General features: G+C 51.7%; 43 protein-coding genes. 22 read left to right on the forward strand and 21 right to left on the reverse strand.

Translation table 11 applies throughout. From position 1 onward, the window contains the following. The 5 genes from AC1DUO_RS15955 to coaD all read left to right on the forward strand — a co-directional run. On the forward strand, window positions 1-260 hold a 260-nt coding region (locus AC1DUO_RS15955), incomplete at its 5' end, for a glycosyltransferase family 9 protein (RefSeq protein ID WP_477987925.1). Beyond that, window positions 253-1,398 carry a glycosyltransferase family 4 protein gene (locus AC1DUO_RS15960; protein ID WP_119262201.1) on the forward strand — a complete coding sequence of 382 codons (1,146 nt, stop codon included), beginning with the start codon at window positions 253-255 and terminating at the stop codon, window positions 1,396-1,398. The genes AC1DUO_RS15955 and AC1DUO_RS15960, both read left to right, overlap by 8 nt. A gap of 120 nt (window positions 1,399-1,518) precedes the next feature. After that, the gene (gene waaA / locus AC1DUO_RS15965) at window positions 1,519-2,793 is read left to right on the forward strand and encodes a lipid IV(A) 3-deoxy-D-manno-octulosonic acid transferase (RefSeq protein ID WP_477987928.1); all 1,275 of its coding nucleotides are present in this window, start codon (window positions 1,519-1,521) and stop codon (window positions 2,791-2,793) included. Continuing rightward, window positions 2,793-3,560, forward strand: a complete 768-nt coding sequence (locus tag AC1DUO_RS15970; RefSeq protein WP_013577622.1) for a glycosyltransferase family 2 protein — start codon at window positions 2,793-2,795, stop codon at window positions 3,558-3,560. The genes waaA and AC1DUO_RS15970 overlap by 1 nt, the downstream gene beginning before the upstream one ends. Window positions 3,561-3,566: 6 nt before the next feature. Next, window positions 3,567-4,049: a pantetheine-phosphate adenylyltransferase gene (gene coaD / locus AC1DUO_RS15975; RefSeq protein ID WP_013577623.1), complete on the forward strand. Its 483-nt coding sequence runs from the start codon at window positions 3,567-3,569 to the stop codon at window positions 4,047-4,049. 8 nt (window positions 4,050-4,057) lie between these two features. On the opposite strand, the gene mutM is transcribed toward coaD, so the two are convergent. The 4 genes from mutM to radC all read right to left on the reverse strand — a co-directional run bounded on the left by mutM (window position 4,058) and on the right by radC (window position 6,370). After that, window positions 4,058-4,867, reverse strand: coding sequence for a bifunctional DNA-formamidopyrimidine glycosylase/DNA-(apurinic or apyrimidinic site) lyase (gene mutM / locus AC1DUO_RS15980; RefSeq protein WP_013577624.1), 810 nt, complete (start codon window positions 4,865-4,867; stop codon window positions 4,058-4,060). A gap of 140 nt (window positions 4,868-5,007) precedes the next feature. Then, window positions 5,008-5,175 (reverse strand): 50S ribosomal protein L33, encoded by a 168-nt coding sequence (rpmG, locus tag AC1DUO_RS15985; RefSeq protein WP_004392084.1) that lies wholly within the window; start codon window positions 5,173-5,175, stop codon window positions 5,008-5,010. Between the two features lie 11 nt (window positions 5,176-5,186). Next, on the reverse strand, window positions 5,187-5,423 hold the full coding sequence (gene rpmB, locus AC1DUO_RS15990) for a 50S ribosomal protein L28 (protein ID WP_004931195.1): 237 nt from the start codon (window positions 5,421-5,423) through the stop codon (window positions 5,187-5,189). A 266-nt stretch (window positions 5,424-5,689) separates the two neighbouring features. Continuing rightward, the gene (radC, locus tag AC1DUO_RS15995; RefSeq protein ID WP_013577625.1) at window positions 5,690-6,370 is read right to left on the reverse strand and encodes a RadC family protein; all 681 of its coding nucleotides are present in this window, start codon (window positions 6,368-6,370) and stop codon (window positions 5,690-5,692) included. A 184-nt stretch (window positions 6,371-6,554) separates the two neighbouring features. Here radC and coaBC point away from each other — a divergent pair, with 184 nt between their 5' ends. The 3 genes from coaBC (at window position 6,555) to slmA (ending at window position 8,976) form a co-directional block, all read left to right on the forward strand. Next, window positions 6,555-7,772 carry a bifunctional phosphopantothenoylcysteine decarboxylase/phosphopantothenate--cysteine ligase CoaBC gene (gene coaBC / locus AC1DUO_RS16000; protein ID WP_162906086.1) on the forward strand — a complete coding sequence of 406 codons (1,218 nt, stop codon included), beginning with the start codon at window positions 6,555-6,557 and terminating at the stop codon, window positions 7,770-7,772. Beyond that, complete coding sequence (gene dut / locus AC1DUO_RS16005) at window positions 7,750-8,208, forward strand: dUTP diphosphatase (protein ID WP_162906087.1); 459 nt, start codon at window positions 7,750-7,752, stop codon at window positions 8,206-8,208. The genes coaBC and dut overlap by 23 nt, the downstream gene beginning before the upstream one ends. A gap of 171 nt (window positions 8,209-8,379) precedes the next feature. Beyond that, entirely contained in the window at window positions 8,380-8,976 is a 597-nt protein-coding gene (gene slmA, locus AC1DUO_RS16010) for a nucleoid occlusion factor SlmA (RefSeq protein WP_013577628.1), read from the forward strand. Window positions 8,977-9,029: 53 nt separating this feature from the next. Here the strand turns inward: slmA and AC1DUO_RS16015 are convergent, their stop codons facing one another. The 4 genes from AC1DUO_RS16015 to rph all read right to left on the reverse strand — a co-directional run bounded on the left by AC1DUO_RS16015 (window position 9,030) and on the right by rph (window position 13,233). Further along, window positions 9,030-9,566, reverse strand: coding sequence for a GDYXXLXY domain-containing protein (locus tag AC1DUO_RS16015; RefSeq protein WP_013577629.1), 537 nt, complete (start codon window positions 9,564-9,566; stop codon window positions 9,030-9,032). Next, complete coding sequence (locus AC1DUO_RS16020; RefSeq protein ID WP_119262203.1) at window positions 9,553-11,760, reverse strand: DUF4401 domain-containing protein; 2,208 nt, start codon at window positions 11,758-11,760, stop codon at window positions 9,553-9,555. Before AC1DUO_RS16020 ends, AC1DUO_RS16015 begins: the two co-directional genes overlap by 14 nt. A 31-nt stretch (window positions 11,761-11,791) precedes the next feature. Beyond that, on the reverse strand, window positions 11,792-12,433 hold the full coding sequence (pyrE, locus tag AC1DUO_RS16025) for an orotate phosphoribosyltransferase (protein WP_037035354.1): 642 nt from the start codon (window positions 12,431-12,433) through the stop codon (window positions 11,792-11,794). An 83-nt stretch (window positions 12,434-12,516) separates the two neighbouring features. Next, window positions 12,517-13,233 (reverse strand): ribonuclease PH, encoded by a 717-nt coding sequence (rph, locus tag AC1DUO_RS16030; protein ID WP_013577632.1) that lies wholly within the window; start codon window positions 13,231-13,233, stop codon window positions 12,517-12,519. A 248-nt stretch (window positions 13,234-13,481) separates the two neighbouring features. Here rph and AC1DUO_RS16035 point away from each other — a divergent pair, with 248 nt between their 5' ends. Next, on the forward strand, window positions 13,482-14,345 hold the full coding sequence (locus AC1DUO_RS16035) for a YicC/YloC family endoribonuclease (protein ID WP_013577633.1): 864 nt from the start codon (window positions 13,482-13,484) through the stop codon (window positions 14,343-14,345). 79 nt (window positions 14,346-14,424) lie between these two features. Here AC1DUO_RS16035 and fabF read toward each other — a convergent pair whose 3' ends face one another. Both fabF and AC1DUO_RS16045 read right to left on the reverse strand, forming a co-directional pair. Beyond that, the gene (fabF, locus tag AC1DUO_RS16040) at window positions 14,425-15,699 is read right to left on the reverse strand and encodes a beta-ketoacyl-ACP synthase II (RefSeq protein ID WP_013577634.1); all 1,275 of its coding nucleotides are present in this window, start codon (window positions 15,697-15,699) and stop codon (window positions 14,425-14,427) included. A gap of 145 nt (window positions 15,700-15,844) precedes the next feature. Next, the gene (locus AC1DUO_RS16045; protein ID WP_013577635.1) at window positions 15,845-16,465 is read right to left on the reverse strand and encodes a TetR/AcrR family transcriptional regulator; all 621 of its coding nucleotides are present in this window, start codon (window positions 16,463-16,465) and stop codon (window positions 15,845-15,847) included. A 343-nt stretch (window positions 16,466-16,808) separates the two neighbouring features. Here AC1DUO_RS16045 and AC1DUO_RS16050 point away from each other — a divergent pair, with 343 nt between their 5' ends. Continuing rightward, window positions 16,809-17,426: a trimeric intracellular cation channel family protein gene (locus AC1DUO_RS16050; protein WP_013577636.1), complete on the forward strand. Its 618-nt coding sequence runs from the start codon at window positions 16,809-16,811 to the stop codon at window positions 17,424-17,426. A gap of 20 nt (window positions 17,427-17,446) precedes the next feature. Here the strand turns inward: AC1DUO_RS16050 and ligB are convergent, their stop codons facing one another. Further along, a complete protein-coding gene (gene ligB / locus AC1DUO_RS16055; protein WP_112197354.1) occupies window positions 17,447-19,150 on the reverse strand; it encodes an NAD-dependent DNA ligase LigB in 1,704 nt (567 codons plus the stop codon). A 278-nt stretch (window positions 19,151-19,428) separates the two neighbouring features. Between ligB and gmk the strand changes: the two genes are divergently transcribed. From gmk to AC1DUO_RS16085, 6 genes are all read left to right on the forward strand, one after another. Further along, window positions 19,429-20,052 (forward strand): guanylate kinase, encoded by a 624-nt coding sequence (gene gmk / locus AC1DUO_RS16060; RefSeq protein WP_013577638.1) that lies wholly within the window; start codon window positions 19,429-19,431, stop codon window positions 20,050-20,052. A 54-nt stretch (window positions 20,053-20,106) separates the two neighbouring features. Continuing rightward, the gene (gene rpoZ, locus AC1DUO_RS16065) at window positions 20,107-20,382 is read left to right on the forward strand and encodes a DNA-directed RNA polymerase subunit omega (RefSeq protein WP_013577639.1); all 276 of its coding nucleotides are present in this window, start codon (window positions 20,107-20,109) and stop codon (window positions 20,380-20,382) included. Between the two features lie 19 nt (window positions 20,383-20,401). Beyond that, the gene (spoT, locus tag AC1DUO_RS16070; RefSeq protein ID WP_477987955.1) at window positions 20,402-22,510 is read left to right on the forward strand and encodes a bifunctional GTP diphosphokinase/guanosine-3',5'-bis pyrophosphate 3'-pyrophosphohydrolase; all 2,109 of its coding nucleotides are present in this window, start codon (window positions 20,402-20,404) and stop codon (window positions 22,508-22,510) included. A gap of 5 nt (window positions 22,511-22,515) precedes the next feature. Further along, window positions 22,516-23,214 carry a tRNA (guanosine(18)-2'-O)-methyltransferase TrmH gene (gene trmH / locus AC1DUO_RS16075; protein ID WP_013577641.1) on the forward strand — a complete coding sequence of 233 codons (699 nt, stop codon included), beginning with the start codon at window positions 22,516-22,518 and terminating at the stop codon, window positions 23,212-23,214. Then, window positions 23,211-25,292, forward strand: a complete 2,082-nt coding sequence (gene recG / locus AC1DUO_RS16080; protein WP_013577642.1) for an ATP-dependent DNA helicase RecG — start codon at window positions 23,211-23,213, stop codon at window positions 25,290-25,292. Before trmH ends, recG begins: the two co-directional genes overlap by 4 nt. A 231-nt stretch (window positions 25,293-25,523) precedes the next feature. Next, on the forward strand, window positions 25,524-26,849 hold the full coding sequence (locus AC1DUO_RS16085; protein WP_037035566.1) for a PTS sugar transporter subunit IIC: 1,326 nt from the start codon (window positions 25,524-25,526) through the stop codon (window positions 26,847-26,849). A 54-nt stretch (window positions 26,850-26,903) separates the two neighbouring features. On the opposite strand, the gene gltS is transcribed toward AC1DUO_RS16085, so the two are convergent. Further along, a complete protein-coding gene (gene gltS / locus AC1DUO_RS16090; protein ID WP_119262204.1) occupies window positions 26,904-28,115 on the reverse strand; it encodes a sodium/glutamate symporter in 1,212 nt (403 codons plus the stop codon). A 238-nt stretch (window positions 28,116-28,353) separates the two neighbouring features. On the opposite strand from gltS, the gene AC1DUO_RS16095 reads away from it, so the two are divergent. Both AC1DUO_RS16095 and AC1DUO_RS16100 read left to right on the forward strand, forming a co-directional pair. Further along, on the forward strand, window positions 28,354-29,745 hold the full coding sequence (locus AC1DUO_RS16095) for a nucleobase:cation symporter-2 family protein (RefSeq protein ID WP_013577645.1): 1,392 nt from the start codon (window positions 28,354-28,356) through the stop codon (window positions 29,743-29,745). Window positions 29,746-29,898: 153 nt separating this feature from the next. After that, complete coding sequence (locus AC1DUO_RS16100) at window positions 29,899-31,593, forward strand: AsmA family protein (RefSeq protein ID WP_119262205.1); 1,695 nt, start codon at window positions 29,899-29,901, stop codon at window positions 31,591-31,593. 67 nt (window positions 31,594-31,660) lie between these two features. Here the strand turns inward: AC1DUO_RS16100 and fabY are convergent, their stop codons facing one another. From fabY to typA, 5 genes are all read right to left on the reverse strand, one after another. After that, window positions 31,661-32,593 (reverse strand): fatty acid biosynthesis protein FabY, encoded by a 933-nt coding sequence (fabY, locus tag AC1DUO_RS16105; RefSeq protein ID WP_013577647.1) that lies wholly within the window; start codon window positions 32,591-32,593, stop codon window positions 31,661-31,663. A 33-nt stretch (window positions 32,594-32,626) separates the two neighbouring features. Continuing rightward, window positions 32,627-33,064 (reverse strand): D-aminoacyl-tRNA deacylase, encoded by a 438-nt coding sequence (gene dtd, locus AC1DUO_RS16110; RefSeq protein ID WP_013577648.1) that lies wholly within the window; start codon window positions 33,062-33,064, stop codon window positions 32,627-32,629. Window positions 33,065-33,082: 18 nt separating this feature from the next. Further along, window positions 33,083-33,952 (reverse strand): virulence factor BrkB family protein, encoded by an 870-nt coding sequence (locus AC1DUO_RS16115; RefSeq protein WP_013577649.1) that lies wholly within the window; start codon window positions 33,950-33,952, stop codon window positions 33,083-33,085. Window positions 33,953-33,963: 11 nt separating this feature from the next. Beyond that, window positions 33,964-34,551: a glucose-1-phosphatase gene (gene yihX, locus AC1DUO_RS16120; RefSeq protein WP_013577650.1), complete on the reverse strand. Its 588-nt coding sequence runs from the start codon at window positions 34,549-34,551 to the stop codon at window positions 33,964-33,966. A 164-nt stretch (window positions 34,552-34,715) separates the two neighbouring features. Further along, on the reverse strand, window positions 34,716-36,539 hold the full coding sequence (gene typA, locus AC1DUO_RS16125) for a ribosome-dependent GTPase TypA (RefSeq protein WP_013577651.1): 1,824 nt from the start codon (window positions 36,537-36,539) through the stop codon (window positions 34,716-34,718). Window positions 36,540-37,010: 471 nt separating this feature from the next. On the opposite strand from typA, the gene glnA reads away from it, so the two are divergent. The 3 genes from glnA (at window position 37,011) to glnG (ending at window position 41,142) form a co-directional block, all read left to right on the forward strand. After that, a complete protein-coding gene (gene glnA, locus AC1DUO_RS16130; RefSeq protein ID WP_013577652.1) occupies window positions 37,011-38,420 on the forward strand; it encodes a glutamate--ammonia ligase in 1,410 nt (469 codons plus the stop codon). 252 nt (window positions 38,421-38,672) lie between these two features. Further along, complete coding sequence (gene glnL / locus AC1DUO_RS16135; protein WP_013577653.1) at window positions 38,673-39,722, forward strand: nitrogen regulation protein NR(II); 1,050 nt, start codon at window positions 38,673-38,675, stop codon at window positions 39,720-39,722. Between the two features lie 7 nt (window positions 39,723-39,729). Further along, window positions 39,730-41,142 (forward strand): nitrogen regulation protein NR(I), encoded by a 1,413-nt coding sequence (glnG, locus tag AC1DUO_RS16140; protein WP_013577654.1) that lies wholly within the window; start codon window positions 39,730-39,732, stop codon window positions 41,140-41,142. A gap of 64 nt (window positions 41,143-41,206) precedes the next feature. Here the strand turns inward: glnG and hemN are convergent, their stop codons facing one another. Next, a complete protein-coding gene (gene hemN / locus AC1DUO_RS16145) occupies window positions 41,207-42,580 on the reverse strand; it encodes an oxygen-independent coproporphyrinogen III oxidase (RefSeq protein WP_119262206.1) in 1,374 nt (457 codons plus the stop codon). 187 nt (window positions 42,581-42,767) lie between these two features. Further along, on the reverse strand, window positions 42,768-43,319 hold the full coding sequence (gene yihI / locus AC1DUO_RS16150) for a Der GTPase-activating protein YihI (protein ID WP_119262207.1): 552 nt from the start codon (window positions 43,317-43,319) through the stop codon (window positions 42,768-42,770). Between the two features lie 579 nt (window positions 43,320-43,898). On the opposite strand from yihI, the gene yihA reads away from it, so the two are divergent. Next, window positions 43,899-44,549: a ribosome biogenesis GTP-binding protein YihA/YsxC gene (yihA, locus tag AC1DUO_RS16155; RefSeq protein WP_013577657.1), complete on the forward strand. Its 651-nt coding sequence runs from the start codon at window positions 43,899-43,901 to the stop codon at window positions 44,547-44,549. A 138-nt stretch (window positions 44,550-44,687) separates the two neighbouring features. Here yihA and spfP read toward each other — a convergent pair whose 3' ends face one another. Together spfP and polA are read right to left on the reverse strand one after the other, a co-directional pair. Continuing rightward, entirely contained in the window at window positions 44,688-44,735 is a 48-nt protein-coding gene (spfP, locus tag AC1DUO_RS16160; RefSeq protein ID WP_071892919.1) for a small protein SpfP, read from the reverse strand. A gap of 164 nt (window positions 44,736-44,899) precedes the next feature. Further along, complete coding sequence (gene polA / locus AC1DUO_RS16165; RefSeq protein ID WP_477987962.1) at window positions 44,900-47,704, reverse strand: DNA polymerase I; 2,805 nt, start codon at window positions 47,702-47,704, stop codon at window positions 44,900-44,902. Between the last annotated feature and the right edge of the window lie 167 nt (window positions 47,705-47,871).

Genomic DNA, 47,871 nt, shown 5'->3' on the forward strand with positions numbered 1-47,871 from the left:
GTGCAAAACTCTTTATTGGGGTGGATTCTGCGCCGATGCATATGGCCGCAGCGCTTAATACGCCTTGCGTCGCCTTATTCGGCCCGACGAAAATGCAGCACTGGCGTCCATGGGGCAAAAATAATACCACTCTCTGGGCGGGGGACTACGCGCCGCTACCCGCACCCGATTCGATCGATACGAAAACTCAACAACGTTATCTGCATGCAATCCCTGTCAGTGATGTGATTGATGCAGCCAGGAGTTATCTGCATGACTAATGCCGCCAGTGGGAAAAACATCCGTTTAGCGATTGTCAGACAAAAATATCGCCCGGATGGCGGCGCGGAACGTTTTATTTCCCGCGCCCTGGAGGCACTGGATGACCAAAATATTGATCTGAATATTATTACCCGCCAGTGGGAAGGCAAGCCAAATCCGCAATGGAAAATTCATCTGTGTAATCCGGCAAAGTATGGCCGTGTTTCACGTGAGAAGGGTTTTGCCGCTGCTGCGCAACAATGTTGGAAACAGGAACATTTCGACATAGTGCAAAGCCACGAACGTATTCCGGGTTGCGACATTTTCCGGGCCGGCGATGGTGCACATCGTGTCTGGCTGGAACAACGGGCGCGTGTCATTTCCCCTCTTCAGCGTTTTCTTACAAAAATCAGCCCCTACCACCGCTATGTCCTGCAAGCCGAAGAAGAGATGTTCCACTCCCCGGCATTGAAAAAAATCATCTGCAATTCTGAGATGGTAAAACGGGATATCATCCGCTGTTACGGAGTTGATGAGAGCCGTTTTGAAGTGATCTATAACGCCATTGATTCCCAAAAATTCGTACCGGCGACAGATGCACAGCGCCTTGCTGCGCGTGAAATGCTTTCAATTCCTGCGCAGGCCGTGGCACTGATTTACGTAGGTTCAGGTTTTGAACGCAAAGGGCTGAAGCCTGCCATTGAAGCTATCGCTTGTGGCGATCGCTACCTCATTGTCGTCGGACAAGATAAAGACCAGAAAAAATATGCGTCGCTGGCTCAACAATCAGGGTGCGCAGACCGGGTCCGCTTTGTCGGCGTACAAAACAACGTACTCCCTTATTACCATGCGGCCGATGGCATGATTCTGCCGACATTATACGACCCGTTCCCGAACGTGATTCTTGAAGCCATGGCCTGCGGATTGCCCGTTATCACCAGCGAAACCTGTGGTGGCGCAGAGTTTATTATGCAGGGGCGCGAAGGCTTCGTTTGCGATGCGCTGGATGTGATAAGACTTAGCGAATACGTCAATAAAATTCCTTCCCGTCAGGAAAATGACCAGATGGGAAATGCGGCAAGAGACCGGATTTTACCTTACAGCCCTAAAAACCTTTCAAAACAGTTGGTTACACTTTATCACTCGTTACTGGTCTGAGGACGCAGGCGCTGACATGATGAGTCGATCACACTTATCTGATAACATGTGCCCATCTATCCGCCGGGACTATTTTCGCTCTATGAAATTGACTTTCCCTTATGCAACGCCTGATAAAAGATGAATATTTTTTATAATATAATCATATATTTAATTCAGCCATTGATTTGGATCCGTTTACTTTTGCGCAGCCGCAAGTCGCCCGCCTATCGTAAACGCTGGGCTGAACGTTATGGCTTCTGCAAAGGAAAGGTTGTCTCCGGCGGCATTATGCTGCATTCCGTTTCCGTTKGAGAAACGCTGGCAGCGATCCCTTTAGTCCGCGCATTACGCCACCGTTATCCTTCTCTGCCAATTACCGTCACCACCATGACACCGACAGGCTCAGAGCGTGTTCAGTCCGCTTTTGGCAAGGGTGTGCACCACGTCTATCTGCCTTATGATCTGGCCGGATCCGTAAATCGTTTCCTGGATGAGGTTAACCCCAAGCTGGTAATCATTATGGAAACCGAGCTTTGGCCGAACCTTATCAGTGCATTGCATCGTCGCAAAATTCCACTGGTTATCGCCAATGCCCGTCTTTCTGCCCGCTCAGCGAAGGGATACCAGAAGCTAGGCAAATTCATCCGTACCATTTTGCAACGCATTACACTGATCGCCGCACAGAATCAGGAAGATGGTGAACGCTTCTTATCTTTAGGACTCAAACGCAACCAGCTTGCGGTGACCGGTAGCCTGAAATTCGATATCTCGGTCACCCCGGAGCTGGCGGCAAAAGCCATTGCACTGCGCAGCCAGTGGGCATCACGCCGTCAGGTGTGGATCGCTACCAGTACGCATGAAGGCGAAGAAACTTTACTGCTGGAGGCGCACAAAGAGCTGCTGAAAGCGCATCCGAACTTGCTGCTTATTCTGGTGCCGCGCCATCCTGAACGTTTCCCGGTAGCTTGTGAGCTGACGCGCAAAGCTGGCCTCTCTTTCATTCAGCGCAGCTCAGGGGAAGTTCCTTCTTCGGCCACTCAGGTCGTGATCGGCGATACGATGGGCGAATTAATGTTGCTGTATGGCATTGCTGACCTGGCGTTTGTCGGTGGCAGTCTGGTCGATCGCGGAGGCCATAATCCCCTGGAAGCGGCAGCCCACGCAATTCCGGTGCTGATGGGACCCCATACCTTCAATTTCAAAGACATCTGCGCCAAGCTGGCTCAGGACGACGGTCTGATCACGGTCACTGATACTGCATCGCTGGTGAAAGAAATTTCTACACTGTTGACCGATGAAGACTACCGTTTGTATTACGGTCGCCATGCCGTTGAAGTTCTGCATCAAAATCAGGGGGCGTTACAGCGCCTGCTGCATTTACTGGAGCCTTATCTGCCCATCCGGAGTCATTAATGGCTGATAAAAAACGTTTATCCGTCGTGCTGATTGCCCGTAATGAGGCGGATTTATTGCCGGAATGCCTTAAGTCAGTAGACTGGGCAGATGAAATAATTCTGCTCGATTCCGGCAGCAACGATGCGACGCAGGATGTTGCCCGCCACTTCGGCGCTAAAGTATTCCAGAACACAGAGTGGCCGGGTTTTGGCAAACAGCGCCAGCTGGCGCAAAGTCATGCCACCGGTGACTACATTTTGATGATCGATGCCGACGAGCGTGTCACCCCTGAATTACGACAGTCGATTGAAACCGTGCTGAATTGCCCGCAGGAAAATACCGTTTATAGCCTCGGACGCAGTAATCTGTTCCTCGGAAAATTCATGCGCCACAGCGGCTGGTATCCTGATCGGGTCAACCGCCTGTACCCTGCTACATTCTGCTACAACGACGATCTGGTGCATGAATCACTGAACACAGGCAATGCGACTGTCGTTGCTTTGCAAGGTGACCTGCTGCATCTCACCTGTCGCGACCTTTTCGTTTTCCAGCGTAAACAGCTCAGCTATGCGCAGGCGTGGGCAGAGCAACGCCATCAGCAAGGTCGCCGTTGCAGTTTTTCCTCAATTCTTTCGCATACGCTGGGCGCATTCGTCAAAACCTGGATCCTGCGGGCCGGTTTTATGGATGGAAAGCAGGGGTTGATCCTGGCAGGCGTCAATGCACAATATACGTTCAATAAATATGCCGCCCTGTGGGCACTCAGCCACCAACTGCAAAAGTGAGCCGTCATGAGCACTAAGGCAATTTATCCCGGCACTTTCGACCCGATGACCAACGGGCATCTCGATATCGTCACCCGTGCGGCGCTGATGTTCGACCAGGTCATTCTTGCGATTGCGGCCAGCCCGAGCAAAAAACCGATGTTTTCGCTGGATGAACGCGTGGCGCTGGCGACCCAGGTCACATCCCATCTGGATAATGTTGAAGTCATTGGTTTCAGCGATTTGATGGCGAATTTCGCCAAAAATCAGGGCGCAAACGTGCTGGTACGGGGATTACGTGCGGTGTCTGATTTTGAATATGAGATGCAACTGGCGAACATGAACCGACATTTGCTGCCAACGCTGGAAAGCGTGTTCATGATGCCCTCAAAAGAATGGTCGTTTATTTCTTCTTCGCTGGTCAAAGAAGTCGCCCGCCACGGTGGGGATATCACGCCTTTCCTGCCGCAAATCATTACTCAGGCACTGATGGAAAAAATCAGCGCCTGAATCATGCGTTAGCGCTGACAGCGCGGGCAAAAAAACGTGGTGCGCTGAGCGTGTTTCTTACTCTCAATGGGCGTACCACATGCGCGGCAAGGCTCGCCCGTTCTGCCGTATACCTGCAGTTCCTGTGCAAAATATCCTGGCTTCCCATCTGACTGTAGAAAGTCTTTCAGCGTCGTCCCGCCCTGTTCAATAGAGCGCAGCAATACCGCTTTGATGGTTCTCACCAGCAATTCCGTCTCATCACGTTTGAGCGAATGTGCAGGTCTGTCAGGTGAAATACCGGCAACAAACAGGGATTCGCTGGCATAGATATTCCCGACGCCGACCACCAGTTTGTTATCCATCAGCCAGGGTTTGATTGGCGATTTCTTCGTACGGGATTTCTCAAACAGATAATCTGCGTTGAAATCCTCGCTCAGCGGTTCCGGCCCCAGATGGGCTAAGACATTACTGGCCGCCAGATCAGAAGACCATAACCAGGCACCAAAACGTCGCGGATCGGTATAACGCAGCACATGGCCGGTATCCATCACCAGATCAACGTGGTCATGCTTACCTGCTTCAGTTTCTTCCGGCAATACCCGCAAACTGCCGGACATGCCCAGATGAATGATAATCCATCCGGTTCGCAGCTCAACCAGCAGATATTTTGCCCGACGCTGCACACTCAGAACCGGCTGATCGCTTAACGCTAAGATCTCCGCCGAGACAGGCCAGCGCAGGCGCGGATTACGCACAATGGCATGCAGTATCGTGTGACCTTTCAGATAGGGTTCAATCCCTCTGCGGCTGGTTTCAACCTCAGGTAATTCCGGCATAATTTCCCCTTGAGCAAAATCGTGTTCAAAGTGTGTCGCAGACACCGACATCAGGCAAATAAAAGTCGCACTAAATGGAAATCACGAAATTCAGGCAATAAAAAACCCGGCCGGAGCCGGGTTTTAGCAATCCACTAAAATTATTTAATTTTAGCTTCTTTATAGATCACGTGTTGACGGACAACTGGATCGAATTTCTTCAGTTCCAATTTTTCCGGCTTAGTACGCTTGTTCTTCGTGGTGGTATAGAAGTGACCAGTACCAGCAGAAGAAACCAGCTTGATCTTCTCGCGAACACCTTTAGCCATGATGCAGTTCCTTAATACTTCTCACCGCGGGCACGCAGATCGGCCAAGACCGTCTCAATACCCTTCTTATCAATAACACGCATACCTTTAGCAGATACACGCAGAGTTACAAAGCGCTTCTCAGCCTCAACCCAAAAACGGTGGGAGTGCAGGTTCGGCAGAAAACGGCGTTTGGTCGCGTTCATTGCGTGGGAACGGTTGTTACCGCTCACCGGGCGCTTGCCAGTAACTTGGCAGACTCGGGACATGTCTATTCTCCAAAAATCAAATCAGCTCGAGCTTCGTATAGGGTATGGCCGCCTCGTCAGGCTTTTAGAGCCCATCTCAGCAAACTCCACTGAGAACCGACTCACTGTCGTCGGGTAAAAAACCAATTCATCAGGTCAGAAACCTGCTGAGATAGGCTCTTAACGCCAAACCCAAGATTCTCAAAGGTGGCGTAGTATACGCTCTGTAGCGTAAGTGCTCAAGTCCCGAACAGCTAAAGATCCCTAAGGATCTTCAAAAAACGAAGTTAAATCCAGCCGCGTTCGGCAAAAGATACCGTTTCTCCGTGGCCTACAACCAAATGGTCAAGGACACGAATTTCCAGCAACTGGCACGCTCGAATAATCTGTTCAGTTACTTTTCTGTCCATCAGACTGGGCTCAGCCCGACCGGATGGGTGATTATGCGCCAGAATTAGGGCTGCCGCATTAACCTTCATCGCACCACGAACAATTTCGCGGGGATACACTTCTACGTGCCCAATAGTACCAGCAAACATCTCCTCATGGCGAATAACGCGATGCTGGTTGTCGAGAAAAAGTACCAGGAACACCTCTCTTTCCCGAAAAACGAGTAAATTCTGCAAATATTCACGGATAACTTTGGGGCTGAGCATCGCATTTTCGGCACTCAGGTGGCGCAGATAAGCGCGGCGGGATAATTCGGACACCGCCACAAGTTGCGAAAACTTGGCAACCCCCATTCCTTTCGTGCGCGCCATGGCGTCAAAATCCGCCATCAGTAACTGATGCAATGAACCGAACTCTTCCAGCAGATTCTTTGCCAGGTCCATCACATGCAATCCCCGGCATCCTGTACGCAGGTAAATCGCCAGCAATTCCTGATCCGTCAGCTCTTTTGCCCCTTGCTGCAATAATTTTTCGCGCGGTGGCATCACTCCCGGCCACTGGTTTTGCTGTTTCGTCATCCTGACTCCTTTTTTGCGGCGATTGTGTCACAGCATTCTCCCAGTCATAACGTCCGGTATGTCGGCTTGCGAGATGTTACGCAGAATTTTTATTCCTCAACTTTCGACGCATCGCCAATAGCTGTCATCATTCCCCGTTATGCTAAAATGTCGCTTCTTTCAGCTTTCAACCAATCGGACAATGATGATGACGGGACTTTCCGGCAAACATATTGTGCTCGGTATCAGCGGTGGTATCGCTGCCTATAAAGCACCAGAACTGGTACGTCGCTTACGTGAAAGAGGCGCTGAAGTTCGCGTCGTCATGACAGAAGCGGCGAAATTTTTCGTGACTCCGCTGAGCCTGCAGGCTGTTTCTGGCTATCCGGTTTCTGACGACCTGCTTGATCCGGCGGCCGAAGCGGCAATGGGACATATCGAGTTAGGGAAATGGGCAGATTTAGTCATTATCGCGCCTGCCACAGCGGATTTGCTGGCTCGCATGAATGCTGGCATGGCAAATGATCTGCTGACGACGGTGTGTCTGGCGACAGCGGCACCGGTCGCGGTACTTCCTGCGATGAACCAGCAAATGTATCGTGCGGCCATCACGCAAGAAAACCTGCAAAGCCTGGCAGCACGGGGCACATTGTTGTGGGGGCCGGACAGCGGCAGTCAGGCCTGCGGCGATGTTGGCCCGGGACGTATGCTGGACCCGCTGGTGATTGTGGATATGGCCAATGCGCATTTCTCTTCGCGCAAGGATCTGGCGCATCTGAATATTATGGTGACCGCAGGCCCCACCCGTGAGCCGCTGGATCCTGTCCGCTTCATCAGTAATCACAGTTCCGGCAAAATGGGTTTTGCCATTGCCAAAGCCGCCGCTGAACGTGGTGCCAAAGTAACGCTGATCGCCGGGCCGGTGACGCAACCGACGCCTGCCCGTGTTCATCGTATTGATGTGGAAAGTGCGCTGGAAATGGAGCAAGCCGTCCAGCTTTCGGCAACTTCTCAGCATATTTTTATTTCCTGCGCTGCCGTGGCGGATTATCGCGCAGAACGTATTGCTGATGAGAAGATCAAAAAGCAAGGCGATGAAATCACTGTAAAAATGATTAAAAACCCTGACATCGTCGCTGGCGTCGCGGCCATGACAGAAAACCGGCCTTACGTCGTGGGGTTTGCCGCTGAAACCCAGAATGTGGAAGAATACGCGCGGCAAAAAAGGATCCGTAAGAATCTGGATCTGATCTGCGCCAACGATGTTTCACTTGCCGGGCAAGGTTTCAACAGCGATTCCAATGCCTTGCATCTTTTTTGGCAGGACGGGGATAAAATCTTACCACTCAGCGATAAGTCCCTGCTTGGCCAACGTTTATTAGAAGAGATTGTCAGCCGTTATGATGAAAAAAATCGACATTAAAATTCTCGACCCGCGCATCGGTTCGACTTTCGCTTTACCGGCTTACGCGACACCGGGGTCTGCGGGTCTGGATTTACGCGCCTGTCTGGATGCTTCTGTAGAACTGAAACCGGGCGAAACCACACTGCTGCCAACAGGTCTGGCTATCCATATTGGTGATGCTAATCTGGCGGCGGTGATTTTGCCACGTTCCGGTCTGGGTCATAAACACGGCGTTGTACTGGGCAATCTGGTTGGCCTTATCGATTCAGATTATCAGGGCCAACTTATGGTGTCCGTCTGGAACCGTGGTCAGACAACATTTGTTATCGAACCGGGCGAGCGCATTGCTCAGATGGTGTTTGTGCCTGTCGTTCAGGCAGAATTCAATCTGGTGGAAGATTTTGACGCCAGTGAACGCGGCGAAGGGGGCTTTGGCCACTCAGGTCGCCAATAAGAACCTGTTCAGCACCGCTGATTTTGACGCGATATTGAACAGATCCTTATCACTATCAGACCGTAACAACGCGAAGGGAACGAAATAAGCCGCAGGATCACAGCGATTCATGCGGCAGTTGTGCGGTTTCTCCATGATTTTAGCCGTTTTTTAGCAAGGGTCTATTCAGACATGGCAGAGAAAGAAACGACAAAAAGGAACAGGCGCGAAGAGATTTTGCAGGCATTAGCGCAAATGCTTCAGTCCAGCGACGGCAGCCAGCGGATCACGACTGCAAAGCTCGCCGCCAGCGTGGGGGTTTCAGAAGCAGCTCTTTATCGTCATTTTCCCAGTAAAACGCGGATGTTTGACAGCTTAATTGAGTTTATCGAAGACAGTCTGATCACCCGTATCAATCTCATCCTGCAGGATGAAAAGGATACGCTAAACAGAATACGTCTGATTTTGCTGCTGATTTTAGGGTTTGCCGAGCGTAATCCGGGATTGACCCGTATTATGACCGGCCATGCCCTGATGTTTGAACAGGACCGTTTGCAGGGCCGCATCAACCAACTTTTCGAGCGGATTGAAGCGCAACTGCGTCAGGTACTGCGGGAAAAGAAAATGCGTGAAGGCAGCGGATTCATCAGCGATGAAACTCTACTCGCCAGCCAGTTACTGGCATTTTGCGAAGGGATGCTGTCACGTTTTGTACGCTCTGAATTCAAGTACAAACCGACTCAGGACTTCGATACCCGCTGGCCACTTATCTCTGCTCAGCTGCAATAAACGCGCAGGGACAAACGTCAAATCTAAAAAGGGCCGAAAGGCCCTTTTTCATATTATGGCTGAATCATTTTCCCATTTTCATCCAGCATCGCGGTCAGTAACGCTGTGCCGTCATCACCTACCCGAAATGCACCATAACGCGCACGGGCGAAACGTTCACCTTGCCCTTCCTGGAAAAAATACGCATTAGTTCCCACCATCAGTGTTCCGGCATTCATATGATAGTTAACCCGTAATTCATCGGGCTTCAGCGGGTCACCGCTATCAAACCGCGCCTGAGTGACCTGCCGGTGCTCATTAACTGCCACAATAATTTTGCCACTAACAGGAAAACAAGGCGTCTGTGGAAGAGAATTACAACCCTGACGTTGCTGGTATAACTCCTCTTGCAAAGATCGCGTGATGGCATAATTGAGAGCCATGTAATCCCCCTGCATCAAAGAACGCGGATCAACCGGCGCAAGCTGCAATATCATTACCGCGCCCTGTTTAAGCACCTGCTCTTTTTGCCAGATACCCGCATTCACTGCGATCAGTGCCAGCAGTATCACTACTCCTGACAGCCATTTCCTCAGATTACGGGTTTGCATAAGCTTCCTCCTTACGCACGGGGATCAGTTTTTTGGCTGCAAAGGCCAGCGCCAGCAACACCACGCCTGTGACAAACATCAGAAGGGATTTCTGTAATAAGCTGACGCCGAGGAAGTAATACCAGTCGATAACATACAGCGCGAGGAAACAGCCGCTCGCGGCTAAAACCCCCTGATTTCCCTGATAACGCGCCATCAGTAATAGCCACAGCCCCAGGCCAATTCCCGGCGCATAAAAGGCTGCGACGCCACACACAACCGCCGCCACCAGATACAGCATTGCTGATGGCGTCTTTTTCACAACAGTCTGATACAAACACACCAGTACTAAACCTGCGGCAATGCCTGCGCCAGTTCCTCCCGAAAGAGGAAAATACCCCGCTGGCCGCCAGAAAACATCGAAGAGAAGCGAGGTGTTAATGGCGGAAAAACACTGCAATATCAGGCCGGAAGGAATACCCCAGAGGAGGGGGAAAACAGCCTCAGCCCATGATGTGGCTTTTAAGTTAATTTGTTCTCTGATAATCCACAGCCAGAAAATCACAATGACAGTAACCAGCGCTGAAACCGCCCAAAAACGGGTGACCGGCGGTAAATACATCCCTGTCAGCAAATTGCCGGAAAGGATCAGCAAAAATGTCAGCGCCGTTATCGCCATAAAGCGGAAAGTACGATCGCGCATTGCCAGCGCCATCAACGCAAGCACCGGTAATGAACAGAGCGAGCCCACCAGGAAGGACATTTCCCAGTCAGGTTCAAAGAGAAGATAGAAACCAAAACAGAGGCCGCAGGTCGCGGCTATCGCCCATGCCAGCCCGATATGATGCTTACTCACGCCCTGCATGCGCAAAAGCCCACCCGCGACAATTGCAAGGAGCAGAGAAGGGATAATCACCGTGGCTGCATTGGGGTCATTGAGCAGGTCGACAACATACAGCACCAGAATCAGCAGAAATAAAATAATCATCGCGGCGACCCAGCCACCGATACCCAGTGTCAGTCGCAGGTACCAGGGAAGATGAGAGGAGTGATCGTATTGCTGAATCTCTTCAATTTGCACCTGACTAAGCAAATCATTTCGGCGTAGTTGTTCCGTCAGCACTGCCATTTCCGTGGAAGAAACCTCGACCGGCTGGCTCTCATAGAGTTTACGCCGCCAGTAGAGCATCAGGGCGCCACATCCCGCCAGCCATAAAGCCATCAGACAGCCCAGCATAAACAGGCCACCCACATCGTAAGAACTGTCGAACATCTGCATGATCAGCACACATCCCACTGCCGCTGCGCTGGCGGTTCCCAGAGTCAGCATGCAGAGATCAGGATAGCGATAACGATAAAAGAAGTAACTCACCACTAAGACTGCCAGCCATAAGGCGGTGACGAAGGGGTGAGGGGTATCGTATCCCCAACCGGATATATTTTCGGCAACAATGCAAGTCAGCACTAATAGCAGGAAACCAGCCATCACCCGGGAAAACCAGCGRCTGGCAAGCCAGGAGTGGGGATTGTGCTTAATGACCCGCATGGCCAGAACTTCGCGAATGATCATGCACAACGTCTGCGCAATCAGATAGCTGTAGAGCGCAGTTGTGGGGAAATAGTCGAGACCGTCGAATACGGCGCTGTCCATCAGGGACATAGACACCGTGGCGTAATAGAGCTGAAACGTCAGATTGGCAAGTAACCAGGAGCAGAACCACAGACTGTTCTGTCGGGCGATTAAGGCTAAAGGCAGGAAAACAAACAGCCAGGCCCTGAACAGCTCCCAACTGTCGGCACCCGTCTGATAAATCTGGCCATAAAGGGCAAACAGAGCACCAAAGCCGAGACCCGCAGCCAGCAAGGCACTGCGTGCAATCCCGTCATACCAGCGCCACCAGACGACGACGGCAAGCGCAACGATCAGTAACTCGGCCAGCGCAAATTTTGCCATCTTTGGCATATCTGCCCAGTTCCAGGCTACAAAGAATACGGCACCGGCCACCAGTGATAACAGACCCAGCAGGGAGAGTAAGGGAACCAGAAATTTCTGCCATTCGGGATAACCCGGCCGGACGCCACAAAAGTCATAAATACGCTGACATGCGGCCGGCGTCAGGCTACCGCTTTTGACCAGACGCTCCGTCTGGCGACAGAAAAACTCTGCCGCCCGCGAAGGCATCCATTCTTTGCTGCCGGCTTCAGTTTGTGTCATGACATCCCTGCCTTTGAGGTTTTACCCGATATTAAACACCATACTCCTGCCGGTAAGCCCGCACAGCAGCCAGATGGTCAGCCATTTCCGCCTTTTCTTCCAGATACTCAATCAGGTCGGCCAGCGTAATAATTGAAATCACTTTGCAATGATAGTCGCGCTCAACCTCCTGAATAGCGGAGATATCTGCGCGTCCACGTTCCTGACGGTCCAGAGAAATCAATACGCCAGCCAGAGTGGCTTTGTTCGCGTTGATGATTTCCATCGATTCACGGATGGCAGTACCGGCGGTGATCACATCATCGACCAGCATGACACGCCCCTGCAAAGGGCTGCCGACCAGCAAGCCGCCTTCACCATGGTCTTTGGCTTCTTTGCGGTTAAAGCAGTATGGCACATCGCGCTCATGATGCTCAGCCAGTGCAACCGCGGTGGTCGTCGCGATTGGAATACCTTTGTAAGCCGGGCCAAACACTAAATCGAAATCAATTTTGGAATCCACCAATGCTTCGGCATAAAAACGTCCCAGTAACGCCAGATCACGGCCAGTATTAAATAGACCAGCATTGAAGAAGTAAGGGCTGATGCGCCCGGACTTCAGGGTAAATTCACCGAATTTCAAAACCTGTTTGTTCAGTGCGAACTCAATAAACTGGCGCTGATAGGCTTTCATTGATGGTCTCCTCTATAACGTCTTATTTCTTATTGTCAGCCCGCAGGCCATAAAAAAGGCGACTTCTCAGTCGCCTTAAAAAATTATTCCGCCAGCGCCGCTTTCTGCGCCTGGAAGATAGTGTCGATGCCCCCTCTGGCGAGAGCAAGTAAACCGAGTAACTCTTCGTGGCTGAATGGCTCACCTTCTGCGGTGCCCTGCACCTCAATCATGCGGCCATCTTCCATCATCACCACGTTCATGTCGGTTTCTGCCGCTGAGTCTTCGACATACTCGAGATCACACAGCGCTTCGCCTTTCACGATGCCTACGGAAACCGCTGCAACCATGCCTTTCATCGGATTAGCTTTCAGTTTACCTGCAGCTACCAGCGCATTCAGTGCATCCGCCAGAGCAACGCAAGCACCAGAAATGGACGCAGTGCGCGTGCCGCCGTCCGCCTGCAACACATCACAGTCGAGCGTAATGGTGAATTCACCCAGCTTTTTCAGATCCACCGCAGCACGCAGGGAACGGGCAATCAGACGCTGAATTTCCAGAGTACGACCGCCTTGCTTGCCTTTTGCGGCTTCACGCGCATTACGCGTATGGGTAGAACGCGGCAACATGCCGTACTCTGCGGTGATCCAACCTTGTCCCTGACCTTTCAGAAAACGCGGAACACCTTCCTCCACCGTCGCGGTACATAGCACTTTAGTATCACCAAACTCCACCAGCACGGAACCTTCAGCGTGTTTAGTGTAATGGCGGGTCAGTGTTACGGGGCGCACTTGTTGTGCATTTCGGCCTGCTGGACGCATGGATACTTCTCCGGGTCACGAATCATGTTTGGCTGCGCATTATACCCAAAAACATTCAGGTTGCATCAAGGCGGCAAGTGAATGAACTCCGCGAGCTTACTCACGTAAGCGACCGGAATGAGTAAACGACGCCAACGCAGAGGCAGCCTGAAGGGTGACGGGGATACGGACTTCAGGAGGTTATACCTATCATGACTGGCATGGCACGGCTATAATCGCTGCATCTTTACATTAACAGGTACGCATACATGATCAGAAGTATGACCGCTTATGCCCGACGCGAAATTAAGGGTGACTGGGGCAGCGCAGCGTGGGAACTCCGCTCGGTAAACCAACGTTATCTCGAAACCTACATCCGTCTGCCCGAGCAATTCCGCAGCCTGGAGCCGGTTGTCCGTGAGCGCATTCGCGCCCGGCTTACCCGCGGTAAAGTCGAATGTAATCTGCGTTTTGATCTCGATCCGGGCGCACAAAGCACGTTGCAGCTCAATGAAAAACTGGCGAAACAGCTGGTTGAAGCCGCGCAATGGGTGAAAATGCAAAGTGATGAAGGCGAAATTAATCCGCTGGAAGTCCTGCGCTGGCCGGGCGTGATGCTGGCTGAAGAACAGGATCTGGATGCCATCAGCACCGAGTTGCTGCTGGCGCTGGAAACAGCACTGGACGATTTTATCAGCGCACGCGAAAGCGAAGGTGCCGCACTGAAAACGATGATCGAACAGCGTCTCGACGGTGTGAGTGCAGAAGTGGTAAAAGTCCGCGCCCAGATGCCAAATATTCTGCAATGGCAGCGCGAGCGCCTGGTCAGCAAACTGGAAGATGCGCAGGTTCAGCTGGAAAATACCCGTCTGGAGCAGGAACTGGTTCTAATGGCGCAGCGTGTCGATGTAGCTGAAGAGCTGGACCGACTTGAAGCGCACGTCAAAGAAACACATAAAATCATGAAGAAAGAAGAAGCCGTGGGCCGTCGTCTTGATTTTATGATGCAGGAATTTAACCGCGAATCGAACACACTGGCATCTAAATCTATCAATGCTGATGTCACGACGTCAGCCATCGAGTTGAAAGTGTTGATCGAACAAATGCGCGAGCAAATTCAGAACATCGAGTAAATCCTCTCCCCCGCATAATAAAAAACGCCTCCGGTCATAAAACCCGAGGCGTTTTTTTATGCGTCAGCGAAGAAAGAAATTAGTCTTCCCAGCGTTTCAACAATACACAGGCATTAACGCCACCGAAGCCGAAACCGTTTGATAAGGCATAGGTGATGTCATGTTTCTGCGCAGTATTACCGACGATGTTCAGACCGGCAGCCGCTTCGTCTTTGTTTTCCAGATTCAGCGTCGGAGGAACGATTTGGTCACGTACGGCAAGAATGGTGAAGATCGTCTCCAGCCCGCCAGCCGCGCCCAACAAGTGTCCGGTCGCAGATTTGGTAGACGTAACAGCCAGTTTGCCGTCAGTGCCAAACAGGGTTTTAATCGCATTGATTTCACCCAGATCACCCACCGGCGTAGACGTAGCGTGAGCATTCAGATGTTGCACGTCTGATGGCTGAATACCCGCCTGACGCAGGGCGATTTTCATCGCGCGGCCCGCACCGTTGCCATCTTCCGCACCGGACGTCATGTGGTAGGCGTCACCGCTGGTGCCGTAACCGACAATCTCAGCCAGAATTTTGGCGCCACGTGCCTTCGCATGTTCCAGCTCTTCGATCACCAGCATGCCTGCGCCTTCGCCCATGATGAAACCATCACGCGCGCTGTCAAACGGACGGGAGGCTTTTTCCGGATGATCTTCATGACCGGTAGACATGGCCTTCGCTGCAGCAAAACCGCCCAGGCTCACGGTATCAATCGCCGCTTCTGCGCCGCCACAAAGCGCAACATCGGCTTCGTCATTGCGAATCAAACGCACTGCATCACCAATCGCCTGAACACCTGCCGCGCAAGCCGTTACCGGTGCGCCAATCGGGCCTTTGAACTGATGTTTAATCGAAACCTGGCCAGACGCCAGATTCACCAGGAATGAAGGTATAGTGAAAGGCGACAAACGCTTAGCGCCACGGCTGTCATTGGTGCGCACGGCATGGGCAATAGCCGGGAAGCCGCCGATACCAGAACCGATGATTGTTGCGGTACGTTCCTGCTGTTCCTGCGTTTCTGCTTTCCAGCCGGCATCAGCAATAGCCATATCCGCAGCAGCCATCGCAAACAGAATGAAACGGTCCATTTTTTTCTGGTCTTTCGGTACCACGAACATATCCGGATCGAATCCTGACTCAGGGTCCTGTTCTTTAGTTTGTACCTGACCACCAATTTTCACAGTCAACGTTTCAACAATCTCTTCCGGCAAAACTCGGATACCAGACTGACCGGCCAGCAGACGCTTCCAGATAGTTTCGATATCACAGCCCAGAGGACTCACAGCCCCCATGCCGGTAATAACCACTCGACGATGAGTCATAAAACATTCCTCTCTGTCTGTATAAGACGTAAGTTTCTGCAGGCGATTACATGAACCGGCCAGAAACGGGTTTCTGGATAATAAAGCCTGACAGTATGTGACGAATTACGTTTTTGTAAACCCGTAACCCAAAATTTTATTGTGCCTACTTTGCGAGGCTACGCAACACCAGGCTGGTGATTGCCTGAACGCGTTCTTCCAGTTGTTCAGGTGTTTTTTGTTCCAGCAATAACGGATGCGAGAAGGGGGTTGTCACCGTGGTGATCGCCATACAAACCTCATCCAGCGGCGTTTTACGCTCAAATTCACCGGATTCCCGGCCGTCGGCAACCACTTTCTCAACAATGCTGTATATCATAGCACGATGATTTAATGTGGATTTCCATCGCTGAGCTGAGGCTATCGCGGCCAGATCATGTAATTTCCTGTCCAGGAAAAAGAGATCCAGACTACGTGTCAGCAGCGTTTTAAAAATAGATCTCAGGCGCAGAGTCGCACTTTGGTCACTTTGCGCAATCACCATGAGCGCTTCATCTATCTGCCCCACCCGCTGCGAGCAAATGGCTTCGCCAATAGCTTGTTTAGACTCAAAAAACTTATAAATATAAGCACTTGAAACGCCAATCGACTTGGCAAGATCCGCCACCGACGTTTTGGCATAGCCATAAAGACGAAAGTGCTCGAATGCCGCATCTATAATTTGTTCACGCCGTTCGTGCTCGGCAGGTCCACGCTGTGTTAACGCAACCGGAATATCGGGCTTCATACACTCCTCCGGGCAGATTAAACAATTAAGCCGTGCGTCAATGAGTGACGATTTTAATTAATCGTAACCTATAAGCGAAGAAAATTCACCTCTGATAAAAAACGGCGTCATGGATAAATGGAAAAGCACCGTCAAAACAAACGAGTAATCACCAATTTTCTAATCTAAAATAATACAACATTTTCTCTTACCCTTTAGTAATGGCTGACACGAGAGAAATCATCATTAGATAAAGTAATGTTAAAAGCCATGTAAAAGAAAAACTCAGTCGCCAGCTAATGGGAAACTCATTACTCTACGCGGCTACCGTTTCCTCACTGACTGATTTGTCTGGCGCACATCCATGTTACTCACCGTTCTTTATATTATTGGGATCACCGCAGAAGCCATGACCGGTGCTCTGGCTGCCGGACGTCGGAAAATGGACTCCTTTGGCGTCATTATTATTGCTGCAGCGACGGCCATTGGCGGCGGTTCTGTTCGCGACATGCTTTTAGGGCATTACCCATTGGGATGGGTTAAGCATCCGGAGTACATCGTGATTGTGGCTGTGGCCGCGCTAATGACCACCTGGCTGGCTCCTTTAATGCAACATCTGCGAAAGCTCTTTTTAGTGCTTGATGCCGTGGGGCTGGTGGTGTTTTCCATTATCGGGACACAAGTTGCCCTCGATATGGGACATGGCGCTATCATTGCTTCGGTTTGTGCGGTCATTACCGGTGTTTTTGGCGGCGTGCTGCGGGACATGATGTGTAATCAGATCCCGCTGGTCTTTCAGAAAGAAATTTATGCCGGCGTGTCATTTGCCTCAGCCTGGGTTTACATCGGGCTACAATATTTCTCACTGCCCCACAATCTGGTGGTTATTATCACGTTACTGATCGGCTTTACCGCGCGTCTTATTGCGCTGCGTTTTCGCCTTGGATTGCCTGTGTTTAATTACCCGCATTCGGACCACTAATGCGTCCTTCCTGTAGCCCGTTAGCGGAATGCAGGCAATTGCGCCTGCCTCAGAGCTTCGGTCAAAATCTCAACGTCCGGATGATGAATAAAATCAAAAACCTGAGCGGCCCGCTTTCTCCCGATCCCCTCAGTCATTTCCCAGTCGCGAGACGTCAGCTGTTTCAACCTGTTCCAGCTTTGCTGGCGTTCTGCAAATCCCAGGGCAAAAGAAGGAAATCCTATTGCTGACAGCCAGCGCCGGAAGCTCCTTTCGCGTGCAAGATGAATTTGCGCCATCAGTTTTTGCGCCTGTTTAACACCGATACCCGGAACCGCAGCCAGCTCTTTCTCGTTAAAGCTTAACCAACTGATCAGAGAATCCGCCGGGGAAGCATCCAGTAACTTTTGCCATGTGGCCCCGCCGAACCCCGCCATATCTAACGCTTCCGGCCCGCTAAGCCAGATCAGACGTGAGAGAAACTGCTGCATACAGCCCGGTTCAGGCGTAAAGCAGGAAAGTGCGTTATAGCGCGTTGGTTCAGGCAAAGGCATTTCCGTACGCTTACTTACCCGCCATGTCACTTCATCAAGGCGCGGGATCCCCTGTCCGGCCAGCGCGACAGCGACCTGATCGCCAGGAAGAACATCCCATTGTCTGAACCGGCTAACCGATCCCACACTCACCTTACTGACTAACTTATCGTCCAGCCTCAGGGGCTTCAGGTTGAGGATAACGGTCACTTTCCCGCTTCGTCCTGTGGTGGTGGTGATACCCGTGACATCGGTGAGCTCTCTGGCGGGCGGATATTTCCAGGCAACCGCCCAGACTGCGGGTTTATTTTGCCAGTATTTCCCGGCAGGCTCTTCTTGCTGACGAACAACCACACCATCCGTCGCAAAAGGCAGAGGCTGGTGAAACCAGTCTTCACGCCACTTTTCCACATCTTCGACAGCGCTCACCGCATGCGTGAACTGAGCCACAACCGGAAAACCGAACTGGCTCAGCTTCTCCAGGTGGTCAGCCATAAGCGTGGGTCCATCCGGCCATGACCAGATAAAAATACCCGTCTGCTTCAGCAGGTCAGAAGCAGAAGCAGAAGCACGCATCATTGCACCCGCAACTTTTGATCTTGCATTCATCCCGCCATCAGCACTTTGTTGATGACCGGTCATCAACAGATAAAGCTCGCCCTGTAATATCAACTCAGGGCTCATGTCCGGGATATGCAGCGGGATCGCCGGAATTGACGCGGCTTTTACCGTCCAGTTTTGTCCTTTCTCACCATCGCCACGACTTACCAGTGCGGCCAGCTGCCCATAACGGTAAATCAGCGACACCGCTACGCCATCGATTTTGGGCTGCACCCACAGATTCTTTCGCCCTTGCATCCAGTTTGCGACAGCATGTTTATCTTTCATTTTATGCAGGCCGGTATGAGCCACCGGATGCGTAAATTCAGCATCATCACTCGCTGGCACTGTTAGTTCAGGCACCGGCTGGCTGGCACACTGTAGCCAGAGACGTTGTTTCTGACGCAAATGATCATAGACCGAATCTTCTATCGGGCTGCTGCCAGACTGATGGTAGGCTGCATCCCACTGGGTCAGCTGAGCGGTGAGATGGTGGGTTTCCTGTGTCAGGCGTTCTGATGGCCAGACAGGGCAGTCTGGCGACGGCATATTCTTACCGTAAGCAGAGAAAGCAAAAGGGAACAGGCAGATGAGAAAAATAAACTGGCGCATTGGCACCTCCTTGTGAAGGCAAGTAAACGCCGGTGTAATTTTTCCTGCCAGTGGCATAACCCCTTCTTGCGAGATACCTTCCTGGTTATTTCATCTGTTGCTGCAACGAAGAAAAAATTTGGAATGCGGCACGTAAATCTGTCAGGAAAGGCTATTTTCTCTGGCAAAGTTGCGATGAAATACGTCTGGGCGCTGCACCGAATGCAGCGAGCGTGTATACTGTGCGAGAGATCACTCTTCGCATACTTCCTATCAACCCATTCAGTTGAAACGTCATCATGGTTCAAGGCACGCTATATATTGTCTCCGCCCCTAGTGGAGCAGGCAAATCAAGTCTGATTCAGGCTTTACTTAAAACACAACCGCTCTACGACACACAGGTTTCTATTTCTCATACGACCCGAGCTATACGTCCGGGCGAGAAAGATGGCGAGCATTACTTCTTTGTCGACAAAGAAGCGTTTCGCGAGATGATTGAACGTGATGCCTTTTTAGAACACGCAGAAGTTTTTGGTAACTATTACGGGACTTCGCGTGAAACCATTGAGCAGGTTTTAGCGTCGGGTGTGGATGTTTTTCTGGATATCGACTGGCAAGGCGCGCAGCAAATTCGGAAAAAAATGCCGCAGGCACGCAGTATTTTTGTCTTACCGCCATCGAAAGATGAGCTAGACCGTCGCCTGCGTGGCCGCGGGCAAGACAGCGAAGCCGTTATCGCAAAACGTATGGCACAAGCCGTAGCTGAAATGACACACTTTGCCGAATACGACTATTTAATTGTGAATGATGATTTTGATCTGGCTTTATCGGATTTAAAAACCATTATTCGCGCTGAACGTCTGCGTCTGAGCCGTCAGCGGCTCCGTCATGACGGATTAATCACCAAACTATTGGCAGACTGAAGTCACTTTCAGTATTATGCCCAGTCTTTCGTCACCCTGTGGAGTAGCACATATATGGCACGCGTAACTGTTCAAGACGCTGTTGAAAAAATTGGTAACCGTTTTGACCTGGTGTTGGTGGCTGCTCGTCGCGCACGCCAGCTGCAATCTGGTGGTAAAGATCCACTGGTCGCTGAAGAAAACGATAAAGTCACTGTAATTGCCCTGCGCGAAATCGAAGAAGGCCTGATCACCAATCAGATCCTCGACGTTCGTGACCGTCAGGAGCAACAGGAGCAGGAAGCCGCAGAGATTCAGGCAGTGACTGCCATCGCTGAAGGCCGTCGTTAATTAACGAAACGGATCTCACTTGTATATCTTTGAAAGCCTGAATCAACTGATTCAAAAATACCTGCCGGAGGAGCAAATTAAGCGCCTCGTGCAGGCTTACCTCGTGGCGCGGGACGCGCACGAGGGGCAAACACGTTCCAGCGGTGAGCCGTATATTACTCACCCGGTGGCCGTGGCATGTATTTTGGCTGAAATGAGGCTCGATCATGAGACTCTGATGGCGGCGTTATTACACGACGTTATCGAAGACACGCCTGCAACTTACCAGGACATGGAACAACTGTTTGGCAAAAGCGTTGCTGAGCTGGTTGAAGGCGTTTCAAAGTTAGACAAGCTGAAATTCCGTGATAAGAAAGAAGCGCAAGCGGAAAACTTCCGCAAAATGGTCATGGCGATGGTGCAAGATATCCGCGTCATTTTGATCAAACTCGCTGACCGTACTCATAACATGCGCACGCTGGGCTCTTTACGCCCGGACAAACGTCGCCGCATTGCCCGTGAAACGCTGGAAATTTACAGCCCGCTGGCACACCGTTTGGGTATTCATCACCTGAAAACCGAGCTCGAAGAGCTGGGCTTCGAAGCCCTTTATCCAAACCGTTATCGCGTCATCAAAGAAGTGGTGAAAGCTGCGCKTGGTAACCGTAAAGAGATGATCCAGAAAATCCTCTCTGAGATTGAAGGCCGTTTAACCGAAGCCGGCATTCAGTGCCGTGTCAGTGGTCGCGAAAAACACCTGTATTCTATCTATTGCAAAATGCACCTGAAGGAACAGCGTTTCCATTCTATTATGGATATCTACGCCTTCCGGGTGATCGTTAAAGAACTCGATACCTGTTATCGCGTGTTAGGACAGGCACATAGCCTGTACAAACCGCGTCCGGGTCGGGTTAAAGATTACATCGCCATCCCAAAAGCCAACGGCTATCAATCTTTGCATACATCACTAATCGGTCCGCATGGTGTGCCGGTTGAAGTACAGATCCGTACGGAAGATATGGATCAGATGGCGGAGATGGGGGTTGCGGCTCACTGGGCTTATAAAGAGAACAGTGAAACCAGTACCACCGCACAGATCCGTGCTCAGCGTTGGTTACAGAGTCTGCTTGAGCTGCAACAAAGTGCAGGCAACTCCTTTGAATTTATTGAGAGCGTGAAATCGGATCTGTTCCCGGACGAGATTTACGTCTTTACGCCGGAAGGTCGTATCGTCGAATTGCCTGCGGGCGCGACACCGGTCGACTTTGCTTATGCTGTGCATACCGATATCGGCCATGCCTGCGTTGGCGCGCGCGTTGACCGCCAACCGTATCCGCTCTCGCAGCCGCTGACCAGCGGACAAACTATCGAAATCATTACCGCACCGGGCGCCCGCCCGAATGCTGCCTGGCTGAACTTTGTCGTCAGCTCACGTGCACGCGCCAAAATCCGCCAGATGCTGAAGAACCTGAAACGTGATGATTCGGTTTCACTTGGCCGTCGCCTGCTGAATCATGCGCTGGGTGCCGGTAAAAAACTGTCAGACATTCCGCCGGAAAACATCAAAAACGAGCTGGATCGTATGAAGCTCGCCGCGATGGATGACCTGCTGGCGGAAATCGGTCTCGGCAATGCCATGAGCGTTGTGGTTGCCAAAAACCTGATGGGTGACCAGTCTTCAATGGCATCGTCAGGTACCCGTAATCTGCCGATTAAAGGCGCAGATGGCGTGCTGATCACGTTCGCGAAATGTTGCCGTCCGATTCCGGGTGACCCGATTATTGCCCACGTCAGTCCGGGCAAAGGGCTGGTGATCCATCATGAATCCTGCCGTAATATTCGCGGTTATCAGAAAGAACCTGAGAAATTCATGGCCGTTGACTGGGATAACCACCAGGAAACTGATCAGGAATTTATCGCTGAAATCAAAGTTGATATGTTCAACCATCAGGGCGCACTGGCGAACCTGACCGCTGCAATTAATGCCGCGCAGTCGAACATTCAGAATCTGAGCACCGAAGAAAAAGACGGTCGCGTCTACAGCGCCTTTATCCGCCTGACGACCCGCGATCGCGTTCATCTGGCGAATATCATGCGTAAAATCCGTATCATGCCGGACGTCATCAAAGTTACCCGCAACCGAAACTGATTGTTATGACCCCAGAACGTTATGCCCGCATCCGCGAAATGCTTGCGGCCCGACAGCCAGACCTGACGGTCTGTATGGAACAGGTGCATAAACCACATAACGTTTCTGCCGTCATCCGTACGGCAGACGCCGTCGGCGTTCACGAAATCCACGCTGTCTGGCCTACGACCCGAATGAAGACACTGGTCTCTTCGGCGGCAGGCAGCAACAGCTGGGTTCAGGTCAAAACACACAAAACCATTCAGGATGCCGTCGCCAAAATGAAGGCGAAGGGCATGCAAATCCTGGCAACCAACTTGTCAGAGAAAGCCGTCGACTTCCGCGCGATTGATTACACCCGCCCGACCTGCATTTTGCTGGGTCAGGAGAAAACCGGTATCACACCTGAAGCGTTAGCGCTGGCTGACAGCGATATCATCATTCCGATGATCGGTATGGTGCAATCTCTGAACGTCTCCGTTGCCTCGGCGCTTATCCTGTACGAAGCACAGCGCCAGCGCGAAAACGCCGGTATGTATCGCCGCGACAGCAGTCTGCTGAGCGAGAAGGAACAGCAGCGACTGCTGTTTGAAGGCGGCTATCCCGTTCTGTCCAATGTGGCGAAGCGAAAGAAGCTTCCCCGCCCTTTCATTGACGATCACGGGCAAATCATTGCCGATGATGAATGGTGGTCGGCGATGCAAATGACGGTCAAAAAAAGATGAAAGGCCGCCTGCTCGACGCCATCCCGCTGACGTCGCTTTCCGGCGTCGGAGCCAGTCAGGCAGACAAGCTCGCCAAACTCGGCCTTGAAACTATTCAGGATTTACTGCTTCATCTTCCTTTACGCTATGAAGATCGTACCCGCCTTTACACCATCAATGATTTACAGCCCGGCATTTTCGCCACCATAGAAGGCGAAGTGTTGCGTAGTGATATCAGTTTTGGCCGCCGCAGAATGCTGACCTGTCAGATAAGTGACGGCACTGGCATGGCGACGTTGCGCTTCTTCAACTTTAACGCCGCGATGAAAAACAGCCTGGCAACAGGTCGCCGTGTTACCGCTTATGGTGAAATCAAACGCGGCACGATCGGTGCTGAAATCATTCATCCGGAATACCGCATTCAGGGTGAAAACAGCGAAGTCGTTCTGCAGGAATCACTGACGCCGGTTTATCCGACAACGGAAGGTATCCGCCAGGCGACCTTGCGTAAACTGACGGATCAGGCACTTGAACTGCTCGACACCGTACCTGTCGCCGAACTGTTGCCAGAGGAACTGAGTCGTTCGCTGATCCCGCTTCCTCAGGCGCTGCATTTGCTGCACCGCCCGCCGCCAGATATCCAGCTTGCAGACCTTGAAAAAGGTCATCATCCGGCTCAACGCCGCCTGATTATGGAAGAACTTCTGGCACATAATCTCAGTATGCTGGCTGTCCGCGCCGGTACGCAGAGTTATAAAGCTCTGCCGTTGCATCATGACGACCGCCTGAAAAATCAGTTCCTCGCGTCGCTTCCTTTCAGCCCGACCGGTGCGCAAGCACGGGTTGTGGCAGAAATTGAACAGGACCTGGCAAAAAGTTATCCCATGATGCGTCTGGTGCAGGGCGACGTGGGATCAGGTAAAACGCTGGTAGCCGCCCTCGCCGCACTTTGCGCTATTGCTCAGGGCCAACAGGTCGGATTAATGGCGCCGACAGAATTGCTGGCCGAACAGCATGCCAATAATTTCCGTCAGTGGTTTGAGCCACTGGGTATTCAGGTCGGCTGGCTGGCGGGCAAACAAAAGGGTAAAGCCCGGCAGGCACAGCAGGATGCTATCGCCAGCGGACAGGTGTCGATGGTGGTGGGAACGCACGCTATCTTCCAGGAACAGGTTTTGTTCTCGTCACTGTCGCTGGTCATTATCGATGAACAGCACCGTTTCGGTGTGCATCAGCGTCTGGCGTTGTGGGAAAAAGGTCTGCAACAGGGCTTCCATCCACATCAGTTGATCATGACCGCCACGCCGATCCCACGCACACTGGCAATGACGGCTTACGCTGATCTTGATACCTCTGTGATCGACGAACTCCCGCCAGGCCGCACGCCGGTGACTACTGTCGCCATTCCGGACACCCGCCGCAGTGACATTATCAGCCGTGTCAAAAGTGCCTGCGAGCAGGAAAATCGTCAGGCTTATTGGGTGTGTACGCTGATTGAAGAATCGGAAATGCTGGAAGCGCAGGCCGCTGAAGCCACATGGGAAGGCCTGAAGGAGGCACTCCCGGCGCTGAATATTGGACTGGTTCACGGTCGTATGAAAGCCCAGGAAAAGCAGGCCGTTATGCAGGCATTCAAACAGGGTGAAGTGCAGCTTCTGGTGGCAACGACTGTCATTGAAGTCGGCGTTGACGTACCGAATGCCAGCCTGATGATTATCGAAAACCCGGAGCGTTTAGGGCTGGCGCAGTTGCACCAGTTACGTGGGCGCGTTGGACGTGGTGCCGTTGCTTCTCACTGTGTACTGCTCTACAAAACGCCGCTCAGCAAAACAGCGCAGAAACGTTTGCAGGTTTTACGCGACAGCAACGATGGCTTCGTTATCGCACAGCAGGATTTGGAAATCCGCGGGCCGGGTGAACTACTGGGCACGCGTCAGACCGGCAGCGCTGAATTTAAAGTCGCTGATTTATTACGTGATCAGGCGATGATCCCGGATGTACAGCGCATTGCGCGTTATCTGCAGCAACAATTCCCTGATCATGCCAAAGCCCTGATTGAGCGCTGGCTGCCAGAAAGAGTCCGTTACACCAACGCCTGATCTCTCTTTTCGCTCATTCACTTCATCAAATCATTATTAAAAATGATGTTTTGTTTCCAACATATTCTCTTCTCTTTTCCCTATTGCGCCCCCAAAACCACTCTCCGCACTGGTTATTTGATAACCTTCACAGAGTGGGGAAAAGCCGGTAACCGGTTTCACCTTCCGTCACTACACTGATGATAATTAAGGCAACCCTGTCTGATGTCCTCAACATAAGGCCAAATCATCATGAGTATCAGCCAATCCCTCTTCACTTTTATAGAACAGAAAATCAGCCCCTTCGCCGCACGATTATCCTCACAGCGACATGTCATGGCAGTGCGTGATGGCTTCATCTCAGCAATGCCCTTTATGATTGTTGGTTCGTTTTTACTGGTTTTTGTTCACCCGCCATTTTCGCCCGAATCTTCATGGGGCTTCGCCAGAAGCTGGCTGGCGCTCTCGGCAAAATATGAAGTGCAGATCCTGACGCCGTTCAATATGACGATGGGCATTATGTCCATCTACATCTCGGCATCGATTGCCTACAATCTGGCAAGAAGTTACAAGCTAGACCCGTTCATGACCGCAATGCTGGCGCTGATGTCTTTCCTGCTGGTCGCAGCACCGCAGATTGATGAAAAGATGTCGACGGCGGCGCTGGGCGGCGTGGGGATCTTTACGGCTATTCTGGTGGCGATTTATGTCACCGAACTGACGCGGTTATTGAAAAAATACAATATCGGTATCCGTTTACCCGAACAGGTACCTTCAAACATTAAGCATTCGTTTGATTTGCTGATCCCGATTGTGGCCGTGGTGATTACACTTTTCCCACTGAGCTTACTGGTCCAGTCAGGGTTTGATATGTTGCTGCCACAGGCGATTATGGCGCTGTTCGAACCCCTGATTTCTGCCGCAGACTCGCTGCCTGCTGTACTTCTCGCCGTGCTGATTTGCCACCTGTTGTGGTTCGCCGGCATTCATGGCTCGGCCATTGTATCTGGCATGTTGCAGGCTTTTTGGTTAACCAATCTCGGGCTGAATCAGACAGATCTCGCTGCCGGTTTACCCATGACGCACATCATGACCGAGGCATTCTGGAATTTCCTGATCGTGATTGGCGGGTCCGGCGCGACAATGGGACTGGTCCTGCTGTTTTGTCGCAGTAAGTCAGCGCATCTGCGCACCATGGGGAAACTCAGTCTGGTGCCAAGCTGTTTCAATATCAATGAGCCGGTGATTTTTGGCACACCTATCGTCATGAATCCGGTATTTTTCATCCCCTTCCTGCTGGCACCGATGGTCAATGCCGTTATCGCCTATCTGGCCGTATCGACGGATCTGCTCCCGCATATGATTTCACTGGTCCCCTGGACATCGCCGGCACCGATCGGGGCGGCCTGGGCGATGGGCTGGGATTTCAAAGTGTCGGTTCTGGTTATCCTGCTGATGGCACTGTCGATGGTAATTTATTATCCATTCTTCAAAGTCTACGAGAAGCAGTTACTGACGCAGGAAAAAGCCGCTGAGGCCGAACAGGTGTTCACTGAGAAGGCGGACGCGGCACAATAAACCCGACGGGAAGGAATCGTCAGGCACAGAAGCGATGTTTCTGTGCCTGTTTTTTTAGCTGATAGCCGGGAATACAGGCAGCATCAGATAGAGTTTAATCACAATCGCATTGGCGATATCGATGAAGAATGCGCCCACCATCGGCACCACCAGAAACGCCAGATGCGAAGGACCAAACTGGTTGGTGATCGCCTGCATATTGGCAATGGCCGTCGGGGTGGCACCCAGCCCGAAACCACAGTGTCCTGCCGCCAACACCGCCGCATCGTAGTTTTTCCCCATCACGCGATAAGTCACGAAAATCGCGTAAAGCGCCATCGCGAGGGCTTGAACGATAAGAATTGCCATCATCGGCAAGGCAAGTGCCGCCATCTCCCACAACTTAAGGCTCATCAATGCCATGGCAAGGAACAGTGACAAACTGACGTTACCCAGCACGGATACCGCACGGTCGAAGACACGATAAAAACCGAGCCATGCCAGCATATTACTCAGGATCACACCAACGAAGAGCACGCAGACAAAGGTTGGGATTTCAAATGCCGAGCCTTGCAACAGACTGGCGGCATATGTCCCTGCCATCAGGCAAATCGCGATCAGGGCAATGGTTTCAACCATCACCAGTGGCGTGATCATCCTGCCAATCGACGGTTTCTCAAATGCGCTCGGATCGACCATATCCTCGGGGTTTCCGTTGGGGGTGGAAGAATGGCTGACCAGATAGCGCGCTACCGGCCCCCCAATAATACCGCCGAGCACCAGACCAAAAGTTGCGCAAGCCATCGCGACTTCCGTCGCATTTTCAAAGCCATAACGCTCGATAAACAGCTTGCTCCATGCCGCGCCGGTGCCGTGGCCACCTGAAAGGGTAATCGACCCCGCCAGCAACCCCATCAGCGGATCCAGCCCGAGCATTTTCGCCATTCCGATACCGATGGCATTTTGCAAAAGCAGTAAGCCCACGACGACAAACACCAGCAAAAACAGCGATTTACCGCCTGCCTGCAGACTTGCCAGATTGGCGTTAAGACCGATCGTGGCAAAAAATGCCAGCATCAGTGGCTCTTTTAAAGACATGTCGAAACCGACTTCCCAGCCGAATATCTGGTTGGCGATCAGTAACAATAAAGCGACCAGCAAACCACCGGCAACGGGTTCAGGAATGGTGTATTTTTTGAGGAATTTGACCGACTGGACGCATTTCCGTCCTAAAAGGAGCACCAACGTGGCGGCAACCAGGGTGCCGTAGGTATCGAGTTGAATCATTGACGAACTCCATTTTAAAATAAATCCAATAAAATTATCGAGTTATAAAAACCTCACTGACATGTTTTTTCCCAGAAGCTGAATTAGAAGTCATTCAAGCTGCGTCAGGCAAGAAAAACAGGCCATAAATCCCGTCCAATCCAAAACCAGTCGAGGAATATTGCCATTAGCAAACGATTGCTTTTGTCGTTAATTTCAATAAAAATGCCCGCTTTGCCGCTTATTGGAATGCCACAGCATGAGTTCGCAAACCGCAGAACAAGAAACACAGCAACCCGATCTTTCCCGCCAGCAAAAAAGTGAACTGATTTACCGGCTCGAGGACCGCCCGCCATTACCTCAAACGTTATTCGCCGCCTGTCAGCATTTGCTGGCGATGTTTGTTGCGGTAATCACACCAGCACTACTGATTTGCCAGGCGCTGGGTTTGCCCGCGCAGGACACGCAGCACATCATCAGCATGTCGCTGTTCGCCTCCGGCCTGGCTTCTATTTTGCAGATTAAAACCTGGGGACCGGTCGGCTCGGGGTTACTCTCGATTCAGGGCACCAGCTTTAACTTTGTTGCGCCGCTGATCATGGGCGGAATGGCGCTGAAAAATGGCGGTGCGGATGTGCCGACCATGATGGCGGCGCTGTTCGGCACCCTGATGCTGGCTTCCTGCACTGAAATCATTCTTTCCCGTTTCCTGCATCTCGCACGCCGCATCATTACGCCGCTGGTTTCCGGCATCGTGGTGATGATTATCGGGCTTTCACTCATTCAGGTCGGACTGACGTCTATCGGCGGCGGTTATGCGGCCATGAGCGATCACACATTCGGGGCACCGAAAAATCTGCTGCTGGCTGCCGTCGTGCTGGTAGTGATTGTTCTGCTGAACCGTCAACGTAACCCTTACCTGCGTGTCGCCTCTCTGGTTATCGCCATGGCCGTGGGTTATCTGGTGGCCTGGATGACGGGCATGTTGCCAACCGTTGCGCCAGCCGCGCAAAGCAACTGGATAACATTACCAACGCCGCTGTATTACGGACTGGGTTTTGACTGGAATTTGCTGATCCCGCTGATGCTGATTTTCATGGTGACATCGCTGGAAACCATCGGTGATATTACCGCAACCTCGGACGTTTCTGAGCAACCGGTCAGCGGCCCGCTGTACATGAAGCGCATCAAAGGCGGCGTTCTGGCCAATGGCCTGAACTCGATGCTTTCTGCTGTATTTAACACCTTCCCGAATTCCTGCTTCGGGCAGAACAACGGCGTCATTCAACTGACCGGCGTTGCCAGCCGCTATGTCGGTTTTGTGGTCGCGCTGATGCTGATCATCCTCGGGCTGTTCCCGGCGGTGGCCGGGTTTGTGCAGCATATTCCTGAACCGGTTCTGGGCGGTGCGACCATCGTGATGTTCGGCACCATTGCCGCATCCGGTGTGCGTATTGTTTCCCGCGAGCGCCTGAACCGCCGCGCGATTATGATCATGGCGCTTTCTCTGGCCGTCGGTATGGGTGTTTCCCAGCAACCGCTGATCCTGCAATTCGCGCCCGACTGGCTGAAAACCTTGCTGTCATCCGGTATTGCGGCAGGCGGGATTACTGCGATAGTTCTGAATCTGGTTTTCCCTCACGAGAAGTAAACACAGGATGTAATCCGCGTGCAACAGCGGCAGAGGGTCTGGAACCCCTGCCGCTTTTTATTGTCTCCATTCTGCTAACCTGTTGAGAAAAGTCGCTGTTTGCGGCATAAACAAAGAATCTTTTTCCACTTTCCCGCTACAGGGCTCCAGACGATGAGATTTATCGGTAAAATTTTGCTGACGTTCGCCTTACTTCTGGTACTGGCGATCGTGCTGGTGTACGTCCTGTTGCAAACCCGCTGGGCTGCTGGCTGGGTCAGCCGCTGGGTCAGCAATAACAGCGAGTACCGTCTCTCCGTGGAGAAACTCGACCATAACTGGTCGTCGCCGGGTCGGGTGACGTTAACCAATGTCATCTTCGGGCAGAAGAATCAGCCGGAAGTGCTGAATGCCGGTGAAGTTGATCTGGATTTAAGCTGGCGTCAGATCACCGAGCCACGCTTTTTCGATCGCGTCGTGCTGGTCAGCGGACGCCTCAATGTCAGTCCTTCGTCAATGAATTTGCCATTGCAGGCCAATACCCTGCAACTGAGTAAAATGGCGCTCACCGGCAATACCGCTGGCTTAGACATTCAGGGTCAGCAGATTAACGCCGGTATTTCGCCGTGGCAGCCAAAACCCAATCAGCTTTTAGGCGATAAGGCAGACTTCCAGCTGAGCGCCGCCAGCCTGACGGTCAACGGACTGCCGGCCGAAAATGTGCTGATTCAGGGCAACATCAATAATAAGAATCTGACGCTGAGTAATTTTGGCGGCGATCTGGCTCGCGGTCAGTTAACGGGTAAAGCGACGCAGGCCGCCGATGGCAGCTGGAACATAGAAAACCTGCGGCTGAGCAATGTGCGTCTGCAAACCTCCAAACCGCTTTCTGCTTTCTTCGACGACTTCCAGACCCTGCCAAAAGTGACTATTCAGCGACTTGATCTGATCGACGCGCGTTTGCAGGGAACAGACTGGGCATTCAGCGACGTTGATTTGTCCGTGCAGGATCTGACGCTCGAAAAAGGCGACTGGCAAAGTGATGACGGCGAAATCACCCTGAATGCGACGGATATGATTGATGGAAACCTGCATATTCAGGATCCGATCATCAGCCTCGACCTTTCGCCGCAGGGCATTGCGATCAAACAAGCTACGGCGCGCTGGGAGCGCAGTTTATTGCGCACGACCGGCAACTGGCTGCGCGCCAACAAACGCCTTCAGCTTGATGAAGTGTCTGTTGCGGGGCTGGAATACACCTTGCCGGAAAACTGGAAACAACTCTGGAATCAGGCACTGCCGGATTCGCTGTCTGAAGTCTTTATCAGCCGGTTCATTGCTAACCGGAACCTGATTATTGATATCAATCCGCAGTTCCCCTTCCAGCTGACTGCACTTGATGGCCTCGGCAATAACCTGTTGCTGGCGCGTAATCATCAGTGGGGGATCTGGAGCGGTAAGCTGAATCTGAATGCAAGTGAAGCCACATTTAACCGCAATGACGTGCGCCGTCCTTCCATCACCCTGGAGGCGAACGACCGTCAGGTGAGTATTTCTGAGCTGAGCGCCTTTACCAAAGAAGGATTGCTGGAAGCCAGTGCGACGGTTGATCAGCAGCCGCAGCGTCATTTCTCTGTGAAGATGACCGCCCGCTCAGTACCGGCGAATCAGCTGGAAAACTGGGGATGGCCACATGTGGCGCTAGAAGGTAACGCTAATATGCAGCTGAATCTGCAAGGACAGATGCCGGCAAACGTGGATTACAAACCCACGCTCAGCGGGACATTGCAGATAAACGGCAGCCAGACAATTGACCAGAGAATGGTAAACGGGTTGGTTTCCGGTACGCCAGCATCTGCTACTCCTTAATCCAGGCATCACCAAAAATGCAAAAGGCACCGCAATGGCGGTGCCTTTTATTTTGGGTAGAAACCAATCAGTTAATTTCAGGCTCCAGCGGTGCGCCGGGCGCGGCGGGCAATACCAGATAGGTGCCTTCAAACACCGCGCCGTCTGTCTCATCGCCGTATAAATTCACTTCGAGTTGCACGCGTGCTTTCCGCCCGCGAGCCAGACGGTCGAGATCACCGCGGACAGAGCCCAGGTCGGCAACGGCACGCGGCCTGCCGGTCACCGGCATGCTGTAACGGATATGCGCATCCGCCAGCACAATGGTGCCGCCCAGATGGCGCTCACGCAGCAGCAGCCAGATCAGCCCCCAGCCGGTCAGCGTTGCCAGCGAAAACAAACTGCCAGCGAACAATGTATGGTGCGGATTCTGGTTGCCCGTTTCCGGCATCGTGGTGACAAATCGCTGGCCGGTGTACTGACTGATACGCACGCCCATTTTTTCACTGAGCGGGATGTGGTCATACCAGGCCTGCTGAAGCTGACCGCACCAGTCAGGGCGATGCAGAATATCATCCAGCGTTTCGATGGGTTTTATCATCAGGAAGTGGCGAACCGGGGTTGTTTGCGGCGTGGTGATTTCGCCCTGATTCACAAAGCCCAGTTTGGCAAAGAAATCCACGGCATCTTCGCGGGCGCTACAGACCACTCGTTTCACCCCTTCCTGACGCGCCACAGACTCCAGGGTCATCGCGACCAGCGTTCCCAGCCCTTTGTCTTGTACATTTGGATCAACCGCCAGAAAGCGGATAGAGGCTTCATTATCGGCATTGATGTATAAACGGCCAACCGCCACCGGTTCGCCCTCCTCATCAACTACCATCTGGTGATGTGCGATGGAATCGTAGGCATCACGCTCTGAACCCTCCGGCTGATGCAACGGTTTACGCAGCATTTCCCAACGGAATCGGTAATAGGCGGCCAGTTCTTTTTCGGTCGTCGGTACTCTCAGATGATACATAGATGCTTTCTCTCCGGCGTTATGCCTTATGGATCAGACTTGTAGCCAGAAGGTCACCGGCCCGTCGTTCACCAGTGCCACTTTCATATCCGCTGCAAAGCGTCCGGTTTCGGTAGCAATGCCCTTTTCCCGGCACTGCCCGCAAAAATACTGATATAACCGCTCCGCTTCCTGTGGCTCAGCCCCGCGCGAGAACCCAGGACGCATGCCTTTTTGTGTGTCCGCCGCCAGCGTGAACTGCGACACCACCAGCAGGCTGCCACCAGCCTGCTGCACGTTCAGATTCATCTTGTCATTTTCGTCACCGAAGATTCGGTACCCGATCACCCGTTCACAAAGGCGTTTGGCTTTTTGTTCGTCATCGCCCTGTTCAACGCCCAGTAAAACCAGTAACCCCGGTCCTATCTGGCCACAGATTTCGCCATCGATCGTAACGCTGGCATTCAATACCCGCTGAATTAACGCAATCATACAAATCCTTCGGACTGATTATTCTTCTGCCCTATGTTGAGCAGACTGCAATTTTCTTAGAGAACGGTACTCGCCCAGCGTGACGGTAATTTCCGCCCCAAGAAGAACGATACACCAGCTGACATAGACCCAGAGAAATAAAATGGGGATCACCGCCAGTACACCGTAAATCAACTGATATGACGGGAAAAGCTGAATGTATAAGGTGAAGATTTTTTTACTCAACTCGAATAATACGCCGGAGACCAGCGCGCCTATCAGGGCATCTTTTGCCGGCACTCTGACCGTCGGGACTACCTGATAGAGCAGCCAGAATGTCACCCAGGAGATCAGCAAGGGCAGAATGCGCAGCGCGTGGTCGATCACCGAATGCACACCGCTGATGTTCAGCCAGTTCAGGGAGAGCAGATATGAGCTGACAGCCACGCTGGCCACCAGCAGAATTGGCCCGAGCGTTAACACCATCCAGTACACAGCGAAAGAAAACACAATCGGACGCGTGGTTTTGCTGTCCCAGATTTTGTTCAGCACGCTGTCTACCGAGGCTATCAGAAGTAGCGCGGTGACGATTAATCCACAGGTGCCCACGGCCGTCATTTTGCTGGAGTTGGCAACAAACTGTTCCAGATAGCGCTGGATAGTATTACCGGTCGCGGGCATGAAATTGGAAAAAATGAATGTTTTCAGCTGCATGCTGATTTCTGAAAAAACAGGGAATAATGCAAAAAGTGAAAATACCACGGCGATCAGTGGCACGAGCGATAGCAAAGAGACATAGGCCAGATGGCCCGCCAGAAGCGTCAGGCCATCTTTATCCGAACGCTTTAAAAGCAGGCGCGTAAATTTCCACAACGATTTTAGGTAGTGGCTCAGTGCCCTTTTCTGCATCCTTACATCCTTCAGGAAAAGTATTTCGGTACCGTCTGGTTATCTTCTACCCATACAGCCTCAATGCCAGCATTCCGGGCGGCTTCGATATTTTCAGCAACATCATCAAAGAACACGGCCTGGTCGGCGGTGAATCCTTCTTTCTCCAGAACATGCCGGAAAATTTCGGGCTCCGGTTTGCGCATACCCAAATTTTGCGAGAGGTACATCGCGTCGGTATTGGCTTCGATTTCAGGATAATGATGAGGCCAGAAATCCAGATGTAAGCGGTTGGTATTAGAAAGCACGACGACACGATGACCTTCTTCGCGCAGTTTCTGAAACAGGGCAATGACCTCAGGACGCAGACCAACAAACACCGCATGCCAGCCCGCACTGAATTGTTCAAAGCTTAGTGCGATACCCATTTCATGACATAAATCGGCAGCAAACTGTTCGTCGCTGATTTCACCACGCTCGTGTTTCTGGAACACCTCGCCCATTGAAAACCGCTCGGTCAGCGTCGCCAGCGGGGTGCCACTCAGATGGCTCCACACCCCCAGCACTCGTTTGAAATCAATATCAATAATGACGTTTCCCATATCAAAAATGTACAGCATTGCACGCTCCTGATTTCAAAGATGACAGTTAACTTTAGCGGTAAAACGTACAAGTGAACAGGGGCAACGCGACGGGGCGTAACGAACGGAGGAGAAAAAAACATAAAAAAAACAGGGTACCCGAAGGCACCCTGTTTCTGTGTAACGGCAAACGTTAAAGAAGATTAACCTTCTTTAGGACCACGCATTGCACGTTTACGATCGTTCTCGGTCAGGTGACGTTTACGGATACGCACAGACAGAGGAGTCACTTCGACCAGTTCGTCATCATCGATGAATTCCAGAGCTTGCTCCAGAGACATTTTGATAGCAGGAACCAGAGTCGTTGCTTCGTCAGTACCGGACGCACGCATGTTAGTCAGTTTCTTACCGGTCAGGCAGTTCACGGTCAGGTCGTTAGAACGTGAGTGAATACCGATAATCTGGCCTTCATACACTTCTGCGCCGTGGCCCAGGAACAATTTACCGCGGTCTTGCAAGCTGAACAGTGCGAACGCAACCGCTTTACCCTGACCGTTGGAGATCAGCACGCCGTTCTGACGCTGGCCGATTTCGCCCGGACGAACGTCATCGTAGTGGCTGAACGTGGAGTACAGCAGACCGGTACCGGAAGTCATGGTCATGAATTCGGTACGGAAGCCGATCAGGCCACGTGCTGGGATCAGGTAATCAAGACGGATACGACCTTTGCCGTCTGGGATCATGTCTTTGACATCGCCTTTACGCTCACCCATGGCCTGCATAACAGAACCCTGGTGTTGCTCTTCGATATCCAGTGTCACGTTCTCGAATGGCTCTTGCATGCGGCCATCGATTTTACGGTTGATTACTTTAGGACGGGAAACCGCCAGCTCGAAACCTTCACGACGCATATTTTCGATCAGAACCGACAGGTGAAGTTCACCACGGCCTGAAACACGGAATGCATCAGCATCTTCAGTTTCTTCAACACGCAATGCAACGTTGTGCACCAGCTCTTTGTTCAGACGGTCAAGGATCTGACGTGAAGTCACATACTTACCTTCTTTACCACAGAACGGAGAGGTGTTTACGTTGAAGTACATGGTTACTGTTGGTTCATCAACGCTCAGCGCAGGCAGAGCTTCAACATTCGCCGGATCACAGATTGTGTCGGAAATGTTCAGTTCGCCCAGGCCGGTGATTGCGATGATGTCGCCCGCTTCAGCAACGGTGGCTTCGATACGCTCAAGACCCATGTGGGTCAGAACTTTACCGACTTTACCGTTGCGGGTTTTGCCTTCGCTGTCGATGACAGTGATTTGCTGGTTAGGCTTAACGGTACCGCGTTTGATGCGGCCGATGCCGATGACGCCAACATAGTTGTTGTAGTCCAGCTGAGAGATTTGCATCTGGAACGGTGCTTCCATCTCAACTTGTGGCGGAGATACGTGGTCAACGATCGCCTGGTACAGCGGGGTCATGTCTTCGGCCATATCGTTATGGTCGTTACCCGCGATACCCATCAATGCTGATGCATAGATGATTGGGAAATCGAGTTGTTCGTCGGTTGCGTCCAGGTTTACAAACAGGTCGAAGACCTGATCGACAACCCAGTCAGGACGCGCGCCAGGGCGGTCAACCTTGTTGATTACCACGATCGGTTTCAGACCATTAGCGAAGGCTTTTTTGGTCACGAAACGGGTTTGCGGCATTGGGCCATCCATTGCATCCACAACCAGCAGCACCGAGTCGACCATTGACATCACACGCTCTACCTCACCGCCGAAGTCGGCGTGTCCTGGGGTATCCACGATGTTGATGCGGTAGTCTTTCCAATTAATGGCGGTGTTTTTTGCGAGGATGGTAATCCCACGCTCTTTCTCCAAATCGTTGGAGTCCATTACGCGTTCAGTGGCTTCTACACGCTCTCCGAAAGTACCGGATTGTTGCAGCAGCTTGTCGACCAGGGTGGTTTTACCATGGTCAACGTGGGCAATAATGGCGATGTTACGCAAATTTTCGATCACAGCTTTGCCTCAGGCATTAGAAATAGCGCGCTATTGTACACGTATTAAGCGAGGTTCTAAACAAGATCACAAGGATCTTGTTGAAACAACTTATGGATGGCTACTTTGTGATCCCTTTCACGGTGCAAAAAGACCACTGAACCATTATGACGCACCATTATAGTGCTCTCACTCTCACAGTTAGCACCATTTTAGTGCGAGAATTCCGTTATGGTGCATACTTGTCGAGTGCAAAAGCCCTGTAAAATGGCGTTGTTTGCATTTTCTCAAAGTTGGCACAGTTTTCGCTAATAGTTTTTAGAGTAAAAGTTTTTTAGGGTAAAAAATTTTTTACAGGGTGAAGAGCCTGACCAGACAAATAATAGCGCTGTTCAGTCTACACGCCAGTTCCAGTAAGGCTGTTATTTCCAACTAAAGACCAAAAATGGTTATTCGTTCCACGACGATAATGAGAAATTCGGGAGAACTAGTATGTCCGCTGAACACGTTTTGACGATGCTGAATGAGCATGAAGTGAAATTCGTAGATTTACGCTTCACTGATACCAAAGGCAAAGAACAGCACGTCACCATTCCTGCGCACCAGGTTAGCGCTGACTTCTTCGAAGAAGGCAAAATGTTTGACGGCTCTTCAATCGGTGGCTGGAAAGGCATTAACGAATCTGACATGGTCTTGATGCCAGATGCGAGCACTGCTGTTCTTGACCCATTCTACGAAGAAACTACCCTGATCATTCGTTGCGACATCCTTGAGCCAACCACGCTGCAAGGTTATGACCGCGACCCACGCTCTACCGCAAAACGTGCAGAAGATTTCCTGCGCTCTTCCGGTATCGCGGACACCGTTCTGTTCGGGCCAGAGCCAGAATTCTTCCTGTTTGATGATGTGCGCTTCGGCAGCAGCATCTCCGGTTCTCACGTCGCTATCGATGATATCGAAGGCGCATGGAACTCAAGCACCAAATACGAAGGCGGCAACAAAGGCCACCGTCCTGCAGTAAAAGGCGGTTACTTCCCGGTTCCTCCGGTCGACTCCTCTCAGGATCTGCGTTCTACCATGTGTCTGACCATGGAAGAAATGGGTCTGGTTGTTGAAGCTCACCACCACGAAGTGGCAACCGCTGGTCAGAACGAAGTGGCAACCCGCTTCAACACCCTGACTAAAAAAGCTGACGAAATCCAAATCTACAAATACGTGGTTCACAACGTGGCTCACGCATTTGGCAAAACTGCGACCTTCATGCCAAAACCAATGTTTGGCGATAACGGTTCAGGTATGCACTGCCACATGTCTCTGTCCAAGAACGGTAACAACCTGTTCGCTGGCGACAAATACGGCGGCCTGTCTGAAATGGCACTGTTCTACATCGGCGGTATCATTAAGCACGCTAAAGCAATCAACGCCTACGCTAACCCGACCACCAACTCCTACAAGCGTCTGGTCCCGGGCTACGAAGCGCCAGTAATGCTGGCTTACTCTGCGCGTAACCGTTCTGCATCCATCCGTATTCCACACGTATCAACGCCTAAAGCGATGCGTATCGAAGCACGTTTCCCTGATCCAGCGGCTAACCCATACCTGGCGTTTGCTGCACTGATGATGGCTGGCCTGGACGGTATCATCAACAAGATCCACCCTGGCGATGCGATGGACAAAAACCTGTATGACCTGCCACCGGAAGAAGAAGCAGAAATTCCAAAAGTTGCAGGTTCACTGGAAGAAGCCCTGAACGCACTGAACGAAGACCGCGAGTTCCTGACCCGTGGTGGCGTGTTCACTGACGACGCTATCGATGCTTATATCGGTCTGCGTAAAGAAGAAATGGACCGCGTGCGCATGACTCCGCATCCGGTTGAGTTCGAACTGTACTACAGCGTTTAATTTTTCGATTAAACCGGACTCAGCGCTCGTCTTCGGGCTGGCGCTGAGGGTAATACCCGACTGAAGGCCTGTGTTCACAAACCCTTCAGCGTCAAAATTAAGTAAGACGATTTATATTTGTTGCCGTGGAAACTTTCAGCCCATCTCCGGATGGGCTTTTTTCTCCACACTCTTTCCTGCTCAACCCCTCTGACCCGTGATTTCACCGGGTAGCGAGATAAAATGCACCAATCAGGTGCGGGAGACTGCGGTATGGCAACTGGCAAACTGCCCGATGCTGGGCAGATCCTGAATTCCTTAATCAACAGCGTTCTGCTGTTAGACGACGAATTGGCTGTGCATTATGCCAATCCGGCAGCTCAGCAGTTACTGGCGCAAAGTTCCCGAAAGCTTTTTGGCACCCCTTTGCCAGAACTGGTGGGATATTTTTCGCTGAACATCGAATTAATGCGTGAAAGTCTGACAGCCGGACAAGGCTTTACAGACAGTGAAGTGACGCTGGTCGTAGACGGCCGCGCGCATGTGTTGTCGCTGACCGCACAGATGCTGCCAGAAGGTTTCATTCTGGTGGAACTGGCGCCGATGGATAATCAGCGCCGCCTGAGCCAGGAACAATTACAGCACGCTCAACAAGTTGCTGCGCGTGATTTGATCCGCGGTCTGGCACATGAAATCAAGAATCCGCTCGGCGGGTTGCGTGGCGCAGCACAATTATTATCCAGAGCGCTGCCCGATCCGGCCTTGCTGGAATATACGAAAGTCATTATTGAGCAGGCTGACCGTCTGCGTAATCTGGTCGACAGATTGCTGGGCCCGCAACGTCCGAGCCAGCATGTGACACAAAGTATTCACCAGGTTGCGGAACGGGTTTGCCAACTGGTCTCGATGGAGAAGCCGGATAACGTTCAGCTGGTGCGGGACTATGATCCTAGCCTGCCGGAACTGGCGCACGACCCCGATCAGATAGAACAGATTTTGTTAAACATCACCCGCAACGCATTACAGGCGCTGGGGGAGGAAGGCGGCACAATTACATTACGCACGCGTACTGCTTTCCAGATTACGTTACACGGCGTGCGTTATCGTCTGGTGGCCCGTATCGATATTGAAGATGATGGCCCCGGCGTACCGGCGCATTTGCAGGACACCCTTTTTTACCCCATGGTCAGTGGCCGCGAAGGGGGCACCGGTTTGGGCCTGTCCATCGCGCGCAGTTTGATTGATCAGCATTCGGGTAAAGTTGAATTTAACAGTTGGCCAGGACATACCGAATTCTCGGTATTCCTGCCTATTCGCCAGTGAGGTTCTTATGCAACGAGGGATAGTCTGGATCGTCGATGACGATAGCTCCATCCGCTGGGTACTTGAACGTGCGCTCACTGGAGCCGGTTTAACGTGCACCACGTTTGACAGCGGCAATGAAGTGCTTGATGCCATTGCGACTCAAACCCCTGACGTTTTGTTATCAGATATCCGTATGCCCGGGATGGACGGTTTAGCGCTGTTAAAGCAGATTAAACAACGTCACCCGATGCTTCCGGTCATCATAATGACAGCACACTCCGATCTGGATGCTGCAGTCAGCGCCTATCAGCAAGGTGCGTTTGATTATCTGCCAAAACCGTTCGACATTGATGAAGCCGTGGCACTGGTTGAACGAGCCATCAGTCATTATCAGGAACAACAGCAACCGGCACGCAGCCAGCCTGCGAGTGGCCCGACCGCAGACATTATCGGTGAAGCGCCCGCTATGCAGGACGTATTTCGCATCATCGGCCGTTTGTCCCGTTCTTCAATCAGCGTGCTGATTAATGGGGAATCCGGTACCGGTAAAGAGCTGGTCGCTCACGCCTTACACCGCCACAGCCCGCGCGCCAAAGCGCCCTTTATCGCGCTGAATATGGCTGCTATCCCGAAAGACCTGATTGAGTCCGAATTATTCGGCCACGAGAAAGGGGCGTTTACCGGCGCCAACACCGTCCGTCAGGGACGTTTTGAACAAGCCGATAACGGCACGCTGTTCCTCGATGAAATCGGGGATATGCCGCTTGATGTGCAAACCCGTCTGCTTCGCGTGCTGGCAGATGGCCAGTTCTATCGTGTTGGCGGTTATGCGCCGGTGAAAGTGGACGTGCGTATTATCGCTGCGACTCACCAGAATCTGGAGCTACGGGTTCAGGAAGGGAAATTCCGCGAGGATTTATTCCACCGCCTGAACGTTATCCGCGTCCATCTGCCGCCGCTGCGTGAACGTCGTGAAGACATCCCGCGTCTGGCGCGTTACTTCCTGCAAGTCGCGGCTAAAGAGCTGGGTGTGGAAGCAAAAAACCTGCATCCGGAAACAGAAACGGCACTGACGCGATTGCCATGGCAGGGCAACGTGCGCCAGCTGGAAAACACCTGCCGCTGGCTCACCGTCATGGCGGCGGGTCAGGAAGTGCTGATTCAGGATTTACCCAGCGAACTGTTTGAGACCTCGGCCCCTGAAACCGGTGGTCAGAGTCTGCCAGACAGTTGGGCGACATTGCTGGCACAATGGGCAGACCGTGCGCTGCGTTCCGGTCATCAAAACCTGCTGTCAGAAGCGCAACCTGAAATGGAACGTACATTACTGACCACGGCGCTGCGCCATACACAGGGACATAAACAGGAAGCGGCACGGTTGCTGGGCTGGGGGCGAAATACCCTGACCCGCAAACTGAAAGAACTGGGCATGGAATAAAAGTCCTCGCACCAGACAGCAAAACAGCCGCTTATGCGGCTGTTTTTATTTGCAGAGCAGACTGTCAGATAACGCGAGAGAATTGTTGCTGGCGCACCTGACGTCGCAGATAAATATCAAAGCACATACAGATATTACGGATCAGCAAACGCCCGCGCGGTGTCACCTGAATATGTGTGCCACTCACCTCAACCAGCCCGTCTTCAGCCAGCGGCTGCAGCAGTGCCAGATCATCAGCAAAATAATCGGTAAAACGAATATCGTAACGCTGTTCGATATCAGCAAAATTCAACTCAAAATGGCAGATCAGAGATTTAATGACATCACGACGAAGGCAGTCATCATTCGTCATTTCCAGACCCCGCCATAAGGCATGTCCCTGCTCTTCCACATGAGCGTAATAGGTTTTGATATCTTTTTCGTTCTGCGCGTAGGTATCGCCGAGCATGCTGATGGCCGAAACGCCCATTCCCAGCAAATCACTGTCGCCCTGTGTGGTGTAGCCCTGGAAATTGCGGTGCAATTTGCCTTCGCGCTGGGCAATCGCCAGTTCGTCTTCAGGGCGAGCAAAGTGATCCATCCCGATAAAGCAATAGCCGAAACCGGTCAGTGAAGCGATGGTTTCCTGCAAAATTTTCAATTTCTCTTCCGCGCCAGGCAAATCAGCATCTTTGATTTTGCGCTGAGCGGCGAACAATTTTGGCATGTGCGCATAATTGAACACACTCAGACGATCAGGGTTGAGCTCTGCCACACGCTGCAGCGTGTAAGCAAAACTTTCTGCCGTCTGTTTCGGCAGACCGTAAATCAGATCGATATTAGTCGAGTTGAAACCCAGCGCCCGGGCGCGTGCAATGAGGGCAAAGATGAAATCTTCATCCTGCTCACGGTTAACCAGAAGCTGCACTTCTTTGTTGAAATCCTGGACCCCCATACTCAGGCGGTTAAAGCCTTCGCTGCGCAGATGGTCAAGCACATCAAGCTCAATTTCACGTGGATCTACCTCCAGTGACATTTCTGCGTCGGGCAGGATATCAAAGTGTGCCCGCAGAAGGCCCATCAGACGGCTTATCTGCGCTTTATCGAGGTAAGTCGGAGTACCACCGCCCCAATGCAGCTGACTGACCTGACGACCTTTAAAGAGCGGTGCACGGTGACTGATCTCTTTTTCAAGCACGTTGAGATATTCTTCGGCTTTATGCTGCTGGCGGGTCACCAGTTTATTGCAGCCGCAGAAGTAGCAGAGCTTATGGCAGAAAGGAATGTGCACGTACAATGAGAGCGAGCGTGCCGGATAACGGGCAGCCGCATTTTCGAAAGCGGTATTATCGTAGCGTTCACTGAACTCAAGTGCTGTTGGATAGGATGTGTATCGCGGACCCGAATAATTGTATTTCTGGATCAGCGCTAAATCCCAGACGGTAGTCTGTTCTGACATGGGGTACTCACTCCTTCCGGCGTCGGATGCGACCGGTTCGCTTTACAGGCAGGCTTTGAGCCTGCCGTGCAAAGGTCGCTCTGCGCAAACGTGCTTTGGTTTTCGATAACCGGCGTAGTTTACCGAATAACCAAAGCAGATAACATGCAAAGAGTAAGGCTATTGCCGGGATGACCCAGCGCATAGCTTAGAAACCCTCTTTTGGATTTCCGCGCTTGAGCAACTGCATCATGTCTTCGTTTTTCTCTTCTTCTTCGTCATCTTCATCTTCGCCGAGTTCGATGCCGAGGATTTCCATCAGAACGTCGATGCGATCAAGTGTCTGATCAACATAAGCCTGATCTTCTGCGCTTAATGCTTTGCCATCGTCGATGAGATCCAGCAAAGAATCCAGACGCTCATCATTTTCGAGTAACGTCAGTTCTTCTTCCGGTGTCATCTTAGGTTTTGCATCTTGCTTCGGCTGTGCGGCTTTTTTAGCTTTCGCTGCATTGTTCGTAACGGTCTCAACGATCAAAGGCACGGCTTTTTTGCTACCGATACGCGGATCGGCTTTTTTCGTGCCCGCGCCGCTTTGGTTCTGGGCCGCATCCGGATTGGCGCGTGAGCCTGCTTTATGGCCACGGCGCTTGTTGTCACGCTTGCGTTCGCGCGCTTCGATATCAAGCTCGACACGACTTTTCTTCTTCGTTTTAGCTGTCGCGGTATTGGCGCGCGGTGCTTTCGCTGGCTGTTTCATGGCATCTGCTCTTAGGTGTGTACATTTAGTATAGATTTGCGCCGGAATCTAGCAGAAAGCGGGCAAAGAAAAAAGGCAGCAAGGTAACCTTGCTGCCTTTTTCTTTCCTTCCTCAGAAGGATATTCATCAAATACTTTCCCTGTATAGCATCAACGTCCCGGTTTTTCCTTTGCCTTTCAGAGCCTCCGGCTCCGTTCATCCTTAAATCGCGATGCATTTCCCGTGATCCCTGAATGCAATTTTCGTCCTTGTTTCCCTGCTCGCCTTCACCGCGTAAGAAATACTTTACCCGACTGGCACAAAGGCTCAAGATACCCGCCAGCCGTCTTGTCGATTTCATAACGACATCAATTTTATCTTATTGAAATTGAATAACATTAAAAAATTCGGCGACAAAACAAGCGAAATAACCCGCATCATGAATAGCAAATGTCTTACATCATGAAGGCAATTTCCCCCGCCTTCATCTCTGTGGTCCCTTCGCCTCATCATTCGGATTTTAAAAACACGAACGCATCTCGGCTGTGTTGCAGTTATAATCGCCAGCCAGATACTCATGCCTCACGGAGACGCACGCTTTGACCAGCCAAACTTACAACTATCATATGACCCATTTCGTCATGAGCGCCCCGGATATCCGGCATTTGCCATCTGACGCAGGCATTGAAGTCGCATTTGCTGGTCGTTCAAACGCCGGCAAATCCAGTGCGCTGAATACCCTGACACAGCAGAAAAGCCTCGCGCGTACCAGTAAAACGCCTGGCCGTACTCAGCTCATCAACCTGTTCGAAGTGAAGCCGGGCATCCGCCTGGTCGACTTGCCGGGTTATGGCTACGCGGAAGTACCGGAAGAAATGAAGCGCAAATGGCAGCGCGCGCTGGGCGAATATCTGCAAATGCGTAACTCCCTCAAAGGTCTGGTTGTGTTGATGGATATCCGCCATCCGCTTAAAGATCTCGATCAACAAATGATTCAGTGGGCAGTTGATGTGGGTACGCCGGTCATGTTGCTGCTGACTAAAGCCGACAAACTGGCTTCAGGCGCACGTCAGGCGCAGATAAAAATGGTCCGTGAAGCGGTGAAAGAATTCATGGGTGATATTCAGGTAGAGGCATTTTCCTCACCGAAGAAAATGGGCGTGGATAAACTGAGTGACAAACTGAACACCTGGTTCAGCGAAATCCCGCCGGAAGTGCAGGAAGAAGAGCTTTCTAACGAAGGCGAATAGTAGCGCCCCGGGAACGGGGAAATGTAAGTAAAGAACAGAAAGGGGTGACCGCAAGGTTGCCCTTTTTTATGGGTATAACCCTATGAAAAATCCAATAAAAAACGCCCCAGACATAAATGCCTGGGGCGGCTAAAATATTCAGCCAAATCCGATTACGTGAAGTAAAAGGTCTGAAAGATAGAACATCTTACCTCTGTACCCTACGAGAGAAACTTTACCCTATTTTCTGACGGGGAAAAAGAACTTTTTGTAGTTTACTTACACAAAAATCGCGGATTATGCGATCACTCTCATGGTATGAGCACATAATCCTGTAGCTTAATTACAAAAAAAGCTTAATAACTATTCACTTAGTGAGCCTGATCCCAGTTTTCGCCAGTGCCCACATCTACTTTCAGTGGAACGGCCAGCGTCATGCTTGCTTCCATAAGATTGCGGATTTTTTCGCTTGCCACTTCCACATCATCTTTATGCACTTCAAACACCAGTTCATCGTGTACTTGCATGATAATGCGGGCACGCGGCGCATCCGGTTGTTTCAGCCAGTCAGCGACGTTTATCATCGCACGCTTGATAATATCCGCAGCCGTTCCTTGCATCGGGGCGTTGATCGCTGCACGCTCCGCACCTTTACGGCGCATGGCGTTACTGGACTTAATGTCTGGCAGATACAGACGGCGACCATCCAGCGTTTCAACGTAACCCTGCTCAGACGCCTGAGTGCGGGTGCGTTCCATGTATTCCAGCACGCCCGGATAGCGCTCAAAGTACAAATCCATATAACGCTGGGATTCTTTGCGCGGAATATTTAGCTGGCGCGACAGACCAAAGGCGCTCATGCCATAAATCAGGCCGAAGTTAATCGCTTTCGCACTGCGGCGTTGCTCACCGGATACTTTCTCCAGCGGCGTACCGAAGACTTCTGCGGCAGTCGCGCGGTGGATATCTTTCCCCTCGGCGAACGCTTTCAGCAAACCTTCATCCTTAGATAAATGCGCCATGATACGCAGTTCAATCTGCGAGTAGTCGGCAGCGAGAATAATGTAGTCTTTCGGCGCGATAAACGCCTGACGGATGCGGCGACCTTCGTCATTACGCACCGGAATATTTTGCAGGTTTGGATCACTGGAAGATAGACGCCCGGTGGCAGTCACTGCCTGATGATAAGACGTGTGCACACGTCCGGACTGCGGATTGATCATCAATGGCAGTTTATCGGTATAGGTCGATTTCAGTTTTGCCAGACCACGATATTCAAGAATGACTTTTGGCAGCGGGTAATCCAGAGCCAGCTCAGCCAGAACTTCTTCATTAGTCGATGGCGCGCCACCCGGCGTTTTCTTCAGAATCGGTAATTTCTGTTTTTCATACAGAATAGCCTGMAATTGTTTGGTCGAAGACAGGTTGAAAGGTTCTTCTGCCAGTTCATGTGCCTTGTTTTCCAGCTCATTCAGACGGATAGCCAGTTCTTTTGAGTGGGCGGCGAGGATATTCTGATCAATCAGAACGCCAGTGCGCTCGATATGAGACAGCACAGGTACCAGCGGCATTTCGATATCCGTGAAAACAGTCTTCAGGGATTCGCTTTCCGCAATCCGAGGCCACAGTGCCTGATGCAATTGCAATGTAACATCAGCATCTTCCGCCGCATAAGGCGCCGCTTGCTCCAGCGCGATTTGGTTGAAGGTCAGCTGGTTCTTGCCTTTACCTGCGATCTCTTCAAAACTGACGGTCTTATGGCCGAGATAGCGATCGGCCAGGCTGTCCATATCATGGCGGCCAGATACGCTGTCGAGCACATAGGACTCGAGCATGGTATCAAAGGCAATGCCTTTTAATTCGATGTCATAACGCAGTAACACGCCGCGGTCGAATTTCAGGTTCTGACCCACTTTCAGCTGCTTTTCATCTTCGAGTATCGGCTTGAGCTGTTTCAATACTTCATCACGATCCAACTGTACCGGCGCATCCAGATAATCATGAGCAACCGGTAAATAGGCTGCTTTACCTGCTTCTGTAGCAAAAGATAAGCCAATCAGATTGGCGGTCAGCGTATCCAGACCATCCGTTTCTGTATCGAATGCAAACACCTCAGAGCCTTTCAGATAACCGATCCATTCATCCAGCGTCGCCTGATCCAAAATGGTGACGTAACCGTCCTGAGAAAGCTGGTTAGGTTCGATCACTGCTGCTGAAGTTGTGTCTTCAGCCTGTGCGCTTTTCTTCGCTGCTGCCGGCGCTTTACCTGCTGATTTTTTACCGCTCAGCCAGGTACCGGATTCAACATCAGCCAGCCAGCGTTTGAATTCATAGCGACCAAAAAGCTTGTGCAGTTCATCAGCATCAGGTTCAGAAACCGTCAGCTCTGCACAGGTTAAATCCAGCTTCACGTCAGTTTTAATGGTCGCCAGCTGGTAAGAGAGATAGGCGACGTCTTTATTATCAGCGAGTTTGGCGGCCATGGTTTTGGCGCCGCGGAAACTGAGTGTCGATACTTTATCAAGATCGGCATACAACGCATCAAGACAACCAATGCCTTGTAACAAGGCTTGTGCGGTTTTCTCCCCCACGCCCGGCACGCCTGGAATATTGTCCGAGGAGTCGCCCATCAGGGCGAGGAAATCGATGATCAGCGAAGGCGGAACACCGTACTTCTCGACAACTTCATCTGGCCCCAGAATTGCGTTGTTCATGGTATTAATTAATGTCACGCCCGCTGTCACGAGCTGCGCCATATCTTTATCACCGGTGCTGATCAGAACAGCATGACCCGCCTGTTCAGCTTCGAGTGCCAGCGTACCGATTACGTCGTCCGCTTCTACACCAGAGACCACCAGCAAAGGCAACCCCATTGCTTTGACCATTTGGTGAAGAGGCTCAATTTGAGAGCGCAGGTCATCCGGCATCGGAGGACGGTGAGATTTATACTGTTCGAAAAGTTCGTCACGGAAGGTTTTGCCTTTCGCGTCAAAAACCACAGCGACATGGCTTGGTGTGTATTGYAGCAATAAACTGCGCAACATGTTAAGCACACCGTACATCGCACCGGTCGGTTCACCCGCAGAGTTGGTCAGCGGAGGAAACGCATGATAGGCGCGATAAAGGTAAGACGAACCGTCTACCAGGATTAAGGGGTTTTCTGCTATCTGGGCCATAACTCTTCTTTATTCGTGATCAGACATGCTCTAAGGATGCCATAGCCAGCGGGAAAGACGAACCTTGAGAGGGAAATTCATTGCGAAGTTGCGAGGGATCTCGAAGGATCATCCTGTGGATAACTTTGTGAATAGTTTTTATAGTAAATTATTATCTGATCATATCC

Source organism: Rahnella sp. P4_A8, from assembly GCF_056402435.1.

What these genes read in the sequence shown, in the direction of transcription:
- AC1DUO_RS15960 (WP_119262201.1), top strand. Translation starts at nt 253, where the DNA reads ATGACTAATGCCGCCAGTGGGAAAAACATCCGTTTAGCGATTGTCAGA.
- AC1DUO_RS15970 (WP_013577622.1), top strand. Translation starts at nt 2,793, where the DNA reads ATGGCTGATAAAAAACGTTTATCCGTCGTGCTGATTGCCCGTAATGAG.
- coaD (WP_013577623.1), top strand. Translation starts at nt 3,567, where the DNA reads ATGAGCACTAAGGCAATTTATCCCGGCACTTTCGACCCGATGACCAAC.
- mutM (WP_013577624.1), bottom strand. Translation starts at nt 4,867, where the DNA reads ATGCCGGAATTACCTGAGGTTGAAACCAGCCGCAGAGGGATTGAACCC.
- rpmG (WP_004392084.1), bottom strand. Translation starts at nt 5,175, where the DNA reads ATGGCTAAAGGTGTTCGCGAGAAGATCAAGCTGGTTTCTTCTGCTGGT.
- rpmB (WP_004931195.1), bottom strand. Translation starts at nt 5,423, where the DNA reads ATGTCCCGAGTCTGCCAAGTTACTGGCAAGCGCCCGGTGAGCGGTAAC.
- radC (WP_013577625.1), bottom strand. Translation starts at nt 6,370, where the DNA reads ATGACGAAACAGCAAAACCAGTGGCCGGGAGTGATGCCACCGCGCGAA.
- coaBC (WP_162906086.1), top strand. Translation starts at nt 6,555, where the DNA reads ATGATGACGGGACTTTCCGGCAAACATATTGTGCTCGGTATCAGCGGT.
- dut (WP_162906087.1), top strand. Translation starts at nt 7,750, where the DNA reads ATGATGAAAAAAATCGACATTAAAATTCTCGACCCGCGCATCGGTTCG.
- slmA (WP_013577628.1), top strand. Translation starts at nt 8,380, where the DNA reads ATGGCAGAGAAAGAAACGACAAAAAGGAACAGGCGCGAAGAGATTTTG.
- AC1DUO_RS16015 (WP_013577629.1), bottom strand. Translation starts at nt 9,566, where the DNA reads ATGCAAACCCGTAATCTGAGGAAATGGCTGTCAGGAGTAGTGATACTG.
- pyrE (WP_037035354.1), bottom strand. Translation starts at nt 12,433, where the DNA reads ATGAAAGCCTATCAGCGCCAGTTTATTGAGTTCGCACTGAACAAACAG.
- rph (WP_013577632.1), bottom strand. Translation starts at nt 13,233, where the DNA reads ATGCGTCCAGCAGGCCGAAATGCACAACAAGTGCGCCCCGTAACACTG.
- AC1DUO_RS16035 (WP_013577633.1), top strand. Translation starts at nt 13,482, where the DNA reads ATGATCAGAAGTATGACCGCTTATGCCCGACGCGAAATTAAGGGTGAC.
- fabF (WP_013577634.1), bottom strand. Translation starts at nt 15,699, where the DNA reads ATGACTCATCGTCGAGTGGTTATTACCGGCATGGGGGCTGTGAGTCCT.
- AC1DUO_RS16045 (WP_013577635.1), bottom strand. Translation starts at nt 16,465, where the DNA reads ATGAAGCCCGATATTCCGGTTGCGTTAACACAGCGTGGACCTGCCGAG.
- AC1DUO_RS16050 (WP_013577636.1), top strand. Translation starts at nt 16,809, where the DNA reads ATGTTACTCACCGTTCTTTATATTATTGGGATCACCGCAGAAGCCATG.
- ligB (WP_112197354.1), bottom strand. Translation starts at nt 19,150, where the DNA reads ATGCGCCAGTTTATTTTTCTCATCTGCCTGTTCCCTTTTGCTTTCTCT.
- gmk (WP_013577638.1), top strand. Translation starts at nt 19,429, where the DNA reads ATGGTTCAAGGCACGCTATATATTGTCTCCGCCCCTAGTGGAGCAGGC.
- rpoZ (WP_013577639.1), top strand. Translation starts at nt 20,107, where the DNA reads ATGGCACGCGTAACTGTTCAAGACGCTGTTGAAAAAATTGGTAACCGT.
- trmH (WP_013577641.1), top strand. Translation starts at nt 22,516, where the DNA reads ATGACCCCAGAACGTTATGCCCGCATCCGCGAAATGCTTGCGGCCCGA.
- recG (WP_013577642.1), top strand. Translation starts at nt 23,211, where the DNA reads ATGAAAGGCCGCCTGCTCGACGCCATCCCGCTGACGTCGCTTTCCGGC.
- AC1DUO_RS16085 (WP_037035566.1), top strand. Translation starts at nt 25,524, where the DNA reads ATGAGTATCAGCCAATCCCTCTTCACTTTTATAGAACAGAAAATCAGC.
- gltS (WP_119262204.1), bottom strand. Translation starts at nt 28,115, where the DNA reads ATGATTCAACTCGATACCTACGGCACCCTGGTTGCCGCCACGTTGGTG.
- AC1DUO_RS16095 (WP_013577645.1), top strand. Translation starts at nt 28,354, where the DNA reads ATGAGTTCGCAAACCGCAGAACAAGAAACACAGCAACCCGATCTTTCC.
- AC1DUO_RS16100 (WP_119262205.1), top strand. Translation starts at nt 29,899, where the DNA reads ATGAGATTTATCGGTAAAATTTTGCTGACGTTCGCCTTACTTCTGGTA.
- fabY (WP_013577647.1), bottom strand. Translation starts at nt 32,593, where the DNA reads ATGTATCATCTGAGAGTACCGACGACCGAAAAAGAACTGGCCGCCTAT.
- dtd (WP_013577648.1), bottom strand. Translation starts at nt 33,064, where the DNA reads ATGATTGCGTTAATTCAGCGGGTATTGAATGCCAGCGTTACGATCGAT.
- AC1DUO_RS16115 (WP_013577649.1), bottom strand. Translation starts at nt 33,952, where the DNA reads ATGCAGAAAAGGGCACTGAGCCACTACCTAAAATCGTTGTGGAAATTT.
- yihX (WP_013577650.1), bottom strand. Translation starts at nt 34,551, where the DNA reads ATGCTGTACATTTTTGATATGGGAAACGTCATTATTGATATTGATTTC.
- glnA (WP_013577652.1), top strand. Translation starts at nt 37,011, where the DNA reads ATGTCCGCTGAACACGTTTTGACGATGCTGAATGAGCATGAAGTGAAA.
- glnL (WP_013577653.1), top strand. Translation starts at nt 38,673, where the DNA reads ATGGCAACTGGCAAACTGCCCGATGCTGGGCAGATCCTGAATTCCTTA.
- glnG (WP_013577654.1), top strand. Translation starts at nt 39,730, where the DNA reads ATGCAACGAGGGATAGTCTGGATCGTCGATGACGATAGCTCCATCCGC.
- hemN (WP_119262206.1), bottom strand. Translation starts at nt 42,580, where the DNA reads ATGTCAGAACAGACTACCGTCTGGGATTTAGCGCTGATCCAGAAATAC.
- yihI (WP_119262207.1), bottom strand. Translation starts at nt 43,319, where the DNA reads ATGAAACAGCCAGCGAAAGCACCGCGCGCCAATACCGCGACAGCTAAA.